The organism is Enterobacter cloacae complex sp. IR5384, assembly GCF_049237265.1.
Classification (GTDB): domain Bacteria; phylum Pseudomonadota; class Gammaproteobacteria; order Enterobacterales; family Enterobacteriaceae; genus Enterobacter; species Enterobacter cloacae.
Window position 1 is genome coordinate 1 of record NZ_JBMKHJ010000030.1, and the last position, 57671, is coordinate 57671.

The 57671-nt window shown below is 56.5% G+C and carries 53 protein-coding genes (1 of these 53 running past the window's edge); 26 read left to right on the plus strand and 27 right to left on the minus strand.

Annotated features, from left to right (window positions below; translation table 11 throughout):
* The first annotated feature begins 105 nt into the window (after positions 1-105).
* Positions 106-696, plus strand: coding sequence for a hypothetical protein (locus tag ACOTX3_RS19935; protein ID WP_045901596.1), 591 nt, complete (start codon positions 106-108; stop codon positions 694-696).
* A 39-nt stretch (positions 697-735) separates the two neighbouring features.
* On the opposite strand, the gene ACOTX3_RS19940 is transcribed toward ACOTX3_RS19935, so the two are convergent.
* Both ACOTX3_RS19940 and ACOTX3_RS19945 read right to left on the minus strand, forming a co-directional pair.
* Positions 736-1059 (minus strand): AzlD domain-containing protein, encoded by a 324-nt coding sequence (locus ACOTX3_RS19940; RefSeq protein WP_020686891.1) that lies wholly within the window; start codon positions 1057-1059, stop codon positions 736-738.
* Entirely contained in the window at positions 1059-1718 is a 660-nt protein-coding gene (locus tag ACOTX3_RS19945) for an AzlC family ABC transporter permease (protein ID WP_038985297.1), read from the minus strand. The genes ACOTX3_RS19940 and ACOTX3_RS19945 overlap by 1 nt, the downstream gene beginning before the upstream one ends.
* 101 nt (positions 1719-1819) lie before the next feature.
* On the opposite strand from ACOTX3_RS19945, the gene ACOTX3_RS19950 reads away from it, so the two are divergent.
* From ACOTX3_RS19950 to ACOTX3_RS19965, 4 genes are all read left to right on the plus strand, one after another.
* A complete protein-coding gene (locus ACOTX3_RS19950; protein WP_013099345.1) occupies positions 1820-2368 on the plus strand; it encodes a helix-turn-helix domain-containing protein in 549 nt (182 codons plus the stop codon).
* The gene (locus ACOTX3_RS19955) at positions 2287-3381 is read left to right on the plus strand and encodes a LacI family DNA-binding transcriptional regulator (RefSeq protein WP_255250413.1); all 1095 of its coding nucleotides are present in this window, start codon (positions 2287-2289) and stop codon (positions 3379-3381) included. The genes ACOTX3_RS19950 and ACOTX3_RS19955 overlap by 82 nt, the downstream gene beginning before the upstream one ends.
* Positions 3382-3485: 104 nt before the next feature.
* Positions 3486-5609 (plus strand): alpha-galactosidase, encoded by a 2124-nt coding sequence (locus ACOTX3_RS19960; RefSeq protein WP_058679007.1) that lies wholly within the window; start codon positions 3486-3488, stop codon positions 5607-5609.
* A 44-nt stretch (positions 5610-5653) separates the two neighbouring features.
* A complete protein-coding gene (locus ACOTX3_RS19965; protein WP_058679006.1) occupies positions 5654-6931 on the plus strand; it encodes an MFS transporter in 1278 nt (425 codons plus the stop codon).
* On the opposite strand, the gene rhaM is transcribed toward ACOTX3_RS19965, so the two are convergent.
* From rhaM to rhaB, 5 genes are all read right to left on the minus strand, one after another.
* Positions 6919-7233 (minus strand): L-rhamnose mutarotase, encoded by a 315-nt coding sequence (gene rhaM / locus ACOTX3_RS19970; protein WP_013099341.1) that lies wholly within the window; start codon positions 7231-7233, stop codon positions 6919-6921. The genes ACOTX3_RS19965 and rhaM overlap by 13 nt on opposite strands.
* On the minus strand, positions 7230-8378 hold the full coding sequence (gene fucO, locus ACOTX3_RS19975; protein ID WP_058679005.1) for a lactaldehyde reductase: 1149 nt from the start codon (positions 8376-8378) through the stop codon (positions 7230-7232). Before fucO ends, rhaM begins: the two co-directional genes overlap by 4 nt.
* 46 nt (positions 8379-8424) lie before the next feature.
* Positions 8425-9255, minus strand: coding sequence for a rhamnulose-1-phosphate aldolase (gene rhaD / locus ACOTX3_RS19980; RefSeq protein WP_040020321.1), 831 nt, complete (start codon positions 9253-9255; stop codon positions 8425-8427).
* A 116-nt stretch (positions 9256-9371) separates the two neighbouring features.
* A complete protein-coding gene (rhaA, locus tag ACOTX3_RS19985; protein WP_058679004.1) occupies positions 9372-10631 on the minus strand; it encodes an L-rhamnose isomerase in 1260 nt (419 codons plus the stop codon).
* A complete protein-coding gene (gene rhaB, locus ACOTX3_RS19990) occupies positions 10628-12097 on the minus strand; it encodes a rhamnulokinase (RefSeq protein WP_058679003.1) in 1470 nt (489 codons plus the stop codon). Before rhaB ends, rhaA begins: the two co-directional genes overlap by 4 nt.
* A 301-nt stretch (positions 12098-12398) precedes the next feature.
* On the opposite strand from rhaB, the gene rhaS reads away from it, so the two are divergent.
* Complete coding sequence (gene rhaS, locus ACOTX3_RS19995; protein ID WP_013099335.1) at positions 12399-13235, plus strand: HTH-type transcriptional activator RhaS; 837 nt, start codon at positions 12399-12401, stop codon at positions 13233-13235.
* Between the two features lie 73 nt (positions 13236-13308).
* Complete coding sequence (gene rhaR, locus ACOTX3_RS20000) at positions 13309-14157, plus strand: HTH-type transcriptional activator RhaR (RefSeq protein WP_013099334.1); 849 nt, start codon at positions 13309-13311, stop codon at positions 14155-14157.
* Here rhaR and rhaT read toward each other — a convergent pair whose 3' ends face one another.
* Positions 14158-15192, minus strand: a complete 1035-nt coding sequence (gene rhaT, locus ACOTX3_RS20005; protein WP_058679001.1) for an L-rhamnose/proton symporter RhaT — start codon at positions 15190-15192, stop codon at positions 14158-14160.
* Positions 15193-15480: 288 nt separating this feature from the next.
* Between rhaT and sodA the strand changes: the two genes are divergently transcribed.
* A complete protein-coding gene (sodA, locus tag ACOTX3_RS20010) occupies positions 15481-16101 on the plus strand; it encodes a superoxide dismutase [Mn] (protein WP_003861999.1) in 621 nt (206 codons plus the stop codon).
* Between the two features lie 66 nt (positions 16102-16167).
* Positions 16168-16842, plus strand: coding sequence for a 6-hydroxyaminopurine reductase (gene yiiM, locus ACOTX3_RS20015; protein ID WP_058679000.1), 675 nt, complete (start codon positions 16168-16170; stop codon positions 16840-16842).
* A gap of 98 nt (positions 16843-16940) precedes the next feature.
* Here the strand turns inward: yiiM and cpxA are convergent, their stop codons facing one another.
* Both cpxA and cpxR read right to left on the minus strand, forming a co-directional pair.
* Complete coding sequence (gene cpxA / locus ACOTX3_RS20020) at positions 16941-18314, minus strand: envelope stress sensor histidine kinase CpxA (RefSeq protein ID WP_127869247.1); 1374 nt, start codon at positions 18312-18314, stop codon at positions 16941-16943.
* On the minus strand, positions 18311-19009 hold the full coding sequence (cpxR, locus tag ACOTX3_RS20025) for an envelope stress response regulator transcription factor CpxR (protein WP_003862004.1): 699 nt from the start codon (positions 19007-19009) through the stop codon (positions 18311-18313). Before cpxR ends, cpxA begins: the two co-directional genes overlap by 4 nt.
* Before the next feature lie 150 nt (positions 19010-19159).
* Here cpxR and cpxP point away from each other — a divergent pair, with 150 nt between their 5' ends.
* The 6 genes from cpxP (at position 19160) to ACOTX3_RS20055 (ending at position 25307) form a co-directional block, all read left to right on the plus strand.
* Positions 19160-19666, plus strand: coding sequence for a cell-envelope stress modulator CpxP (gene cpxP, locus ACOTX3_RS20030; RefSeq protein WP_013099329.1), 507 nt, complete (start codon positions 19160-19162; stop codon positions 19664-19666).
* Between the two features lie 153 nt (positions 19667-19819).
* Positions 19820-20713, plus strand: a complete 894-nt coding sequence (gene fieF, locus ACOTX3_RS20035) for a CDF family cation-efflux transporter FieF (RefSeq protein WP_058679174.1) — start codon at positions 19820-19822, stop codon at positions 20711-20713.
* A gap of 174 nt (positions 20714-20887) precedes the next feature.
* The gene (gene pfkA, locus ACOTX3_RS20040; protein ID WP_013099327.1) at positions 20888-21850 is read left to right on the plus strand and encodes a 6-phosphofructokinase; all 963 of its coding nucleotides are present in this window, start codon (positions 20888-20890) and stop codon (positions 21848-21850) included.
* Positions 21851-22085: 235 nt separating this feature from the next.
* A complete protein-coding gene (locus ACOTX3_RS20045) occupies positions 22086-23075 on the plus strand; it encodes a sulfate ABC transporter substrate-binding protein (RefSeq protein WP_040020311.1) in 990 nt (329 codons plus the stop codon).
* Between the two features lie 110 nt (positions 23076-23185).
* Entirely contained in the window at positions 23186-23929 is a 744-nt protein-coding gene (locus tag ACOTX3_RS20050) for a CDP-diacylglycerol diphosphatase (RefSeq protein ID WP_020686902.1), read from the plus strand.
* 73 nt (positions 23930-24002) lie between these two features.
* Positions 24003-25307 (plus strand): SLC13 family permease, encoded by a 1305-nt coding sequence (locus ACOTX3_RS20055; protein WP_058679175.1) that lies wholly within the window; start codon positions 24003-24005, stop codon positions 25305-25307.
* 47 nt (positions 25308-25354) lie between these two features.
* Here ACOTX3_RS20055 and tpiA read toward each other — a convergent pair whose 3' ends face one another.
* Positions 25355-26122: a triose-phosphate isomerase gene (gene tpiA / locus ACOTX3_RS20060; protein ID WP_003862019.1), complete on the minus strand. Its 768-nt coding sequence runs from the start codon at positions 26120-26122 to the stop codon at positions 25355-25357.
* A 111-nt stretch (positions 26123-26233) separates the two neighbouring features.
* Complete coding sequence (locus tag ACOTX3_RS20065; protein ID WP_013099322.1) at positions 26234-26830, minus strand: DUF1454 family protein; 597 nt, start codon at positions 26828-26830, stop codon at positions 26234-26236.
* Positions 26831-26942: 112 nt separating this feature from the next.
* On the opposite strand from ACOTX3_RS20065, the gene ACOTX3_RS20070 reads away from it, so the two are divergent.
* Positions 26943-27362, plus strand: a complete 420-nt coding sequence (locus ACOTX3_RS20070; protein ID WP_020686904.1) for a DUF805 domain-containing protein — start codon at positions 26943-26945, stop codon at positions 27360-27362.
* Here ACOTX3_RS20070 and fpr read toward each other — a convergent pair whose 3' ends face one another.
* The 4 genes from fpr to ACOTX3_RS20090 all read right to left on the minus strand — a co-directional run bounded on the left by fpr (position 27363) and on the right by ACOTX3_RS20090 (position 31715).
* The gene (gene fpr / locus ACOTX3_RS20075; RefSeq protein ID WP_013099320.1) at positions 27363-28109 is read right to left on the minus strand and encodes a ferredoxin--NADP(+) reductase; all 747 of its coding nucleotides are present in this window, start codon (positions 28107-28109) and stop codon (positions 27363-27365) included.
* 96 nt (positions 28110-28205) lie between these two features.
* Complete coding sequence (glpX, locus tag ACOTX3_RS20080) at positions 28206-29216, minus strand: class II fructose-bisphosphatase (RefSeq protein ID WP_013099319.1); 1011 nt, start codon at positions 29214-29216, stop codon at positions 28206-28208.
* A gap of 123 nt (positions 29217-29339) precedes the next feature.
* On the minus strand, positions 29340-30848 hold the full coding sequence (glpK, locus tag ACOTX3_RS20085; RefSeq protein WP_013099318.1) for a glycerol kinase GlpK: 1509 nt from the start codon (positions 30846-30848) through the stop codon (positions 29340-29342).
* 21 nt (positions 30849-30869) lie between these two features.
* Positions 30870-31715 carry an MIP/aquaporin family protein gene (locus ACOTX3_RS20090; RefSeq protein WP_013099317.1) on the minus strand — a complete coding sequence of 282 codons (846 nt, stop codon included), beginning with the start codon at positions 31713-31715 and terminating at the stop codon, positions 30870-30872.
* Between the two features lie 398 nt (positions 31716-32113).
* Between ACOTX3_RS20090 and zapB the strand changes: the two genes are divergently transcribed.
* Positions 32114-32353, plus strand: coding sequence for a septal ring assembly protein ZapB (gene zapB, locus ACOTX3_RS20095; protein WP_013099316.1), 240 nt, complete (start codon positions 32114-32116; stop codon positions 32351-32353).
* 583 nt (positions 32354-32936) lie between these two features.
* Here zapB and rraA read toward each other — a convergent pair.
* The 7 genes from rraA to priA all read right to left on the minus strand — a co-directional run bounded on the left by rraA (position 32937) and on the right by priA (position 40904).
* A complete protein-coding gene (gene rraA / locus ACOTX3_RS20100) occupies positions 32937-33422 on the minus strand; it encodes a ribonuclease E activity regulator RraA (RefSeq protein ID WP_013099315.1) in 486 nt (161 codons plus the stop codon).
* Positions 33423-33514: 92 nt separating this feature from the next.
* Entirely contained in the window at positions 33515-34435 is a 921-nt protein-coding gene (gene menA, locus ACOTX3_RS20105; protein ID WP_058679176.1) for a 1,4-dihydroxy-2-naphthoate polyprenyltransferase, read from the minus strand.
* 67 nt (positions 34436-34502) lie between these two features.
* Positions 34503-35834, minus strand: a complete 1332-nt coding sequence (hslU, locus tag ACOTX3_RS20110) for an HslU--HslV peptidase ATPase subunit (RefSeq protein WP_013099313.1) — start codon at positions 35832-35834, stop codon at positions 34503-34505.
* Between the two features lie 9 nt (positions 35835-35843).
* Positions 35844-36374: an ATP-dependent protease subunit HslV gene (gene hslV / locus ACOTX3_RS20115; RefSeq protein ID WP_008501802.1), complete on the minus strand. Its 531-nt coding sequence runs from the start codon at positions 36372-36374 to the stop codon at positions 35844-35846.
* Between the two features lie 94 nt (positions 36375-36468).
* Entirely contained in the window at positions 36469-37470 is a 1002-nt protein-coding gene (gene ftsN, locus ACOTX3_RS20120) for a cell division protein FtsN (RefSeq protein WP_028028089.1), read from the minus strand.
* 93 nt (positions 37471-37563) lie between these two features.
* Positions 37564-38589, minus strand: a complete 1026-nt coding sequence (cytR, locus tag ACOTX3_RS20125) for a DNA-binding transcriptional regulator CytR (protein ID WP_013099311.1) — start codon at positions 38587-38589, stop codon at positions 37564-37566.
* 119 nt (positions 38590-38708) lie between these two features.
* The gene (priA, locus tag ACOTX3_RS20130) at positions 38709-40904 is read right to left on the minus strand and encodes a primosomal protein N' (RefSeq protein WP_020686910.1); all 2196 of its coding nucleotides are present in this window, start codon (positions 40902-40904) and stop codon (positions 38709-38711) included.
* A 200-nt stretch (positions 40905-41104) separates the two neighbouring features.
* Between priA and rpmE the strand changes: the two genes are divergently transcribed.
* Positions 41105-41317, plus strand: a complete 213-nt coding sequence (gene rpmE, locus ACOTX3_RS20135; protein WP_003862040.1) for a 50S ribosomal protein L31 — start codon at positions 41105-41107, stop codon at positions 41315-41317.
* A gap of 48 nt (positions 41318-41365) precedes the next feature.
* On the opposite strand, the gene metJ is transcribed toward rpmE, so the two are convergent.
* Positions 41366-41683, minus strand: a complete 318-nt coding sequence (metJ, locus tag ACOTX3_RS20140; RefSeq protein WP_003862042.1) for a met regulon transcriptional regulator MetJ — start codon at positions 41681-41683, stop codon at positions 41366-41368.
* 276 nt (positions 41684-41959) lie between these two features.
* Here metJ and metB point away from each other — a divergent pair, with 276 nt between their 5' ends.
* The 4 genes from metB to katG all read left to right on the plus strand — a co-directional run bounded on the left by metB (position 41960) and on the right by katG (position 48996).
* On the plus strand, positions 41960-43120 hold the full coding sequence (gene metB, locus ACOTX3_RS20145) for a cystathionine gamma-synthase (protein WP_013099309.1): 1161 nt from the start codon (positions 41960-41962) through the stop codon (positions 43118-43120).
* 2 nt (positions 43121-43122) lie between these two features.
* A complete protein-coding gene (locus ACOTX3_RS20150) occupies positions 43123-45555 on the plus strand; it encodes a bifunctional aspartate kinase/homoserine dehydrogenase II (RefSeq protein WP_029882892.1) in 2433 nt (810 codons plus the stop codon).
* A 225-nt stretch (positions 45556-45780) separates the two neighbouring features.
* A complete protein-coding gene (metF, locus tag ACOTX3_RS20155) occupies positions 45781-46668 on the plus strand; it encodes a methylenetetrahydrofolate reductase (RefSeq protein ID WP_013099307.1) in 888 nt (295 codons plus the stop codon).
* Positions 46669-46815: 147 nt separating this feature from the next.
* Positions 46816-48996: a catalase/peroxidase HPI gene (gene katG / locus ACOTX3_RS20160; RefSeq protein WP_040020301.1), complete on the plus strand. Its 2181-nt coding sequence runs from the start codon at positions 46816-46818 to the stop codon at positions 48994-48996.
* Positions 48997-49035: 39 nt separating this feature from the next.
* Here the strand turns inward: katG and gldA are convergent, their stop codons facing one another.
* Genes gldA through ptsP form a run of 3 tightly spaced genes read right to left on the minus strand, consistent with a single transcriptional unit; the run spans position 49036 to position 53330 of the window.
* On the minus strand, positions 49036-50139 hold the full coding sequence (gene gldA, locus ACOTX3_RS20165; RefSeq protein WP_013099305.1) for a bifunctional L-1,2-propanediol dehydrogenase/glycerol dehydrogenase: 1104 nt from the start codon (positions 50137-50139) through the stop codon (positions 49036-49038).
* A gap of 12 nt (positions 50140-50151) precedes the next feature.
* Positions 50152-50814: a fructose-6-phosphate aldolase gene (fsa, locus tag ACOTX3_RS20170; RefSeq protein WP_057072178.1), complete on the minus strand. Its 663-nt coding sequence runs from the start codon at positions 50812-50814 to the stop codon at positions 50152-50154.
* A gap of 14 nt (positions 50815-50828) precedes the next feature.
* Positions 50829-53330 carry a phosphoenolpyruvate--protein phosphotransferase gene (ptsP, locus tag ACOTX3_RS20175; RefSeq protein ID WP_057072179.1) on the minus strand — a complete coding sequence of 834 codons (2502 nt, stop codon included), beginning with the start codon at positions 53328-53330 and terminating at the stop codon, positions 50829-50831.
* 302 nt (positions 53331-53632) lie between these two features.
* On the opposite strand from ptsP, the gene ACOTX3_RS20180 reads away from it, so the two are divergent.
* The 4 genes in view from ACOTX3_RS20180 to ACOTX3_RS20195 are tightly spaced (at most 53 nt apart) and all read left to right on the plus strand, a layout consistent with a single transcriptional unit that may run on beyond the window.
* Positions 53633-54712, plus strand: a complete 1080-nt coding sequence (locus tag ACOTX3_RS20180; RefSeq protein ID WP_020686915.1) for a PTS fructose transporter subunit EIIC — start codon at positions 53633-53635, stop codon at positions 54710-54712.
* Between the two features lie 14 nt (positions 54713-54726).
* Positions 54727-55047 carry a PTS fructose-like transporter subunit IIB gene (locus ACOTX3_RS20185; protein WP_029882888.1) on the plus strand — a complete coding sequence of 107 codons (321 nt, stop codon included), beginning with the start codon at positions 54727-54729 and terminating at the stop codon, positions 55045-55047.
* A 53-nt stretch (positions 55048-55100) separates the two neighbouring features.
* Complete coding sequence (locus ACOTX3_RS20190; RefSeq protein ID WP_047351639.1) at positions 55101-57395, plus strand: formate C-acetyltransferase; 2295 nt, start codon at positions 55101-55103, stop codon at positions 57393-57395.
* On the plus strand, positions 57361-57671 hold the 5' end (the start) of the coding sequence (locus ACOTX3_RS20195) for a [formate-C-acetyltransferase]-activating enzyme (protein ID WP_058679177.1). It continues 565 nt past the right edge of the window; only the first 311 of its 876 coding nucleotides appear in the window; its start codon is at positions 57361-57363; its stop codon lies beyond the right edge, outside the window. The genes ACOTX3_RS20190 and ACOTX3_RS20195 overlap by 35 nt, the downstream gene beginning before the upstream one ends.

Sequence of the window (57671 nt, forward strand, 5' to 3'; positions counted from 1 at the left end):
TACCCAGATCGATACCAATGAGCGCAATGTTTTCCATGATAGTTCTCCGAATGAAAGCCTGTCCTCAGCATAGTACCGGGAAGGAGGGAGTGACCATCTCATTAAATGTCTCTGATTATTCATCGCACGTGTTTACTGCTGCTGGCCTGCGTCGCCCTCAGCCATGCTCCCTTCGTCCTGGCAGAAGAAGAGTGTCAGGTGGTTTCGTCTGTAAAGAGTATCAATAATGGTCTGCTACGTCGGGAGGCGATGCGCGAGGTCAGCACGGATATTGCCGGAAAAACGTACCGGGGTTATGCCTCGTCAGAACGTGAGATCCAGGTGTCGGTGATCTGCCCGGACGCGCGCAAGATCCGCCTGCAGGTGGACGGCCCGGCCCGTGGAAATAAAGCGTATCGCTTTAGCGACAACGGTGTGCTGAAAATCACGGCGAAAGAGGCCCGCATGGATAATGGTGCCGTGCAGCTGGCGGCCGTGCCGCGCGGCGCGGCGCAGGTCACCGCGGGTGCAGCGGAGGTTACGCTGCCACCGGATACGTCGCTTGTGGCGGTGAACGGCAGCGAGGTGGCGGGCAAACAGCTGGTTGTTACGCTCTCGGTGGTCACTTATCTCAACGATAACGCGTTCAGGACCGGCAACACGGCGGAACTCGAAGAAATGCTGACGGTGAATTACGTTACCCTCGCGGCGCAGTAAACGCCGCCTTGCCCGACGGACGCGTGCTGTCGGGCTTTTTTATGCCATGCCCGCCAGACGCAGCAGCGCCGTAACGACCGCCGCCGCCACGATCACCACAATTAACGGCATTTTTCGCCAGGCCAGAAACACCGCAAACGCCACGCCCAGCACCCGCGCCATTCCGGCGAAATGTTCCCCTTCATAGAAGGTGGTCGCCAGCGCCACGGAAAACAGCAACACCGTTGCCGCATCCGACAGCAGTGCCTGAGATCGCTCGGACAGCGCCAGTCGGCTACCCAGTTTCGCCCCGCCAAGACGCATCAGATAGGTCCCTGCTGACAGAATGGCGATACCGAGGATAAAGAGGGTCATGTTTTCCATTATTTTTTCCTCGCGGCGAGACCGAGTAAAGAGAGCAGTACCGGTAAGCCCACCGGAGCGAACGGTACGGCGGCCAGCGACAGGGCGGCGCCGCTGCAAGCGCGGATGAACGTGGTGCGGTTTTTAAACGCCGGAACCACTAAGGCCAGCAAAATGGCCGGAAATACCGCGTCCAGCCCGATGGTTTCCGGGGCCGGCAACAGTTTTCCGACCATGGCACCCAGCAGGGTACCCAGCGGCCAGAGAATGGCAACGCCCAGGCCGCACAGCCAGTAGGCCGTTTTGCGCTGCTCCGGGGTTTTTTGCGACAGCCCAAACACCACGCTTTCGTCGTTCATGATGTGGCAGCCCAAAAAACTTAAACCGCGTTTACCCACCAGCTCGCGCACCGTAACGCCAAACGGCACATGGCGGGCGTTCACCAGCAGCCCGGCCGCGGCCGCCGCCAGTGGGTTACCCCCGCTCGCCACGATACCGATAAACATAAACTCCGAGGCCCCCGCCAGCACGGTAATAGACAGTACAAACGGTACCCACAGCGGGAAACCGTAGGCCATCGCCAGCGAGCCGTATGACATCCCCACCACGCCAACGGCGAGGCAAACGAGGATAATTGCTTTGATGGTGTCGCCTTTCAGGCAAGAGAGAGAACGTTTCATACAATTTTAGCCATATCGAACGTGTATCCATTATAATGAACGGATCAGATTCGGTTTACAAGATGAACGAATCGTTCGATTTATAGAACAAGAGGCCGTTTATGACGCAGCCAATCAGCGTGATCGCCAAAAGTCTGGTGCGAGAACGCCTGCGAACCGGACTTTCACTGGCGGAAATTGCCCGCCGTGCCGGTATCGCCAAATCCACACTTTCGCAGCTGGAGTCCGGCAATGGCAATCCCAGCCTTGAGACGCTGTGGTCGCTATGTGTGGCGCTGGATATTCCCTTTGCACGGTTGCTGGAGCCGCAGCAGCCGACCACGCAGGTGATCCGCCGCGGTGAAGGCACAAAAGTGGTCGCCGGGCAGGCCAATTACGAAGCCATTCTGCTGGCGGCATGCCCCCCGGGCGCACGGCGCGATGTCTACCTGCTCATCACCCAGCCAGGTGCCGATCGTATTTCCCAGCCCCATTCACCGGGGTCGGTTGAACATATTATTGTGACCCAGGGCCGGGCACTGGTCGGTCTGCTTGATGCCGCGGAGGTGCTGGAGGCAGGGGATTACATTTGCTATCCCGCCGACGAACCGCATATCTTCAAGGCCCTGGAGCCAGACACCTACGCGCTACTGGTGGCGGAACAAAATTAACCAGGAAACGGAAACGCATGTCGCTTAAAGCTATCGCCAAAGAACTGGGGCTTTCGGTTACCACCGTCAGTCGTGCCCTCAACGGATATGACGACGTCTCCAGCGAGACGCGCGCCCGCGTGGAAGCGGAAGCCCAGCGACGCGGCTATCGGCCCAATACCTTTGCCCGTCGTCTGAAGATGGGCAAGATCGACGCGGTGGGGCTGGTTTTTCCGGTACATCCTGTTCCGCTCAATAACAGCGTATTTATGGACATGGTCGGCGAAATTAGCCACGAACTGGCGCGACATGAAATCGATCTCCTGCTGATTGCCGATGACGATCTGGCCGATAAACACAGCTATATGCGCATGGTGCAAAGCCGTCGCGTGGATGCGCTGATTGTGGCGCACACGCTGGATCACGATCCGCGCCTTGAGCAGCTTCAGGCTGCCGGATTCCCCTTTCTGGCTCTCGGACGCAGTCAGCTGCCGCAGCCCTACGCGTGGTTTGATTTTGACAACTACGCCGGTACGTATCAGGCCACCCGCTGGCTGATCGAAAAAGGCCATCAGCGCATTGCTTTGCTCGGCGAAAGTAACAACCAGGCGTTCATCACCCAGCGTCGCCAGGGGTATCTGGATGCGCTGCGTGAAGCCGGGCTGTCCAGCGAGTGGCTGCGCGCCATGCCGCCTTCCCGCCGGGTCGGCTACGCCACAACAAAAGAGCTGCTCTCTCTGCCGCAACCCCCCACGGCCATCATCACCGACTGCAACACCCACGGCGACGGCGCGGCAATGGCGCTGGCACAGCTTGGCCGTCTAACCGGCGAGAATGCCGTATCGCTGGTGGTCTACGACGGTTTGCCCCAGGACAGCATCGTCGATATCGACGTGGCGGCGGTGATCCAGTCTACCCGTCAGGGCGTCGGGAAGCAGATTGCCGATATGGTGCGCCAGCTGATTAACGGCGACGACATCGACACTCTTCAGGTGCTCTGGCAGCCGGAATTCTCCCCAGGCCAGACGGCGTAAACAACGCAAAATTCCAAACCCGATCACAGATCCGAAACGTTTTGGTTTGTATCCGAAACGTTTCGGATCAACACTCAGGACATCCCGATGACTGGAGATGTCTGATGCAAGATTCCGTTTTTCGACTCGTAAGCAACACGGTGGACGTGGTGATAAAAACGCACCCGTTTGCCGAAATTCTCTACTGGGGGCCGCACCTTCAGCACTTTTCGCCGCAGGATGCCGCTACGCTCGAACGCCCGGTGGCTAACGGCAGGCTCGACGTGGATTCCCCGGTTACGCTGATGGCTGAACCTGGACACGGCCTGTTTGGTTCACCCGGCATTGAGGGGCACCGGCAGGGGCTGGATGGTTCCCCGGTTTTCAGCACCACCGACGTGCAGCAGCAGGGACAAACCCTGACGATAACGGCAGAAGATGAACACGCGGGCCTGCGCCTGACCAGCGTGCTGGCGCTGGACGCCAGCGGCGTGCTGGTCGTGCGGCACGGCGTAACCAACCTGAAATCGCAGGCGTGGCAGGTGGACCGTTTTGCCGTCACGCTGCCCGTGGCGGAGCGCGCCCGGGAGGTGATGGCGTTTCATGGCCGCTGGATCCGTGAATTCCAGCCGCACCGCGTCATGCTGGAGCATGACAGCTTTTTGATTGAGAACCGCCGGGGTAGAACGTCTCACGAACACTTCCCGGCGCTCATTTCAGGCACGCCGTCGTTCAGCGAAATGCACGGCGACGTCTGGGGTGTGCATCTGGGCTGGAGCGGCAACCATCGCCTTCGCGCTCAAGCCAAAACCGATGGCCGTCGCTATCTGCAAGCGGAAGCGCTCTACCTGCCAGGAGAGATGGCGCTGGAAGAGGGACAAACGCTCTGGACGCCACGCCTTTATGCGAGCTACTCCGCGCACGGGCTGAACGGCATGAGCCAGCAGTTTCACCGCTACCTGCGCGACAACATCATCCGTTTCCCGGAAAACAAACCGCGTCCGGTCCATCTCAACACCTGGGAGGGGATCTACTTCAACCATGATCCGAACTACATCATGCGTATGGCTGACGAGGCGGCCGCGCTGGGTGTGGAACGCTTTATCATCGACGACGGCTGGTTTAAAGGGCGCAACGACGACCATGCTGCGCTGGGCGACTGGTATCTGGATGAAAAAAAATACCCGAACGGCCTGCGGCCAGTGATCGACCATGTCAAAAACCTCGGCATGGAGTTCGGCATCTGGATTGAACCGGAGATGATCAACCCGGATTCCGATCTCTACCGCGAGCATCCTGACTGGGTTCTGGCGCTGCCGGGATACGCGCAGGCGACCGGACGACACCAGCTGGTGCTCAACCTGAACATTCCGCAAGCGTTTGATTACCTGGTGGAGCGCATGAGCTGGCTGCTGGGTGAGCATGCGGTTGATTATGTGAAATGGGATATGAACCGCGAGCTGGTGCAGCCTGGCCATAACGGCAGAGCGGCCGCCGACGCGCAGACCCGCCAGTTTTATCGACTTTTAGATGTGTTGGGCGAGCGTTTCCCGCATATTGAATTTGAATCCTGCTCCTCCGGTGGCGGACGAATCGATTACGAGGTGCTGACTCGCAGCCATCGCTTCTGGGCGTCCGACAACAACGACGCGCTGGAGCGCAACGCTATTCAGCGCGGCATGAGCTACTTCTTCCCGCCGGAGGTGATGGGCGCGCATATCGGTCATCATAAATGCCACGCGACGTTCCGCCAGCACAGCATTGCCTTCCGCGGCCTGACGGCGCTGTTTGGCCATATGGGGCTGGAGCTGGATCCGCTCACCGTCGATGAGAAAGAGCGCGAAGGTTATCGCCATTACGCTGCGCTGCATAAGCAGTGGCGCGAGGTGATCCACCATGGCACCCAGTGGCGCGTAGATATGCCGGACGTCACCACGCTGGCACAGGGGATCGTGAGCGAAGACAAGTCGCAGGGACTGTTTATCGTCAGCCAGCTCGCGATGCCGGATTATACCCTGATGATGCCGCTGCGCATGCCGGGGCTGGAGGCCAGCGCGCAGTACCGTATCTCGCTGCTCGATCACCCGAATATTCAGATTACGGGAGAGGGGGGGCACACCATGCGCAAGCTGCCAGCATGGATGGAGACACCGCAAACGGTGAGCGGTGAGTGGCTGATGCAGGCGGGTATTGCGCTGCCGATTCTCGATCCGGAAACCGCCATTCTGATTGGTGTGGAACGCGTGTAAGGGTGACGGGCCGGGAAACTGGCCCTCCGTTGAGGATAAAAATAATGAACACAACAACCTGTACCCACAAAGACAACCCTAACTTCTGGATCTTCGGGCTGTTCTTCTTTCTCTACTTCTTCATCATGGCCACCTGCTTTCCGTTCCTGCCTATCTGGCTGTCGGACATCATCGGCCTGAACAAAACCCATACCGGCATTGTTTTCTCCTGCATTTCGCTGTCGGCTATCGCCTTCCAGCCGGTGCTGGGGGTGATTTCGGACAAGCTGGGGCTGAAGAAGCATCTGCTGTGGATTATCTCTGTACTGCTCTTTCTGTTCGCGCCCTTCTTCCTGTACGTCTTCGCGCCGCTGCTGAAAACCAACATCTGGCTGGGTGCGCTGAGCGGCGGGCTGTATATCGGCTTTGTTTTCTCGGCCGGGTCCGGGGCGATTGAGGCCTATATCGAACGCGTGAGCCGCAACAGCGCCTTTGAATACGGCAAGGCGCGCATGTTCGGCTGCCTTGGCTGGGGGCTGTGCGCCTCAACGGGGGGCATCCTGTTTGGTATCGATCCGTCATACGTTTTCTGGATGGGATCGGCGGCGGCGCTGTTGCTGATGCTGCTGCTGGTGGTCGCAAAGCCGAAGCCCAATCAGACGGTACAGGTGATGAATGCCCTGGGGGCCAACCAGCCGCAGATCACCGCGAAAACGGTCTTTAACCTGTTCCGTCAGCGCAGAATGTGGATGTTTATTCTGTACGTGATTGGCGTGGCCTGCGTCTATGACGTTTTTGATCAGCAGTTCGCCACCTTCTTCAAAACCTTCTTCGCCACGCCGCAGGAGGGCACTCGCGCCTTTGGTTTCGCGACGACGGCGGGGGAGATCTGTAACGCCATTATTATGTTCTGCTCGCCGTGGATCATTAACCGTATTGGGGCGAAAAATACGCTGCTGATCGCCGGATTGATTATGGCGACGCGCATCATCGGCTCGTCGTTTGCCACCACCGCCGTGGAGGTCATCGCCCTGAAAATGCTGCACGCGCTGGAGGTCCCGTTCCTGCTGGTGGGGGCATTCAAGTACATCACCGGCGTGTTTGATACGCGACTCTCGGCCACTATCTATCTGATTGGCTTCCAGTTTGCCAAACAGTCAGCGGCCATTTTCCTCTCCGCCTTTGCCGGAAATATGTATGACCGGATCGGCTTCCAGGAGACGTATCTGATGCTGGGCTGCTTCGTGCTGGCAATTACGGTGGTGTCGGCGTTTACGCTGAGCAGCAGGCAGGAGATAGCCGCTGCCGCGGGCGCGGCAGCGTTAACCAGTCAGTCCAGATAAAACACCTCTTCCAGCCCGGTACTCACCGGGCTGTTGTCCGGGTTCGACGGCATTACATCACGCATGTGTTTCCACCAGCGCTGGCAGACGTCGGTATTCGCGACCGCGTTCCAGCGCTCCTCCGATTCAATCTCTACGGTGGCAAACAGCAGGTTACGTTCCCGGTCGAGATAAATGGCGTAGTGGTGCGCGCCGTGGTCCTTCAGCACCGCTTCCAGCTCGGGCCAGATGGGATTGTGGCGACGCGCGTACTCTTCGTGCGCGTCCGGGTTTACCTGCATCACAAAGGCTTTGCGGATCATAATGCCTCCAGATACAGCTCGCGCACCTCGTCGCGGCTGGCGGTGCGCGGGTTGCATGGCGCGCACGGGTCGGCGAGGGCTTTATCCAGCCAGCCTTCGATATCGGCTTTGGTGACACCAAGCTGGCTGAAGCCGGACGGAATGCCGACGCGGGTGCTCAGATCGCGAATCGCCTGAATCGCTGACATGCTGGCCGCCTCGTCGCTCATGCCGCGCGTGTCGACGCCCATCGCCTGCGCCACGCGAGCAAACCGTGCTACGGCATTCGGGCGGTTAAAGTTTTCAACGATCGGCAGCAGGATGGCGTTACACACGCCGTGCGGCAGATTGTGCGTCGCGCCCGGCTGGTGCGCCAGGGCATGCACGAGGCCGAGGCCAGCACTGTTAAACGCCATGCCCGCCAGATACTGACCAAACGCCATCTGCTCGCGTGCTTCCAGGTTATGACCGTCGTCGACCGCTTTGGGCAGCCAGAGGTTAATCAGGCGAATTGCTTCCAGCGCGTTGGCATCGGTCAGCGGGTGCGCGCCAACGGACACATAGGCTTCAATGGCATGGGTTAACGCATCCATTCCCGTTGCGGCAGTGACGGACGCAGGAATATCCAGCATCACGCTGGCATCATCCACGGCGATATCCGGAATGATGTTCGGGTCGATGATCACCTCTTTCACCTGACGCGCGGAGTCAATAATCACCGCGTTGCTGGTCATCTCCGCCGCCGTGCCTGCGGTGGTGTTGATCGCCACCAGCGGCACGCCCGGGTTTTTCACCTTGCCGACGCCGGAATAATCGGTGGACGGACCCGGATTGGCGGTGAGGATTTTAATCGCTTTGGCGGTATCAATCGGGCTGCCGCCACCAAAGGCGATAAGATAATCACATTCCGCGTCCCGGTATGCTGCATAGCCTTTTTGCACCAGCGCCTCCGTCGGGTTGGGAAAGACTCCGTCAAACAGCTGATATGACATCTGGTGCGCATCCAGCGCGGTAAACAGACTGTCCAGCAGGCCCAGCTTCACCAGCTGGCCGTCGGTGACAATCAGCGCTTTGCCCCACCGTTTGTTCGCCACCAGCCTGACCATGTCGCCAATAGCGCCCGCGCCGTGCAGGCTGATTTTTGGCAGTGCCAACATAAAGCTCATGATAATTCTCCTTAACTATCGCCCGGACCGTTCGGTCAGCGAGGGTTTATGCATATATTTCCAGCGCTGAACGGAGCGGGGTTACGCCGAAGCGCTTGCCGAGCGCAATAAGTTCTTCGCGGGTAATGGTTTGCTTCATACCGCCCATGGAATAAACCTTTACCAGCACTTCAGCGGATTTCTCGGCGGTGTCGATCAGGCCGAAGGTTTCATCAAGCGTAGGGCCGCTGCCGAAGACGCCGTGGAACGGCCACAGCACCAGCGAATGTTTTTGCATATCTCTGGCGGTCGCCTGGCCGATTTCGTCGGTGCCCGGTACCATCCACGGCAGAATGCCGACCCCGTCCGGGAAGACCACCAGACACTCGGTGCTGCCTTCCCACAGCTTGCGGGTGATGAAGTCAGAGCTGTTTTCCAGCACGTAGGTCAGGGCGATCAGGTTGGTGGCGTGGCAGTGCATGATCACGCGGTCTTTGCCGTCAGTCGCCTTAATGCGCTCGCAGTGCGAGAGGAAGTGCGCCGGCAGTTCAGAGGTGGGTACCGCCTCATCGGTCAGGCCCCACAGGATGTGGTAGCCCGCGCCGTCGCTGTCCACTTTCACCACGCCAAGGTTGGCCTGCGGATCAAGCTGGACGTTACGGAAGAACTTGCCGGAACCGGTGACGATAAACGGCGTGTTGGCGAGCAGCGGCATGGGCTGGCTCAGGGCAATATAGCGCGGCTTCTGGTGGAAATCGGCAGTGTAGGGTTCGATATCTGCGTCGTCCAGGCGCAGCGTCAGGTTGCCGCCGTTACGCTCGTCCCAACCCTTCAGCCAGGCATCGGAGGTGGCTTTGATCATGCCCTGGACGAACCAGGAGGTGGTGATGGTCTGCATAGTTTTCTTTTCCAGTTATCGCGGTGAGGTGAAATCCCTCACCCCAGCCCTCTCCCACAGGGAGAGGGGGTAAAAGTTCCCTCTCCCTGTGGGAGAGGGTTAGGGTGAGGGCAAAATTACCCGCGCTGACTCAATACGTCTTTTTCATACGCCCGCACGTTTTCCAGCCACTGGCTGCCTGCCGGGGCGTCGTGACGCTGGCAGTACATCTCCCACACCGCCTGCCACGGCAGGGATTTTTGCTCTTCCAGCAGCGCCAGGCGCGCGGTGTAGTCGCCGTTTGCTTCCAGCTGTTTCAGCGCGGCGACTGGCTCCAGCAGGGCGCGCAGCAGGGCTTTTTTCATATTGCGGGTGCCGATCACCCACGCCGCGATGCGGTTGATGGAGGCGTCGAAGAAGTCGAGGCCAATGTGCACGCGGTCGAAGAGGTCATGACGGATGATTTCGCTGGCAATCGCCTGGGTTTCGTCATCCAGCAGCACCACGTGGTCGCTGTCCCAGCGCACCGGACGGCTGACGTGCAGCAGCAGGCGCGGCACGAAGAGCATGGCGGCGGAGATTTTGTCGGAGATCACTTCTGTGGGGTGGAAGTGACCGGCGTCCAGGCACAACGCGGTCTGGCGGCTGGTGGCGTAACCCATGTAGAACTCGTTCGAGCCGACGGTGTAGCTCTCAGCGCCAATGCCGAATAGCTTGCTCTCCACCGCGTCGATGTGGTGCGCCGGGTTGAGTTTTTCGCTGATGGCCTCATCCAGCGCGGCCAGCAGGCGCTGACGCGGGGCGAGACGGTCGACGGTGATGTCTTTCATGCCGTCCGGGATCCAGATGTTCATCACCGACGGCGTGCCAAGCTGCTCGCCAAACCAGGCTGAGACGCGCCGGCAGGCTTTAACGTGGTCGATCCAGAACTGACGGATCTCGTCGTTGGCATGCGCAAGGGTAAACCCGTCTGCGCTCAGCGGGTGCGAGAAGCAGGACGGGTTAAAGTCCAGACCCAGCTTGTTGGCTTTGGCCCATTCCACCCAGTTTTTAAAGTGCTCCGGTTTGATTGCGTTACGCGCCACCGGCTCGTCGGACTCCAGATAGATCGCGTGCAGGTTCAGGCGTTTTGGCCCCGGGATCAGACTCAGCGCCAGTTCCAGATCCGCACGCAGTTCGGTGGCGTTGCGCGCTTTGCCCGGATAGTTACCCGTCGCCTGAATGCCACCCGTCAGAGAACCGCCCGGGTTCTCGAAGCCGGCGACGTCATCGCCCTGCCAGCAGTGCATGGAGACAGGCAGACGGTCGAGCTGGCGCAGCGCCGCGTCGACATCCACGCCGACGGCGGCGAAACGCTGTTTAGCCAGGTCCCAGGCTTGTTCAAGTTGAGTGGTCATGCGCAAAGCTCCTTAGTCAGTCGTTTTTGCTGAAACTGCGCCCGGTAGCGGGCAATTTCATGGCAGGGATTAGGGGTAAAGGTGGTCAGGCGGGTATTCGCGGTGACCACCGAACGGAATTCGTCGACGTCTGAAAGTTCGTCCAGAGTCATCAGTTGAATACCGATGTTGCCGAGCGTTGAGGCCTCCACCGGACCCGCCACCACGGTGATGCCGCAGGCATCGGCGCAGAGCTGGTTCAGCAGCTGGTTCTGGCAGCCGCCGCCCACGATATGCAGCTGGCTGAACGGTTTGCCGCGAAGGCTCGCCAGCTCGCTCAGAACATCCGCGTAGAGCAGGGCCAGGCTGTCAAAAATGCAGCGCGCCAGCTCGGCAGGACGGGAAGGCACCGGCTGACCGGCTTCGAAACAGGCGGCCTGGATTTCGGCGCTCATATGCACCGGGTTAATAAAGCGGTCGTCGTTCGGGTTGATCAGGAACGTACAGGCCTTCAGCTTTTCGGTCTCTGCGATAAGCGCAGGCAGGTCGGCAATGTGTTGCTCTTTCAGCATCCTCTGGAGCAGCCAGAGCCCCATGATGTTCTTCAGCACGCGGTAGCGGCCTTCGGCACCGCCTTCGTTAGTGATGTTTGCTGCCATTGCGGCGTCGCTGGTGTACGGCGTTTTGCTCTCAAAGCCCATCAGCGACCAGGTGCCGGAAGAGAGATAGGCCGCGTCTTTACCGGCCAACGGCGATGCAATCACCGCGCTGGCGGTGTCGTGACTGGCGACGGCGACCACCGGGATTTCATTCCCCTGCGGGCAAATCCAGTAACCGATTACGTTACCCGGATGGGTCGGCGTGCCGAACCAGGAAGGCGAAGCGCCGGTCCAGGCCAGCAGGGTTTCATCCCAGCTGTCGGTGTTGATGTTGACCAGCTGCGTGGTGGTGGCGTTGGTGTATTCCCAGTTCATGTTGCCGGTCAGCCGGTAGCTTAAGTAGTCCGGGATCAGCAGCGCGTGCGCCACCTTTTTGACCAGCTCCGGCTGCTGCTCAACCAGCGCGCGCAGCTGATACAGCGTGTTAAAGGACAGAAACTGAATGCCGCTGCGGCCATAGATGTTGTCCTTGCCAAGCTGCGCGATGGCCTGTGCCATCAGCCCGTCGGTGCGGCTGTCGCGATACGAGACGGGCAGGCCGACGCGTTCGCCGTGGCTGTCGAGCAGAACGTAGTCCACCCCCCAGGTATCAATGCCAATGCTGTCGATGCGAATGCCGTCGTTGCAGACGTTGTTCAGCCCGGTGCGGATCTCCGCTTCCAGGGCATCAATATCCCAGGTATCAAAACCGTTCTGTTTTTGCAGGCAGTTGGCGAAACGGTGCATTTCGCGAAGCGTAAGTGTGCGCTTGCCGCAGTCCCAGGTGGCGAGCATTACGCGGCCGCTGGATGCGCCTAAATCGACAGCCACACAATGGCGAAAAGTCATGGTCAGGTCCCTTCTTAAGTCATTGGTGTTGAGTGTAAAAAAGGGAAGAAAAGACCACCTTCTCGTCACTGACAGCCCGAATCTCGCGCTGGCAAGAAAGCAAAGATGAACGTGAGGGAGTTCACAATTTCCAGTCAGGGCGGGGTTTTCGGGCAATGTGACGTTGACCGCATTTCCCGATTTTTCCGTCTGTTTCTTGAAAAATGGACAGCTTTTGCGACGTTTGCTGTCAAAAATTTAAGGTGAGTGTGGAAGGCCTTAATTACTATTTTGAGAACTTTTCTCATTGGTGGGGGCCGTTATGACCGTACTGCACAGCGTCGATTTTTTCCCGTCGGGAACGTCTCCGGTCGCGATTGAGCCACGGCTCCCGCAGGCTGCGTTTCCTGAACATCATCATGATTTTCATGAAATTGTGATTGTCGAGCATGGGACAGGCATTCATGTCTTTAACGGCCAGCCGTACACCATCAGCGGCGGTATGGTGTGCTTCGTGCGCGATCACGACAGGCATTTGTATGAACATACCGACAATCTGTGCCTGACCAACGTGCTCTATCGTTCGCCAGACGCGTTCCAGTTTCTGTCGGGGTTGAACAAGCTCCTGCCTCAGGAGCAGGATGGGCACTACCCGTCTCACTGGCGGGTGAATCAGTCCACGTTGCAGCAGGTGCGCCAGCTGGTGAATCAACTGGAGCAGAGCGAGGACGGGCAGGAGACCCATGCCATTGCCACCCGCGAGCTGCTGTTTATGCAGCTGCTGGTGCTGCTGCGTCGCAGCTCTCTGGTGGAAGGGCTGGCAAATAACGACGCGCGGCTGAACCAGCTGATGGCCTGGCTGGAGGACCATTTCGCCGAGGATGTGTGCTGGGAAACGCTGGCAGATGATTTTTCGCTGTCGTTACGCACGCTTCATCGTCAGCTCAAGCAACACACCGGGCTGACGCCCCAGCGCTACCTCAATCGCCTGCGCCTGATTAAGGCGCGTCATCTTTTACGTCATACCGATGAAAGCGTCACGGATATCGCCTATCGCTGCGGTTTCGGCGACAGTAATCACTTTTCAACCCTTTTTCGCCGCGAGTTTAGCTGGTCGCCGCGCGATATCCGTCAGGGGAAGGATGCTTCACTCCAGTAACGCGAAGGCAATCACCGTTTTATTGCCGCAAAAAGGCTAATAATGTCCGGTTATTCACCGTAGAGGTTGTGGTGTGGCCGCTCAGTTAATTCTTCGCAAAGATGATTTTTTTGCCTCCGCGAGTCAGGCCGTCGCGGTGGCCGACCGCTACCCGCAAAATGTCTTTGCCGAGCATACCCATGAATTTTGCGAGCTGGTGCTGGTGTGGCGCGGCAACGGCTTACACATCCTCAATGACAGGCCCTACCGCATTACGCGTGGCGATCTGTTTTACATTCGCGCCGAAGACAAACACGCCTACGCCTCGGTTAACGATCTGGTGTTGCAGAACGTGATCTACTGCCCGGACAGGCTCAAACTGAACGTCGACTGGGCGGCCCATATCCCGGGTTTTCTCAATGCCAGAGGCGAACCCCACTGGCGCTTGAGCAGCAGCGGCATGGCACAGGTGCGCCAGACGATCTCCCAGCTGGAGCAGGAGAGCCAGAAGCACGATCCGGTGGCAAACCCGATGGCGGAACTGCTGTTCGCCCAGCTGGTCATGACCCTCAAACGCCATCGTTACGCTACCGATAACCCCTCCGCGACCGTTCAGGAAGCGCTGCTGGACAAGCTGATCGCCCGGCTTGCGGGCAGCCTGAATAAAAGTTTCGTGCTGGAAAAGTTCTGCGAGCAGGAGCAGTGCAGCGAGCGCGCGCTGCGCCAGCAGTTCCGCACCCAGACTGGGATGACGGTGAACCACTACCTGCGCCAGTTGCGCATCTGCCACGCCCAGTATCTGTTGCAGCATACGGAGCTGATGGTCAGTGAGGTGGCGATGCGCTGCGGGTTTGAGGACAGTAATTACTTTTCGGTGGTATTTAACCGCGAGGTGGGGATGACGCCGGTTCAGTGGCGTCATCGCAGTCGAAAGGCAGCGTAATCAGTTCGCCATGCCGAGGCCGACAATGTTAGCGGCAATGATGATCACCACGCAGCCCAGGCTCAGGACGCCCACCGGACGACGCCCGGCGTTATTCCACTCCTTCAGTACCAGCCCAACCAGTCCGCCACACAGTACGTAGAAGCTCATGTGCAGCATCCAGCTTATGTAGTCGTACTGCGGTGGAATGCTGGCGTGACCCCAGGCGTAGAAAAAGAACTGCAGATACCACATGAGGCCGCCCAGCATCGACAGCAGCACATTGGTGATGATTAAGGATTTTGCCAGTGAGAAATCGGCTTTTACCGACAGATCCTTCACTTTTGTCAGACGAATGAAGCAGAAGCCGAGGTTTACCAGCGCGCCGCCGCCCATGATCACCACGTAGCTTGGCAGCGCCACGTACAGCGGGTCGACGCCCAGCGCGGCGGCCGCTTCGTGCATAGGTTTTGCGGCGTTCATGGCGAACGACATGCCCGCCGAGAAGATGCCGCACATCACTGCCAGCAGCAGCCCTTTCTTCAGGTTAAAGTCCTCGGCTTTGATGCCCATCTTGCGCTCTTTCAGCTGACCCGCACGGGTGACGATACCCACGCCGATCACCGCGACAAGCACGCCCAGCAGCGTCATCTGCCCGCCTTTGGTGTTGAGCAACACATCGACATTGCCGTTAAGAATGGGCGTCATCAGCGTGCCGACGATCAGGGTAATGCCAATTGCGATGCCGATACCCATCGACATCCCGAGGTAGCGCATGGTCAGGCCATAGTTGATGTTGCCGATGCCCCACATCGCACCGAACAGAAACACCGGCAGCAGGGTGGAGGCACTGAAGGAGGTGAAGTAGCCCCAGAAATCCGGGAGCAGCATGGCGCTAATGGTCCACGGCAAAATCAGCCAGGAGACGGTACCGCCAACCGACCACATGGTTTCCCACGACCACCCTTTCACCTTTTTGAACGGGGCATAGAAACAGGCTGCACTGGCTGCGCCTATCAAATGCCAGAAGATACCCATCGTAATCGCATGATTCATTTTTACGTCCTCATCGTTTTTATAGCCGGTGGCTTCCCCCCGACTTGATGAGTGTAAAAATTAGGCGGTTCAGGAACCTTCAGAAGGTTGCCGCACTTTGGTTCTGGATGGCAATCAGCACGTTAACCGGGTGAGCAGACTCACAATTTTGTCATTTGGCAAAACCCAAATAACCTTATAAAAACTACGGCATTGATAATCATTTTCAATATCATTTAATTAACTATAATGAACCAACTGCTTACGCGGCATTAACAGCTGTGCCGCCCGACACTAATGGAGAGGATTATGAGTTATACACTGCCATCCCTGCCGTATGCCTATGACGCACTGGAACCGCATTTCGACAAGCAGACGATGGAAATCCATCACACTAAACACCACCAGACCTATGTGAACAACGCGAATGCTGCGCTGGAAAGCCTGCCAGAGTTCGCTAACCTGCCTGTTGAAGAGCTGATCACTAAACTGGATCAGCTGCCAGCGGACAAGAAAACCGTACTGCGTAACAACGCGGGCGGCCACGCTAACCACAGCCTGTTCTGGAAAGGCCTGAAAACCGGTACCACCCTGCAGGGCGACCTGAAAGCGGCTATCGAGCGCGACTTCGGTTCTGTTGATAACTTCAAAGCGGAATTCGAAAAAGCGGCTGCAACCCGTTTCGGCTCCGGCTGGGCGTGGCTGGTTCTGAAAGGTGACAAACTGGCGGTCGTTTCTACCGCAAACCAGGACTCCCCGCTGATGGGTGAAGCGATTTCTGGCGCATCTGGTTTCCCAATTCTGGGTCTGGACGTGTGGGAACACGCTTACTACCTGAAGTTCCAGAACCGTCGCCCGGACTACATCAAAGCCTTCTGGGATGTGGTGAACTGGGACGAAGCTGCAGCGCGTTTCGCCGCGAAAAAATAAGGTTGCATTGACGCCTGTGAGAAGCGAGTCTGTTGACTCGCTTTTTTTGTATCTGAAGGAGTAGAGATGCATTACCCGGTGAATGTGTTTACAGGCAAGGTAAGGGAATACGACGGCAGCCGCCCGAGCGCCATCGCCAAAGTGCAGGTCGACGGAGAGCTGACGTTAACCGAACTCGGGCTTGCGGGCGACGAGCAGGCCGAGAAGAAAATCCACGGCGGGCCCGAACGCGCGCTGTGCCACTATCCGCGCGAGCATTATCAATACTGGATAACCGAATTCCCTGAACAGGCGGACCTGTTCGTCGCCCCCGCGTTCGGTGAGAATCTCTCCACCGAAGGGCTGACGGAGAAGAACGTCTTCATTGGTGATATTTTCCGCTGGGGTGATGCCCTGATTCAGGTAACGCAACCGCGCTCGCCATGCTTCAAGCTTAACTTCCATTTTGGCATTAACGACATGTCCGCACGGCTGCAGAGCGCGGGCAAAACCGGCTGGCTGTACCGGGTGGTGCTGGCGGGGCAGGTGTCTGCGGATGCGCCGCTGGAGCTGGTGTCGCGCCTGAGCGATGTGTCGGTGTATGACGCCTGTGCCATTGCCTGGCATATGCCGTTTGATGACGAGCAATATCATCGGCTGTTGTCGGCGGCAGGGTTATCCACCAGCTGGACAAGAACGATGAAGAAACGCCGCACTAGTCGGCAGATTGAGGATAATTCGCGGAGATTGTGGGGGAAATAGTGCCCCTCACCCCGGCCCTCTCCCCAAAGGGGCAAGGGTGAAAAAACCGCACCGAGCAGTCCCCTCTCCCCTTTGGGGAGAGGGTTAGGGTGAGGGGATTACGCGCGCTTATACAACGGTAGCCACAGCGTTAACCGCAGCCCGCCCAACGGACTGTCGTCGGCTTTCACCCAGCCACGATGCTGCTGCATAGCGGTTTCAACAATCGCCAGACCCAGCCCGGTACCGCCAGATTCACGGTCCCGCGCCTCGTCGGTGCGGTAGAACGGACGGAAAATCTGCTCGCGATCTTCCGGGCTTACGCCTGGACCATCGTCATCCACAATGATGGTGATACCGTCTTTATCCACCGAGAAGGCCACCTCAATCTTCGTATGCGAGTAGCGCAGGGCGTTACGCACGATATTCTCCAGCGCGCTCTCCAGCGTGTTTGGGTTACCGTACAGCGGCCATGGCCCCGGCGGGAAGTTGACGGTGAACGATTTACCCATCTGTTCCGCTTCGAACGCCGCGTTGTCTAACACTTCATGCCACAGCTGATTGGCTTTCACCGTTTCGCTCACCAGCGCGTTTTTCTGCTGATTGCGCGACATCACCAGCAGATCGTTGATCATGCTGTCCAGACGCTGGGCTTCGGTTTCGATACGTTCCAGCTCTTTGCTCTCACCGCTGCGGCGACGCAGCAGTGCGGTGCCCAGCTGGAGTCGCGTGAGCGGCGTACGCAGTTCGTGCGAGATATCCGACAGCAGCCGCTGCTGCGTGGTCATCATGCGCTCAAGAGCGGTGATCATCTGGTTGAAACTGGCCCCGGCGGCAAGAAACTCCTGCGGTCCGGCTTCCAGCTCAGGGTGCTGTCGCAGGTTACCCTGCGCCACTTCGTCGGCGGCGTTTTTCAGCTTACGCGCCGGTTTCGCCAGACTCCACGCCAGCCAAAGCAACAGCGGTGAACTGACCAGCATCGTCACAATCAGCAGCAGAAGCGGACGGTCAAACAGCAGGTTGATAAAATCGGACTGGGAATTGCTCGCCGGGCGAATCAAATAAAGCTGGTAGTTATCTTCCCTATCCCTGACTGAGAAAGGGCCCACCATCTCAACCCGACCATATTTTTTCTTCTGCGGATGATCGGCGTTATCCGCCTGGCCAATAAAGTTGCGGATGATCTGCATTTCATTGCGATCCGCGCCAATCACGCGGCCTTCGCTGGTCACCAGCAGCAGGCGTTGTCCGGGAGGTGCCCATTTGTCGATAGCGCGAAACAGTCTGCGCCACCACATCAAATCGTTTGGCGGATCGTTTGCCAGCTCGGCTTCTACGTGCTGCTCGATCATCACGCCCTGACGTTGCTCGCTGTCGAGAAGCTCCGTCATCTGGCGTGAGTCGAGTTTTGGCAACATCAAAACCAGCATTAAAACCAGTGCCAGCGTCAGCCAGAAGATGGCGAAGATGCGGGCGGTTAAGCTTCCTATCATGAAGCGGAAACCATCAGATAGCCGCGACCACGCAGGGTTTTAAACCACGGATGACCGTCTTTACGCTCCGGCAGTTTGCGGCGCAGGTTCGAGATATGCATATCGATGGCGCGGTCAAACGGCGTGAGGCGTTTACCCAGCACTTCCTGGCTTAAGTGTTCACGCGATACCACCTGGCCGAGGTGCTGCGCCAGCAGATACAGCAGCGTGAACTCGGTACCGGTCAGCTCCAGCGTTTCACCGTCAAAGCTCGCTTCCTGACGACCCGGATTGAGGCTCAGTGAGTCCACTTCCAGCGTCGGTGAACTGTTGTCAGTATTCTGCTGCTGTTCGCTCCAGTGGGAACGACGCAGGATAGCGCGAATACGGGCAACCAGTTCGCGGTCGTTGAACGGCTTCGGTAGATAGTCATCCGCACCCAGCTCAAGGCCGAGTACACGGTCTAGTTCGCTGCCGCGTGCGGTCAGCATGATAACGGGGGTCTGGTGTGTCTGGCGAAGCTCTTTCAGCGTATCAATGCCGTTTTTCTTCGGCATCATGACGTCGAGCAAAAGTAGATCGATGCTGTCGTCAAGGAGACTCAGCGCCTGCTCGCCATCATGGGCGACCAGAACGTTGAAACCTTCCATGTCGAGCAACTCCTTTAAAAGAGATGTGAGCTCTCGGTCATCATCAACTAACAGGATTTTATTCATTGTTTAAATACCTCCGAGGCAGAAATTACGACATCAAGGCTATCTAATCCATGACTTTACGTTGTTTTACACCCCCTGACGCATGTTTGCAGCCTGAATCGTAGACTGTCTCTCGTTGAATCGCGACATGAAAGATTTTGGGAGCAAGTGATGCGCAAAGTTACCGCTGCCGTCATGGCCTCAACGCTGGCGTTCAGTGCGTTTAGCCAGGCCGCTGTAGCTATCATCGGCGATAACGCGTCCTCACAAGAGGGCATCGCGCAGCACAGCAGCCAAAGCCATATGTTTGACGGCATAAGTTTAACCGAACATCAGCGTCAACAGATGCGAGATCTGATGCAGAGGGCACGACACGATCAGCCCCCTGTTAATGTTAGCGAAATGGAGACAATGCATCGCCTTGTCACCGCAGAAAATTTTGACGAAAACGCTGTACGTGCTCAGGCAGAAAAAATGGCACAGGAGCAGGTTGCCCGCCAGGTAGAGATGGCGAAGGTTCGCAACCAGATGTTCCACCTGTTGTCGCCCGAGCAGCAAGCGGTTTTGAACCAGAAACATCAGCAACGTATGGACCAATTGCGTAAGGTTGCACGGATGCAGCGAAGCTCAGAAACGACGCTTTTCAGTAGCAATAGCAGTACCCGTAGTAACCAGTAAACCCTGTTTTCCTTGCCATAGACACCATCCCTGTCTTCCCCCACATGATGTGGGGGTTTTTTTTGCCCTTCATTCTGATGTGTTAACCGTTTATTCATCCTTTGACTCCGTAACCTTCCGTTATACTAGCGGCATGGCATGACAGGAGTATTTATGAATCAATCCTATGGAAGACTGGTCAGCCGGGCCGCCATTGCCGCGACGGTCGTGGCCTCAAGCTTACTGGTCATCAAAATATTCGCGTGGTGGTACACGGGCTCGGTCAGTATTCTGGCGGCGCTGGTGGACTCGTTGATGGATATTGCCGCCTCGCTGACCAACCTGCTGGTGGTGCGTTACTCGCTGCAACCGGCGGATGAAGAGCACACCTTCGGGCACGGCAAAGCCGAATCGCTGGCGGCGCTGGCGCAAAGTATGTTTATTTCCGGCTCTGCGCTGTTTCTGTTTTTAACCGGCATTCAGCATCTTGTTTCGCCATCACCCATGAACGATCCCGGCGTGGGCGTGGTGGTGACGGTGGCTGCACTTATATGCACCCTTATTCTTGTAACGTTCCAGCGCTGGGTGGTTCGAAAAACGCAAAGTCAGGCTGTACGGGCGGATATGCTTCATTATCAGTCTGATGTTATGATGAATGGCGCTATTCTTATTGCGCTCGGTCTGGCCTGGTATGGCTGGCATCGGGCCGATGCGTTATTTGCGTTAGGGATTGGCATCTATATTTTATACAGCGCTTTGCGGATGGGGTATGACGCGGTGCAATCGCTTCTTGACCGTGCGCTCCCCGACGCAGAACGCGATGAAATTTATACTATCGTGACCTCCTGGCCGGGTGTCAGTGGTGCTCACGATCTTCGTACGCGGCAGTCAGGGCCGACCCGCTTTATTCAGATTCACATAGAAATGGAAGACAACCTGCCATTGGTTCAGGCTCACGTTATTGCTGAGCAGGTGGAGCAGGCGATTTTGCAGCGTTTCCCTGGGTCAGACGTCATTATTCACCAGGATCCCTGCTCGGTTGTACCCGGTTATGTTGGGCTTTCGTAATTCGTTGTAAAAAAGTGAGCCAGGCCAGCATTTTGTGTATAAATTACCGCCATTTGGTCTGACCTGAATCAATTCAGCTGGAAGTGGTTGATATACTATTTGCAGTATTCGTTGGTCGACAAGTTTCTTCCGGCAACAGATTTCAATTTTGCATTCCTAAGTTCAGAGGTAGTCATGATTAAGAAAATCGGTGTGTTGACAAGCGGCGGTGATGCGCCGGGCATGAACGCGGCAATTCGTGGGGTTGTTCGTGCAGCGCTGACGGAAGGTCTGGAAGTTTTTGGTATCTACGATGGTTATCTGGGTCTGTATGAAGACCGTATGGTTCAGCTCGACCGTTACAGCGTATCTGACATGATCAACCGCGGTGGTACTTTCCTCGGTTCTGCGCGCTTCCCGGAATTCCGCGACGAACACGTGCGTGAAGTGGCTATCGAGAACATGAAAAAACGCGGCCTCGACGCACTGGTTGTTATCGGTGGTGATGGTTCGTACATGGGTGCAAAACGTCTGACTGAAATGGGCTTCCCGTGCATCGGTCTGCCTGGCACCATCGACAACGACATCAAAGGTACAGACTACACCATCGGTTACTTCACCGCCCTGGGTACCGTTGTGGAAGCGATTGACCGTCTGCGTGACACCTCTTCTTCTCACCAGCGTATCTCCATCGTTGAAGTGATGGGGCGTTACTGTGGTGACCTGACCCTGGCTGCGGCTATCGCGGGCGGTTGTGAGTTCGTCGTGGTTCCGGAAGTGGAATTCAGCCGTGAAGATCTGGTTGCAGAAATCAAAGCCGGTATCGCCAAAGGTAAGAAACACGCCATCGTTGCGATCACCGAGCATATCTGTGACGTTGATGAGCTGGCGAAGTACATCGAAGCAGAAACCAAACGCGAAACCCGCGCGACCGTTCTGGGTCACATCCAGCGTGGTGGTTCCCCGGGTCCATACGACCGTATCCTGGCTTCCCGCATGGGTGCGTACGCCATTGAACTGCTGCTGCAGGGTCACGGCGGTCGTTGCGTCGGTATTCAGAACGAAAAACTGGTTCACCATGACATCATCGACGCCATCGAAAACATGAAGCGTCCGTTCAAAGGTGACTGGCTGGACTGCGCGAAAAAACTGTACTGATCGGTGTTTGTATTGTGCCGGGTGGCGGCAAGGTAAATGCAAAACGGTAACCCCAGGGTTACCGTTTTTTATGGTTGCGCCCTCTCCCGTGGGAGAGGGTTGGGGTGAGGGCATCAGGCCACTCATCCACTTTTTTATTCCTCAAAGTTATAGCCAATCTTTTTTTATTCTTTAATCATCAATTCCGTTTCTGGCACGCTGCATTCATCAAAACTCTACACATGAGAGCTGGGCGATGAATAAATGGGGCGTGGGTTTAACATTATTGCTGGCATCGACCAGCGTTCTGGCTAAGGACATCCAGTTACTGAACGTGTCATACGACCCGACGCGTGAGCTGTACGAGCAGTACAACAAAGCCTTTGCGGCACACTGGAAACAGGAAACGGGCGACAACGTGGTGGTTCGCCAGTCTCACGGCGGCTCTGGTAAGCAGGCGACCTCCGTCATCAACGGCATTGAAGCGGATGTGGTGACTCTGGCGCTGGCCTACGATGTGGACGCAATTGCCGAACGTGGCCGCATCGACAAAAACTGGATCAAACGCCTGCCGGATAACTCCGCGCCATATACCTCGACCATCGTTTTCCTGGTGCGTAAAGGCAACCCGAAACAGATCCATGACTGGAACGACCTGGTTAAACCTGGCGTATCGGTCATCACGCCGAACCCGAAAAGCTCCGGCGGCGCACGCTGGAACTATCTGGCAGCCTGGGGCTATGCCCTGCATCACAACAATGGCGATCAGGCCAAGGCTCAGGAGTTCGTCAAAGCGCTGTATAAAAACGTTGAAGTGCTCGACTCCGGCGCGCGTGGCGCAACTAATACCTTCGTAGAGCGCGGCATTGGCGATGTGCTGATTGCCTGGGAAAACGAAGCCCTGCTGGCGACCAACGAGCTGGGTAAAGACAAATTCGAGATCGTGACCCCGAGCGAATCTATTCTCGCCGAGCCGACCATTTCTGTGGTGGATAAAGTGGTCGATAAGAAAGGGACCAAAGCGGTGGCGGAAGCCTACCTGAAGTATCTCTATTCGCCGGAAGGCCAGGAAATTGCGGCGAAGAACTTCTATCGCCCACGCGATCCGGCGGTTGCGAAGAAATACGATAGCGTATTCCCGAAACTGAAGCTCTTCACCATTGATGATGAGTTTGGCGGCTGGACAAAAGCCCAGAAAGACCACTTCTCTAACGGCGGTACATTCGATCAGATCAGCAAACGCTAGGCTTTTGTAACGAACGACACGGTGACCCGGTGTGAGAAATCCGCCGGGTTTTTTATTTGGTCATCATTTTGCGTTACTCTTTGGCCTCTACTGAAAACAGGGAACGCATTGTGAAAAAAATTATCTTACTGATTCTGATTGTTATCGCCCTTGCCGCGGGTGGCGTGTACTGGATGAAAGCAGGTAATCCGAATGCGTTGCGTCACATCGTGCTGGACCAGTGTGTGCCGAATCAGATCCAGCACCGCAATCCGGCGCCGTGTGCACAGGTGAAACCTGACGCGGGCTATGTTGTGTTCAAGGATCGCAACGGTCCACTGCAATACTTATTGATGCCCACCTACCGCATCAACGGCACCGAAAGCCCGCTTCTGACAAAGCCTCAAACACCGAACTTCTTCTGGCTGGCATGGCAGGCCCGTAGCTTTATGAGCATGAAGCACGGATCCGAGGTGCCAGACAGCGCAATTTCATTGACCATCAACTCACCCACGGGCCGCACGCAGAATCATTTCCATATCCACATCTCCTGCCTGCGCCCGGACGTGCGCGAGAAGCTCAATGCCGCGCAGGGGCAAATCAGCACCCAATGGCTGCCCCTTCCCGGTGGACTGGAAGGACATGAATATCTCGCCCGCCGGGTGACGGAGAACGAGCTGGTGCAGCGGAGTCCGTTTATGATGCTGGCGGAAGAGCTGCCGGAAGCGCGTGACCATATGGGGCGCTTCGCGCTGGCGATGGCCCAGCAGTCTGATGGCTCGTTTGTGTTGCTGGCAACCGAACGTAATCTGCTGATGCTTAACCGCGCGTCGGCTGAGGAATTGCAGGATCATCAATGCGATATCCTGAAGTGACCCCACCATAAATAGCGTTTACTCGTCCTGCCTGTCGCCGTAGACTTGCTGAAAAAAACGACAGGAGACAGGCATGTCGCTCTGGTTAACCCACCCTCTGTTTGTGCCCTCAGCGATCGTCGGCGTCACCATTGTGTTATGGGCGACGTCGCTATTGCCGGAATTCATTACCGCGCTGCTGTTCTTCACGGCAGCGATGACCGCCAGAATTGCCCCGCCGGAGGTCATTTTTGGCGGCTTTGCCTCGTCTGCCTTCTGGCTGGTGTTCAGCGGCTTTGTGCTTGGTGTGGCAATCCGGAAAACCGGTCTGGCTGACAGGGCTGCACGGGCGCTCTCCGCCCGGCTTACTGACTCCTGGGTGCTAATGGTGGCCAGCGTGGTTCTGCTGAGTTATGCCCTGGCGTTTGTGATGCCGTCGAACATGGGGCGTATCGCCCTGCTGATGCCCATCGTGGCCGCGATGGCAAAACGTGCCGGTATTGCCGACGGGTCGCGCGCCTGGTTTGGCCTGGCGCTGGCCGTTGGTTTCGGCACCTTCCAGCTTTCGGCCACCATCCTGCCTGCCAACGTTCCCAATCTGGTGATGAGCGGTGCGGCAGAGGGATCATACGGTATTCATCTGAACTACGTGCCTTATCTGCTGCTGCACACGCCCGTGCTCGGTATTCTCAAAGGGTTGATTCTGATTGGTTTAATCTGCTGGTTATTCCCCGGTAGCCCGAAGCCGCCCAGGGATCTGGCACCCGCTGAACCGATGGGGCGAGATGAAAAACGCCTTGCCTGGCTGCTGGCGGTGGTATTGGGAATGTGGGTGACGGAGAGCTGGCACGGTGTGGGGCCGGCATGGACCGGACTTGCGGCATCGGTCATTGTGATGCTGCCACGCGTAGGTTTTATCACCGGAGGAGAGTTCTCGGCGGGGGTGAATATGCGCACCTGTATTTATGTGGCAGGCATCCTCGGTTTGGCCATTGTGGTGACGCAAACCGGTATCGGTCCGGCGGTGGGGGAGGCGTTGCTGAAGATAATGCCGCTGGACGCCGACAGACCGTTCACCAGTTTCCTGGCGCTGACCGGGATCACTACGGCACTGAACTTTATTATGACGGCTAACGGTGTTCCGGCGCTTTACACCACGCTGGCGCAAAACTTTTCGGAGGCGACGGGCTTTCCGCTATTGTCTGTCATCATGATTCAGGTGCTGGGCTATTCCACGCCGCTGCTGCCGTATCAGGCGTCGCCGATAGTGGTGGCGATGGGCTTAGGAAAGGTGCCTGCAAGGGCGGGGATGGTGCTCTGTCTGGCGCTGGCAATTGCCACGTATCTGGTGCTGCTGCCGCTGGATTATCTGTGGTTTAGCGTTTTAGGTCGTTTGTAGCGATTTTGTAGGGCGGGTAAGCGCAAGCGCCACCCGCCACAACAGCATTACGCCTGTTTAGCCGCTTCTGCCGCTTTAACGATTACCGCGAAAGCGTCAGCTTTCAGGGATGCACCGCCAACCAGCGCGCCATCGATGTCTGGCTGGGTGAACAGTTCTGCCGCGTTAGAGGCATTTACGGAACCGCCGTACTGGATGATGACCTGCTCTGCCACTTTCGCGTCGGCTTTAGCAATGTGGTCACGGATGAATTTGTGAACCGCCTGAGCCTGCGCTGGGGTTGCAGATTTGCCGGTACCGATCGCCCAGACTGGCTCGTAAGCGATAACCGCGCCTTCGAATGCTGCCGCGCCCTGCGTCTTCAGCACAGCGTCGATCTGACGTGCGCACACTTCTTCCGTTTTGCCTGCTTCGTTTTCTGCTTCGGTTTCACCGATGCACAGAACCGGGATCAGACCCTGCTCTTTCAGCACCGCAAATTTCTTCGCGATGAACTCGTCGGATTCTTTGTGGTAGGTGCGACGCTCAGAGTGGCCGATGATGATGTATTTGGCGCCGATATCTTTCAGCATTTCAGCGGAGGTTTCACCGGTGAATGCGCCAGACAGGTTAACGTCAACGTTCTGTGCGCCCAGAATGATGTGGCTGCCGTCAGCGGCACGTTTAGCCAGATCCAGGTACATATCCGGCGGAGCGATAGCAACCGCGCAGCCAGTCACGCCAGCCAGCTCTTTACGCAGGTTCGCAACCAGTTCGTTTACCATGTGGCGGCTGCCGTTCAGTTTCCAGTTACCCATCACTAAAGGATGTCGCATTTCAATTCTCCACGCTAAATAAGCGAATTAAGGAATATGGCCACCCTGACGGGCAGCATGGTCTGTGAATCAGTATAGAGATTTTCCCTCGAAAGGCTTTGCTTTTTGTCATTAATTCGCCCCTCCGAGTGTGTCAGATAGTGCCAGCTTAATCGGTTCAACAGCGAAGGTCAGGCCTTTTTCGCCGTTATCCGCCACCACATAGCGCACCGCGCCTTCGGTTTCGGTGTAATAGCGCTTGTTTTTACCCGTAACCAGCAGTTTTTGCAGCTTTTGTTGGCTCTGTTTTTTTGTCAGTGCGGGCGTAAATGCCTGCAGCACCGCGCTCATGTACTCCAGCGCCTTCGCCTTGGCGGCTTTCTGCTCTGGCCCCTGAATCGGCAGCCAGGTGATCTGCATACTTTTGATTTTTAGCGTACCGCGCTCCAGCGCAGTGGAAGCGTACAAGTTTTCGTTAATCTTGCTGGCGGCACGGGTCAGGTTTGGAGTATCGCGCGCGCCATCAATGGCGCGAAATTCATCCAGCGGCAGCGTTGGATTGGTTTTGTTAAACGTTTCACGAAACTGACTGATGGACTGATCGAACGATGGCGCACCCGCCAGGAGGTAGGGCGCGGTTGTCGGAGCAGGGGGTTCGGCGGCGTGCAGGGGGAGACCGGCGCTCAGCATCGCGAAACACAGGAAAAGAAGGTGTGCCGAATTTTTCATCAACATTGTCCCTGGCCGTAAGTGCTCATGATTAAATCGATATCTGGTCGGCTTGTCAAAAGGTCACAACTCCAGGGTAAAATGCGCACGATATGATAATAAGGAACCTTACATGACCATACAGCAGTGGTTGTTTTCATTCAAAGGGCGTATTGGACGCCGTGATTTCTGGATCTGGATGGCGACGTGGATTATCGCTATGCTGCTTCTGTTTTTTGTGGCCTATAACGCATGGCTGAGCACGCAAACCGCGGCGTTTGCGCTGGTTTGTTTACTGTGGCCAACCGCGGCCGTGGTGGTGAAACGCCTGCACGATCGCGGTCGTTCCGGTGCATGGGCTTTTCTGATTATTCTGGCGTGGATGCTGGTCGCCGGGAACTGGTCAATACTTCCGTCCATCCTCCCCTGGGTGGTGGGCAGACTGCTACCGACCATTATCTTTGTGATGATGGTTATCGATCTGGGTGCGTTCATCGGCACCCAGAGCGAAAACAAATACGGTAAAGACACTCTTGAGGTGAAATACCGCTGATCACCAGTAGTGTTCGGCGGTCATATGACCCGGTCGGCGGCGAAGGTGTTTCGTCATCTGCCGGGTATCTTTCAGAAGCTGCTGAGTGTCCCGTACCATCTGCGGGTTACCACACAGCATCACGTGGCTGGTTTCGGCACGCATCGGCAAGCCAACGGCCTCTTCCAGGGCTCCACTCTCAATTAATGCCGGCACGCGGCCGGTCAGCGAACCTGCTGCCGTTTCGCGGCTTACCACGGTCTGGATTTTCAGCTTTCCGGCATACTGCCGCTCCAGCTCCTGCATCTGCGGCAGATAGCTTAAGTCTGCGGCGTAACGCGCGGCATGCACCAGCACGATGTTTTTAAACCGCTCCAGGTCTTTGCCGTACTGCAGAATGGAGAGATAGGGGCCGATGGCCGTGCCGGTTGCCAGCATCCACAGGGTTTCGCAGTCCGGAATTTCGTCCAGCACGAAGAAACCTGCTGCGTCACTCACAATCTGGACATCATCACCGGGTTTAAGCGCCGCCAGGCGCGGGCTGAGTTTGCCGTCCGGGACGGTAACCAGATAGAACTCGAGATCCGGATTATCGGGCGCGTTGACGTACGAGTAAGCGCGCTGCACGCGTTCGCCGTCGATATCCAGCCCCAGTTTGGCAAACTGTCCGGCCGTAAACGGATGGATGGGGGCGTGCACGGTGAGACTAAATAGCGCATCGGTCCAGAATTTTATCTTAGTGACTTTACCTGTTACCCAGTCCGCCATGATCTTCTCCTGTGCTGTTTCTCGGATCTATCTTCCGTATTTGTGATGAAGATATCCAGCCCATTCGGGCTGGAAAGCTCTATCGATCAAACGGTTTTACAGAATGTGCGTCTGTACGTCCGGGTCTTTACGGTCGAGATAGTGAATCGACTGAATGCGACGAATGGTGCGCGATTTACCGCGGATCAGCAGCGTTTCCGTGGTCGCCATGTTGCCTTTGCGGGTGATGCCATCCAGCAGATCGCCTTTGGTGATGCCGGTCGCGGAGAAAACAACGTTGTCGCTGCGGGCCATTTCGTGAAGTGCGAGGACTTTATTGGCTTCAATACCCATTGCCTCACAGCGCGCCAGCTCATCTTCGCCAATGCGGCGATTCTCTTCGTTGTCGCCTTTGACCTCATGACGAGGCAGCAGGCGGGCCTGCATGTCGCCATCCAGCGCGCGGATCACCGCAGCAGAGACCACGCCTTCCGGCGCGCCGCCAATACCGTACAGGACATCCACTTCACTGTCTGGCATGCAGGTCAGAATGGAGGCCGCCACGTCGCCATCCGGGATGGCAAACACGCGTACACCCAGCTTTTGCATCTGCGCGATGGTAGCGTCGTGACGTGGTTTCGCCAGAATTGTGACGGTGAGTTCGCTCAGCGGCTTGTTCAGCGCGCTGGCGACATTACGCAGGTTCTCTTCCAGCGGCAGGCTGAGGTCGATGGCGCCTTTCGCGCCTGGACCGACAATCAGCTTTTCCATGTACATATCCGGTGCGTTGAGGAAGCAGCCTTTATCACCCACGGCCAGAACGGCCAGCGCGTTGGCCTGACCCATCGCCGTCATGCGTGTGCCTTCGATCGGGTCGACGGCGATATCCACGGCATCGCCTTTGCCGGTACCCACTTTTTCACCGATGTAGAGCATTGGCGCTTCGTCGATCTCGCCTTCGCCGATCACAATAGTGCCGTCAATATTGACCTGATTGAGGACAATGCGCATGGCATGGACAGCCGCACCGTCGGCGGTATTTTTGTCGCCACGGCCAAGCCATTTATAGCCTGCCAGGGCAGCGGCTTCGGTAACGCGGGAAAACTCGATAGCAAGTTCACGTTTCATGAGGTACTCGTGCAATCAAAAGGAATTGCACGAAGTTTATCACAGAGTGGGGCGAGGCGAGGGGACCGGTGCAGCCGGAGCCCCTCACCCTGACCCTCTCCCCGGGGGAGAGGGAATGTATGATTACTCTTCGTGCTCTTCCCACGCCAGGGCGCGTTTCACCGCTTTCTTCCAGCCGCTGTAGCGGTAGTTACGCTCGGTGGTTTCGATGCCAGGGCGGAATTCACGTTCGATAACCGCTTTTTCCTGCAGCTCGTCCAGATTCTGCCAGAAGCCGACCGCCAGACCCGCAAGGTACGCCGCACCCAGCGCGGTCACTTCGCGCACTTCCGGGCGTTCCACGCGGGTGCCCAGAATGTCGGACTGGAACTGCATCAGGAAGTTGTTCGCGACTGCACCGCCATCCACGCGCAGAGCGTGCAGACGGATGCCGGAGTCAGCCTGCATCGCTTCCAGTACGTCGCGCGTCTGGTAAGCGATAGATTCCAGGGTGGCGCGAATAATGTGGTTGGAATTCACACCACGCGTCAGGCCGAAAATCGCGCCGCGTGCATACGGATCCCAGTACGGTGCGCCCAGACCGGTAAACGCAGGTACCACGTACACACCGTTGGTATCCTTCACTTTGGTGGCGAAGTACTCGGAGTCGAATGCATCGCTGATAAGCTTCATTTCGTCGCGCAGCCACTGGATGGATGCACCCGCCATGAACACCGCACCTTCCAGCGCATAGTTCACTTCACCGCGTGGGCCGCAGGCGATGGTGGTCAGCAGACCGTTTTCTGATTTCACCGCTTTCTCGCCGGTGTTCATCAGCATAAAGCAGCCGGTACCGTAGGTGTTTTTCGCCATCCCTTCTTTAACGCACAGCTGGCCGAACAGCGCCGCCTGCTGGTCACCGGCGATACCGGCGATAGGAATACGCGTGCCGCCTTTACCACCGATGTTGGTCTGACCGTACACTTCAGAAGATTTACGTACTTCTGGCAGCATAGCGCGTGGAATATCCAGCGCGTCCAGCATCTTGTCATCCCACTCCAGCGTGTTGATGTTGAACAGCATGGTGCGCGAGGCGTTGGTGTAGTCCGTGACGTGGACGCGACCCTGGGTCATCTTCCAGATAAGCCAGGTATCGACGGTACCGAACAGCAGTTCGCCGCGTTTTGCACGCTCACGTGAACCTTCCACATGGTCAAGGATCCACTTCACTTTGGTACCCGAGAAATACGGGTCGACCACCAGGCCCGTGGCGCTGCGGACGTACTCTTCCATACCGTCGCGCTTCAGCTGTTCGCAAATCTCTGACGTACGACGACACTGCCAGACGATGGCGTTATAAATTGGCTTGCCGGTTTCACGTTCCCAGACGATTGTCGTTTCACGCTGGTTGGTAATACCAATCGCGGCTATTTCGTCAGAACTGATATCGGCTTTCGCCAGCACTTCGACCAGCGTGGAGCTTTGCGATGCCCAGATCTCCATCGGGTCGTGCTCTACCCAGCCTGGACGAGGATAGATTTGCTCAAATTCACGCTGTGACACGCTGACAATGTTCGCGTCATGATCCATTACGACAGCGCGGGAGCTGGTGGTGCCCTGGTCGAGCGCAACGATATATTTTTTTTCGGTCATGGTGTAAGTCCCGTAGTCAGATTACAGCGAAGCTTTTTGTTGTGCGGTAGAAGTCGTCTCTTTCTCCTCGTCCACACAGGTGTCGCACGGTAAGTGGCGACCAATTAATTTGCGATAGCTAAACGCACCCAGCGCAGCCCCGACAACCGGCGCAAACAGCGGAACCAGGAAGTAAGGAATGTCTTTGCCACCGGTGAAGGCCACGTCGCCCCAGCCAGCGATAAAGGCGAACGCTTTTGGTCCGATATCACGCGCCGGGTTCATCGCGAAGCCGGTCAGCGGGCCCATGGATGCGCCGATCACCGCAATCAGCAGGCCAATCAGCAGAGGTGCCAGCGGGCCGCGCGGAATGCCGTTTCCGTCGTCGGTCAGCGCCAGGATAACGCCCATCAGAATAGCGGTAATCACCATTTCAACTGCGAACGCCTGCACAAAATTGATATGCGGGTTTGGATACGTTGAGAAGATACCTGCCAGATCCAGACTTTCGACGCTGCCGCGCACCATATGATGCGTCTGTTCGAAGTCGATGAAAAGATTGTAATAAAGCCCGTAAACTAACGCCGCTGCGCAAAACGCGCCGGCAAATTGAGAAATAATGAAAGGAACAACTTTGCGTCCGTCGAAGCACGCGAACAGCCACAGTGCGATGGTCACCGCCGGGTTAAGATGTGCGCCAGAAACCCCTGCAGTCAGGTAGATGGCCATTGCCACACCCAGACCCCAGATAATACTGATTTCCCACTGACCAAAACTGGCACCCGCCACTTTCAGTGCAGCAACACAGCCCACTCCGAAGAATATCAACAACCCGGTACCAAGGAACTCGGCAATGCACTGGCCTTTTAAGGTTGATGTCTGACTCATAATCGGAATCCTGAAGAGATTGATGTTTATTGTTAGCATGGCCGCCCGTGACAGCCATGATGTCCTGTAGACATAGTGTTAATTTATCGTTAACGAGCAAAAACGAGAAATATCGAAATCAAAATGTGTGGTCTGCGTCAATAAAATGAGCGTTTACGCGCCATAAAGCGCATTTTTGCATCAGCGCGAGAGTGTGAGCTGAATCATTTCATTAACTAATGAGTTAACAACTTAGGGGTAATTGCCGCGAACGCACCAGGACGAGGCCGAAAAGTGTTGCAAACCGCGATCTGCGCGGTGTGTCGCTGGACAGGGGCGACGGGGCTTCATACAATCGGCATAGATGTTGTGCGCGTTTACGTTAAAGCGTCGCCTTGCAATTCAGGAGAGGTAGGATCATGTCTTTAGAAGTGTTTGAGAAACTGGAATCGAAAGTACAGCAGGCGATTGACACCATCACGCTGCTGCAGATGGAAATTGAAGAGCTGAAAGAAAAGAACAACAGCCTGGCGCAAGAAGTGCAGACAGCTCAGCACGGCCGTGAAGAACTGGAGCGCGAAAACAACCAGCTGCGTGAACAGCAGAACGGCTGGCAGGAACGTCTGCAGGCGCTGCTGGGACGTATGGAAGAGGTTTAATTCCCCTGGGATAGAACTGAGTAGGCCGGGTAAGGCGAAGCCGCCACCCGGCTTTTTTATGGTTATCGCGAATGGGTAATAACCATAAAAAAGGCCGCCCAAGGCGGCCTTAACGCTACTTGTCCTGCGCTGTCGTAGCAAAAGCAAAGAACACATTGGGTTCATCACTCTTCACAACGAGTACGCTGGCGACAATGAACGCGATACATAAATAGCGTTTCATTATGCGGTCCCTGCAGCTAACCGCTCCACCGTTCACCACCGGTGATAAGTCGGTGGACACAAGCCCTGGTATTAGCCTGTTTTACGGTTGTGAATACACCTTTCCCTGGACCGATGCCCATTTGCGAGATGGCGGAAAGGGACGCTGCATCATAATAAGCAGCAACCGTGGTGTTAAGGTATTCATAAAGAATTAGGATTTTATAAAGCTTCTGAGGGGTTGCCCAAGGTTTGGACGAGAGTATGATGAAGATCCTTGGTGTTAGCCTGCAAGCCTTCCCAACGGACCGCGAATCCCGAGGGACAAAAAAACCGCCACATTGCTGTTGGCGGTTTTTTTATGGCGCTCGCTTACTGTTTACTACTCAATATCCAGCGGATCTTCGGAGAGGATAATGCCGGTGTTATCGGCATAGAGATGGTCGCCGGAGAAGAAGGTCACGCCGCCGAAATTGACGCGGATATCGCTTTCGCCAATGCCTTCACCTGCGGCGCCTACCGGAATGGCGGCAATCGCCTGAATGCCGATATCGAGGTCTTCGAGATCGTCCACCTGGCGTACTGAACCGTAGACCACAATGCCTTCCCATTCGTTTTGCACGGCAATTCCGGCCAGTTCTGCGTCAATCAATGCACGACGTACGGAGCCGCCGCCATCAACCAGCAGCACGCGACCACGACCGTTCTGTTCGAGCAGATCGTACAGCAACCCGTTATCCTCGAAACATTTCACCGTGATGATTTGTCCGCCAAACGAAGACCGTCCACCAAAGTTGGAGAACAGCGGTTCAACGACGTTGACATCTTCCTGGTAGATGTCACAAAGCTCGGAGGTATCGTATTTCATAGGTTTAACGCTCTGTTGCTGCGAATGTGTTCAGTATATCGTGCGAAATGCGTTGTTGGCAAAATCATCAATTGTTAATTGATATTTGTCAGTTAACTCAGCGTCTGGCTCAGGACAATCCCTATCACGAACAACAGGTTAGTGAGCAATGCGCCTTTTACCGTGCGCTCAAGCATCGGTGGCATGGCTGCCGGGCTGAGCTCACGCATCACAAAGCGGGCCTGTTTAATCAGCAGCGGCGCGGCGAGCACAAACAGCCAGCCCCAGAGACTATGCAGCGAGATCAGGTTGAACAGCGCGAGGCAGAGCAGGGCGCCCATCAGCAGGCAGGCATGATAGCGACGCGCGTTTACCGGCCCCAGACGCACGGCCAGCGTGTTTTTGCCGTTCTTACGGTCGCTGTCGATATCGCGCAGATTGTTGATGTTAAGTACCGCCGTTGCCAGCAGACCGCAGGCGGTGGCGGGCAGGAACAGGGCAGGGATAAGCGTATGCGCCTGTAAGTACCAGCTGCCCATCACGCTCAGCCAGCCAAAAAATACCAGCACGGAAATATCACCCAGGCCGATATAACCGTAAGGGCGGGTGCCGACGGTATAGGTAATGGCGGCGATAATAGCGAGCAGGCCCAGCACCAGAAAACCAATGAAATCACTGGTGGTTTTCGAGGCGACCGTCACCAGCGCCAGGCCGGATAAACAAATCAGTACCACGGTGATAATCAACGCACGCTTCATCTGTGCCTGCGTAATCACCCCTTTCTGCATCCCGCGCAGAGGGCCGATACGGTCAGGCTTATCGCTACCCTTAACCGCATCGCCGTAGTCATTGGCGAGATTAGAGAGGATCTGCAACAAACCGGCGGTGACCAGCGCCAGCACGGCAACCAGCGGATTGAAATACCCCTGCCACCAGGCAAGGACGGTACCGACGATAATCGCGGCAAAGGCCAGAGGAAGGGTTTTAGGGCGCAGACTTTCGAGCCACGCCTGAGTACGGCTGATATCAGTCATAGTTATTAAGCCAAAAAAATGGGGGCATTAGCCCCCATTAAATGTGATGAGAATGCAGTAACCGCGATTATAGGATAAAACGGCTCAGATCTTCATCTGCCACTAACGCATCCAGGTGTTTACCCACATATTCTGCGTCAATGGTAATGGTTTGACCGTTCAGGTCGCTCGCATCATAAGAGATATCTTCCATCAGGCGTTCCAGCACCGTGTGCAGACGACGCGCACCGATGTTCTCGGTGGTTTCGTTGACCTGCCAGGCCGCCTGGGCGATGCGTTTGATACCGTCTTCGGTGAACTCAATGTTCACGCCTTCGGTCGCCATCAGCGCTTTGTACTGTACGGTCACAGACGCGTTTGGCTCGGTCAGGATACGTTCGAAATCTTCAGTGGTCAGCGCCTGCAGCTCAACGCGGATAGGCAGACGACCCTGCAGTTCCGGGATCAGGTCAGACGGGCTGGCAATCTGGAACGCACCGGACGCGATAAACAGGATGTGGTCCGTTTTAACCATGCCGTGCTTGGTGGAGACGGTGCAGCCTTCTACCAGCGGCAACAGGTCGCGCTGCACGCCTTCACGGGAGACGTCCGGGCCGGACGCGTTACCGCGCTTACAGATCTTATCGATTTCGTCGATAAACACGATACCGTGCTGCTCAACCGCGTCGATCGCATCCTGCTTCAGCTCTTCCGGGTTCACCAGCTTTGCTGCTTCTTCTTCAATCAGCAGCTTCATCGCATCTTTGATTTTCAGCTTACGCGCTTTCTGTTTCTGACCGCCCAGGTTCTGGAACATGGACTGCAGCTGGCTGGTCATCTCCTCCATGCCAGGAGGCGCCATGATTTCCACACCCATTGGCGCGGCGGCGAGATCGATCTCAATCTCTTTGTCATCCAGCTGGCCTTCGCGCAGCTTTTTGCGGAATGCCTGACGTGCCGCAGACGGTTCAGCCTGCTGTTCAGCCTGGCCCCAGTTGTTTTTCGCCGGCGGGATCAGCACGTCAAGAATACGCTCTTCAGCCATCTCTTCCGCGCGATAGCGGTTTTTCTCGATCGCCTGAACGCGAACCATCTTGATTGCCGAGTCGGTCAGATCGCGGATGATAGAGTCAACTTCTTTACCTACATAGCCCACTTCGGTGAACTTAGTGGCTTCAACTTTGATGAACGGCGCGTTAGCCAGTTTAGCCAGACGGCGCGCGATTTCGGTTTTACCGACACCGGTTGGGCCGATCATCAGAATGTTTTTTGGCGTCACTTCATGGCGCAGCTCTTCGTCGAGCTGCATGCGGCGCCAGCGGTTACGCAGAGCAATAGCCACGGAACGCTTGGCGTTATCCTGGCCGATAATATGTTTGTCCAGTTCGCTGACAATTTCGCGTGGGGTCATTTCAGACATGGGAGATCCTTACGCTTTAGAGGTCAATTCTTCGATGGTGTGGTTGTGGTTGGTATAGATGCAGATATCACCCGCAATATCCAACGCCTTCACAGCGATATCACGCGCATTCATGTCGGTATTCTCCAACAGTGCGCGAGCCGCAGCCTGGGCATAAGGGCCGCCAGAGCCGATGGCAATCAGGTCGTTTTCCGGCTGAATGACGTCACCGTTACCGGTGATGATCAGCGATGCGGTTTCATCGGCCACGGCCAGCAGCGCTTCGAGTTTGCGCAGCATGCGGTCGGTTCGCCAGTCTTTCGCCAGCTCCACGGCGGCTTTCACCAGATGACCCTGGTGCATTTCCAGTTTACGTTCAAACAGTTCAAACAGCGTGAAAGCATCAGCCGTGCCGCCTGCAAAACCGGCGATCACTTTGTCGTTGTATAAACGACGGACTTTTTTCACGTTGCCTTTCATTACGGTATTACCCAGCGTGGCCTGGCCATCACCGGCGATTACCACGTGGCCGTTACGGCGTACACTTACTATTGTTGTCACGAGCAGACCCCCTGGTTACAAAATCGGGAAACAGAAGCCCTGAGCCTGTGCTCAGGGCTGAATAGAAAGATAGATGGGGGGGAATTTGGGGGTTTCAACCCCCGGAAGCAAGTCGGATGCAGTTTGTGTGGCCGGCGACTTTCAAACGAGAAATGGTGCCATCGGCATTTTCTTTGCCTTTGACCGGGCCAATCACCACGCGATTCCAGCCGTTATTGGTGGTAATGCGCGAGTCAAATCCTTCAAATGCCAGTTGAGCGCGGACCGTTTCGGCCTGCTCGGCACCTTTGAACGAACCGCACTGCACCATCCAGCGGCGTTCATCTTTCTTCTCAGCCGTCTGCTTCGGTGCCTCGGTCTCTTTGGTGACCGGTGCGGCCTGCTGTGTTTTCGGCTGCTGCGCGGTGGTATGCGCAGGCGTCTGCAGCAGATCCTGATACGGTTGAGCCGTTTGCTTCTGCGTCTGGGCCTTTGGCTGCTGAGCAGGCTGAGACTGCGCCGTTCGCGTTTGCGGCTGCTGGTACGGCTGTTCCGTCACGCGCGGCTGCGCTTTAGGCTGCTGTACCGGCTGGTTTTGCGTCCACTGCTGCTGTTGTTGTTGCTGCTGAATCTGTGCCTGACGCTGGCGCTGCAGTTGCAGTGTTTGCTGACGCTGCGCCGGCGTTTGTTCATTCCACGGCACTTCATTCAGCTGCGTAGGCTGCTGGCGCATATCGGCCTGCATCTGTGCCAGCAACTGACGCTGTTCGTCCGTTAGCTGATCGGCATTTTTCACCTCGCCACCGGCGGATGGCTCGGTCGGCGCACGCACGCCAGGCTGACGGCTTTCCAGCTCTTTAATATAGCGCCAGCGCTCTTCAGGCTTCGGTGGCAGACCATTTCCAACCACTTTGTTGCCCTGAAGGGCCTCAGCCTCTTCTTTTTTATGGTGCGTGATAAAGTACAGGCCGCCGATGAAGGCCACCAGTACCGCCGCAGCAATAGCGACCATTGCTGGCGAGACAGCAGGCAGGTTACGTTGCTTTTTCTTTGCGCTACTCTTTTTGCGTCGCGAAGGTGCCGGCTGGCCGCGACGTACATAATCTCGTTGTGCCACTATCGTTTCGCTGTATTTATTCGTTCGTCAGTCCGCCATGTTACTTAAGCGGCGGGGCTTTGACCAGATAAGGGTGTCCTAAAGACATTTACTTTAAGTCAATGCCTGGGTAGAACCACGAATAATCAGTTCGCAGTCCAGCAACCTCGATCCGCTGCTAACTGTTTGACCCTGCAACTGATCGAGCAAAAGAAGCATCGCTTCACGGCCAATGTCGTAGCGTGGCTGCGAAACGGTTGAGAGCGGGGGATCGCAAAATTCTGAAAGCGAAATATTATCGAAACCGATAATCGACAAATCTTTCGGTATGCGCAGGCCGCGGCGTTTCGCATACGATAATGCCCCCAGTGCCATCACGTCGCTGTGGCAGAACACTGCGGTAGGCGGCTCAGGCAACGCCAGTAGTTTTTCCAGCGCCTGACCACCGGCTTCGAAGGAAAAATTACCGCGCGCAATGTAGTGCGGATCAACCGTCACGCCGGTTCGGCGAAGCGCCTGAACATAGCCCTGCAGGCGATAGTGACACAGCGGCATCTCTTCCGGGCCGGCAATGCAGCCAATCCGTTTATGCCCCAGCTCCTGCAGGTAGTTAACGGCGTTGAACGCGGCGGTCAGGTTATCAATATGCACCGTTGGCAGTTCCAGCTCCGGCGCAAACTCGTTGGCCATCACCATCGGCGGTAAATTGCGCTGCTCTTCAATGCTGGCATCAAACGGCAGGCGCGAACCAAGCAGCAGCATGCCGTCGATCTGCTTGGTGATAATGAGGTCGATAAAGGTTTTTTCCTGCTGATTCTGGTGCGCGCAGTCGCCAATGAGCACCAGATACCCTTGCTCCGCAGCGGTCACTTCGATGCCGCGAATAATTTCGCTGAAGAAGGGATCGCAGATGTCCGGTACAATCACCAGGATGGTCCGCGACTCATTACGTTTAACGTTACGCCCCATCGCCTGTGGGAAATACCCCACTTCCAGCGCGGCCTGTTCTACCCGGTTGCGGGTCGCCTGAGAGACTTTATCCGGGTTCATTAATGCGCGGGACACGGTTGCCGTAGAGACTTGTGCTTTCTGGGCAACGTCTTTCATGGTCGCCGTGGCAACCTCTTTCCTGGACTTCAACGTCTTCTCCTCGCCTGAACACCGAACTTCTGACGCCACCATTTTTACAGATAGTTAATGGAATCGGTTACAGAATTTTCATAAAAAGTGTGAGGGACGTTAAATTTTTCGATCCGGCTTCAGCCTTCGATGGGATCAACGTCAAGCACCCACTTCACTTTGCGCGCTTCTGGCAGGGTGTTGATCAAGGCCAGCGTGCCGCTGACGATGTGCTGTAAACGGATGCGCGAAGGGTGCTGGAGCAAAATCTGCCAGCGAAAACGTCCGCCGCGCTTGGGGGCCAGCGCCGGAACCGGCCCTAAAATCCACAATTGATTATCGACCAGCGGGCTGGCCTGCAGAAGGTTTCTCAACTGCTGCAGGAAAAGCGGCGCCTGCTGGTTGTTATGATCTTCCGCGCGGATGATCACGTGGCTGGTCCACGGGGGAAGCTGCATGGTCTGGCGTTCAGCCAGCGCCTGCTCGGCAAAGGCGTCATAGCCTTTGTGCAGCAGGGTTTGCAGCAACGGATGCTCAGGATGGTGCGTTTGTAGTACCACTTCGCCCTGTTTCCCGGCGCGTCCCGCGCGTCCGGCCACCTGGGTATAAAGCTGGGCAAAACGCTCGGCTGAGCGGAAATCGGCAGAGAACAGTGCGCCATCGACATCCAGCAGGGCAACCAGCGTCACGTCCGGGAAGTGATGACCTTTGGCCAGCATCTGGGTGCCAATCAGGATGCGCGCGCCACCGCGATGCACTTCTGCCAGCTGCTGTTCCAGCGCCCCTTTACGGCTGGTGGTGTCCCTGTCGATTCGGGAAATGGGCACATCCGGGAAGAACGGCTCCAGGGCCTGTTCCAGCTGTTCAGTGCCCAGACCGACCGGCACGATGTGCGTTGACCCGCACGACGGGCACTGACGCGGCACCGGGCGCTGGCTGTCGCAGTGGTGGCAGCGCAAATGGCGCTGGGCCTGATGGAAGGTGTAGTAGTGGTCGCAGCGCGGGCATTCTGCGATCCAGCCGCAGTCGTGACACAGCAGTGCCGGGGCAAAGCCGCGTCTGTTGAGGAACAAAATAACCTGATTGCCCGCCTGCAAATGCTGACGCATCCGGGTGATAAGGGCAGGTGCTAACCCCGCCTGCACCTGCTGACCTTTCAGATCCAGCACGTGTTGAATGGCCGGACGCGCATTCCCCGCGCGACGCGTCAGGCGCAGCATATGGTATTTACGCTGACGAACATTATGCAGCGTTTCGAGCGCCGGGGTAGCAGAGCCCAGAATAATGGGGATTTGCTCGCTGTGCGCGCGATAGACGGCCAAATCGCGGGCGTGATACCGCCAGCCTTCCTGCTGCTTATAAGAGCTGTCGTGTTCTTCATCAATGACGATGACGCCAAGATTTTTGAACGGTGTAAACAGTGATGAACGGGTGCCAATCACGATCGCCGCTTCGCCGTTTTTCGCTTTCAGCCAGGCGCTGAGGCGTTCGCTGTCATTCAGGCCAGAGTGCAGCACCTCAACCGGCGCATTAAACCGCTCGCGAAAGCGCGCGATGGTTTGCGGCGTCAGGCCAATTTCCGGCACCATCACCAGCGCCTGTTTGCCCTGCGCGAGCACGTTTTCCAGCACACTGAGATAGACTTCTGTCTTGCCGGATCCGGTGACTCCGGCCAGTAGCCAGGCGGAGAAATGGCCGGAGGCACTGTGGATCGCCCCCACGGCGGTGGCCTGCTCGGTGTTCAGGCGCAGGCGATCGCCCGAGACGGAAAATCGCTCCCGCCAGTCATACAGGGCCGGAGCCTCGCTTGCCAGTTCGCTCAGCCCTTTTTTTCGTAGTGCCTGGAGCGCGGTTTCGCTGACTTCCATCTCATCGACCTGATGGCGCCAGATTTTCCCCTGACGCAGGGCGGCCAGCGCCTGCTGTTGTTTCTGGGAGCGCTTCAGGCTGTTAATGTCCACCGCCTGGCCCTGTTCGGTCGCAAACCAGTACCACATTGGCGCGTGGCTGGCGCTTTTGCCCTGGCGCAGCATAATCGGTAAAGCGTGGAACAGAACATCGCCAATCGGATGATGATAATAATCCGCCGCCCATAGTAGCAGTCGCCAGGTGCTGGTGGAGTAAACGGGCTCGCTGTCGAGCACCTCAACGACCGATTTCAGTTCGTTAAGCGGCAATTCGCTCTTGTCGCTGACGGAGACGACGATCCCTACGCGCTGCTGTTTGCCAAAGGGCACGGTCACGCGACAGCCCGCTTTAACGCTCATGCTGTCGGGCAGCAGATAGTCAAACGTGCGGGGAAGCGGAACGGGCAGGGCAACGTGAGCGACGGGCATCGAATCTTCCTGACTTGAAAAGTGGCGCGTTAGTATACACATTAGTGAAAGCGGCGTGCGGATCAGTTTGCATACGTTGGTCAAATTCTGTATGATTCGCCGCCTTTGGTGTACTTTACGCCAAAGAACTTACATTCAACATCGCGTGGTGTCTGGCGTTAGGGCTGGAAGAGCGACGCGGCCTTAACTGAGGTTCTCCCATGAAAAAAGATATTCACCCGAAATACGAAATGATTACTGCAAACTGCTCTTGCGGTAACTCTATCCAGATCCGCTCTACCGTGGGTCACGATCTGAACCTGGACGTGTGCGGCAAATGCCACCCGTTCTACACTGGTAAGCAGCGTGACGTTGCAACCGGTGGCCGTGTTGACCGCTTCAACAAGCGTTTCAGCATCCCGGGCGCTAAATAAGTTTCCCGAAAAAAAGGCACCGCAAGGTGCCTTTTTTGTATCCGCTTATCAGTATTCCCACGTCTCCGGGTCGATACCCAGTTCACGCATGATCACCTTCGCCTCTTCCGGGATTTCGTCGCTACGCTCTTTGCGCAGGTCGTCATCGTTCGGCAACGGTTGGCCGGTAAACGCATGCAGAAACGCTTCGCACAGCAGTTCGCTGTTGGTTGCGTGGCGCAGGTTGTTCACCTGACGACGCGTACGTTCATCGGTGAGGATCTTCAACACCTTCAGAGGAATGGAAACCGTAATTTTCTTTACTTGCTCACTCTTCTTACCGTGCTCAGCGTATGGGCTGATATATTCGCCGCTCCATTCAGCCATGAGATACCTTTAATCCTCTCAGTCATTAATCTAAAGGTGCAAAACCTGTAACCGTCGGTTTTGAACCGTAAACCTGCGTAGTTTACCGTAGAGACGATACCGTGGCACGGATATTGCCGCTGCAGCGTGCACTAAAGCATATAATTTTAACGGCTATTTGCGCATTGCTCAATCTATACGCAAAGAAGTTTAGATGTCCAGATGTATTGACGTCCATACTTTCAATGTTTACTCTGGTGCCTGACTTTTCACCTAATTAGCCAGGAAGCCTTCACCATGACGCGTAAACAGGCCACCATCGCAGTGCGTAGCGGATTGAATGATGACGAGCAGTACGGCTGTGTTGTCCCGCCGATTCATCTTTCCAGTACCTATAATTTCACCGGATTTAATGAACCCCGTGCGCATGACTACTCGCGTCGTGGCAACCCTACGCGTGATGTTACCCAGCGCGCGCTGGCGGAACTGGAAGGTGGCGCAGGGGCAGTATTAACCAATACCGGCATGTCTGCCATTCATCTGGTGACTACCGTGTTCCTGAAGCCGGGCGATCTGCTGGTTGCGCCGCACGACTGTTACGGCGGCAGCTATCGTCTGTTTGATAGCCTGGCAAAACGCGGCTGTTACCGGGTACTGTTTGTCGATCAAAATGACGAACAGGCGCTGAAACAGGCGCTGGCAGAGAAGCCGAAGCTGGTGCTGGTGGAAAGTCCAAGCAATCCATTGTTGCGCGTTGTCGATATTGCGAAAATTTGTCAGCTCACAAGGGATGCGGGAGCGATAAGTGTAGTGGATAATACGTTCCTCAGTCCGGCCCTTCAGAACCCACTGGCGCTGGGTGCAGATCTGGTATTGCATTCATGCACTAAATATCTGAACGGTCATTCTGATGTCGTCGCAGGCGTGGTGATTGCAAAAGATCCCGACGTTGTCACCGAACTGGCATGGTGGGCCAATAACATTGGCGTCACCGCCGGGGCCTTCGACAGCTATCTGCTGTTACGCGGGATTCGCACGCTGTCGCCGCGTATGGAGGTGGCACAGCGCAATGCCCAGGCGATTGTCGATTTCCTGAAAACGCAGCCGCTGGTGAAGAAGCTTTATCACCCGTCGCTGCCTGAAAACCAGGGGCACGAGATTGCCGCGCGTCAGCAGAAAGGGTTTGGCGCGATGTTAAGTTTTGAACTGGACGGTGACGAGCAAACGCTGCGTCGCTTCCTGAGCGGGCTGTCATTGTTTACGCTGGCGGAATCGTTAGGTGGGGTTGAAAGTTTGATCTCCCACGCTGCGACCATGACGCACGCAGGTATGGCACCAGAGGCACGTGCCGCCGCCGGGATTTCTGAGACGCTGCTGCGGATCTCAACCGGTATTGAAGATTCTGAAGATTTAATTGCCGATCTGGAAAATGGCTTCCGGGTCGCAGCCAAGGGGTAATCATGAGTGTGATAGCGCAGGCAGGGGCGAAGGGTCGTCAACTGCACAAGTTTGGTGGTAGTAGTCTTGCTGATGTGAAGTGTTACCTGCGCGTTGCAGGGATCATGACAGAGTATTCACAGCCGGGTGACATGATGGTTGTCTCCGCGGCGGGCAGCACCACCAACCAGCTGATTAGCTGGCTGAAATTGAGCCAGACCGATCGCCTCTCTGCGCATCAGGTGCAACAGTCCTTACGCCGTTACCAGAGCGAGCTGATTGCCGGTTTGCTGCCCGCAGACGTGGCGGATGGGCTGATTAGCGCTTTTACGCATGACCTTGAGCGTCTGGCCGCCCTGCTGGACAGCGGTATTACCGATGCGGTGTACGCCGAAGTGGTGGGTCACGGTGAAGTGTGGTCTGCGCGCCTGATGGCCGCCGTGCTGCAACATCTGGGCGTTGAGGCTGCCTGGCTCGACGCGCGTGATTTCCTGCGTGCCGAACGCGCCGCACAGCCACAGGTGGACGAAGGTCTATCCTACCCGCTGCTGCAACAGTTGCTGGTACAGCATCCGGGTAAACGCATTGTGGTGACCGGCTTTATCAGCCGCAGCAATGCCGGGGAAACCGTGCTGTTGGGGCGTAACGGCTCTGACTACTCGGCGACGCAAATCGGTGCCCTGGCAGGCGTGTCCCGCGTCACCATCTGGAGTGACGTCGCCGGTGTTTACAGCGCTGATCCACGTAAGGTGAAAGACGCCTGCCTGCTGCCGCTGCTGCGCCTGGATGAAGCCAGCGAGCTGGCACGTCTGGCCGCGCCGGTTCTGCACGCGCGTACGCTGCAGCCGGTTTCCGGCAGCGATATCGATTTGCAGTTGCGCTGCAGTTACACCCCGGATCAGGGCTCCACGCGCATCGAACGCGTGCTGGCATCCGGTACGGGGGCGCGTATTGTCACCAGCCACGACGACATCTGCCTGATTGAGTTCCAGGTCCCGGCGGGCCAGGACTTCAAACTGGCGCATAAAGATATCGACACGATCCTCAAACGTGCTCAGGTGCGTCCGCTGGCGGTTGGCGTACATAACGACCGTCAACTGCTGCAGTTCTGCTACACCGCCGAAGTGGCGGACAGCGCGCTAAAAATTCTGGATGAAGCGGGCCTGCCGGGCGAGCTTCGTCTGCGTCAGGGGCTAGCGCTGGTGGCGATGGTGGGCGCGGGCGTCACCCGTAACCCACTGCACTGCCACCGCTTCTGGCAACAGCTGAAAGGGCAACCGGTTGAATTTACCTGGCAGTCGGAAGAGGGCATCAGCCTCGTTGCCGTCCTGCGTAAAGGACCAACTGAGAGCCTGATTCAGGGTCTGCATACCTCTCTGTTCCGTGCGGAAAAACGCATCGGCCTGGTGTTGTTCGGTAAAGGCAACATCGGTTCTCGCTGGCTGGAGCTGTTCGCGCGCGAGCAGGTCACGCTCTCAGCACGTACCGGCTTTGAATTTATCCTCGCCGGGGTGGTGGACAGCCGCCGCAGTCTGTTGAACTACGAGGGGCTGGATGCCAGCCGCGCGCTTGCCTTCTTTAATGATGAAGCGGTTGAACAAGACGAAGAGGCGCTGTTCCTGTGGATGCGCGCGCACCCGTATGACGATCTGGTGGTGCTGGACGTTACTGCCAGCGAACAGCTTGCCGATCAGTATCTTGATTTCGCCAGCCACGGTTTCCACGTCATCAGTGCGAATAAACTGGCGGGGGCAAGCAGCACCGATAAGTACCGTCAGATCCACGATGCGTTCGAAAAAACCGGTCGTCACTGGCTCTATAACGCCACCGTAGGCGCGGGTCTGCCGGTTAACCATACCGTGCGCGATCTGATTGAAAGCGGCGACAGCATTCTGGCGCTGAGCGGTATTTTCTCCGGTACGCTCTCCTGGCTGTTCCTGCAGTTTGATGGCACCGTACCGTTCACTGACCTGGTGGATCAGGCGTGGCAGCAGGGGCTAACCGAACCTGATCCCCGCGTCGATCTTTCCGGTAAAGATGTGATGCGTAAGCTGGTGATCCTGGCGCGTGAAGCCGGTTATGACATTGAACCCGGCGCTGTTCGCGTCGAGTCGCTGGTGCCGGCAGGCTGCGAGGAAGGATCCATTGATCACTTCTTTGAAAACGGTGATGAACTGAACGAGCAGATGCTGCAACGTCTGGAAGCCGCAAACGAGATGGGGCTGGTGCTGCGCTATGTGGCGCGTTTCGAGGCCAACGGTAAAGCGCGTGTGGGGGTTGAGGCGGTGCGTCCTGAACATCCTCTGGCGGCGCTGCTGCCGTGCGATAACGTCTTTGCAATCGAAAGCCGCTGGTACCGCGATAACCCACTGGTGATCCGTGGCCCGGGTGCAGGGCGCGATGTCACCGCCGGGGCGATCCAGTCGGACATCAATCGTCTCGCTAAGTTGCTGTAATCCCGCATGTTCCCTCTCCCGGTGGGAGAGGGCCAGGGTGAGGGCAAGCAACCGCACTCACCCCATCATGAATTTCCTTCATCTTCCCTGAGCATTCCTCACCGTTATTGTTGATTATTTCTGTTGACGTCACTCCGCTTTTCCGTCATTTTTACATCTGGACGTCTAAACGTATAGAAGTTCACAACACAACAAACAACGACACGCGAAAGATAGAGGTAAGGTATGAGCTTTTTTCACGCCAACCAGCGGGAAGCCCTGAATCAGAGCCTGGCCGAAGTAAACGGCCAGATTAACGTCTCTTTTGAATTTTTCCCGCCGCGCACCAGTGAAATGGAGCAAACCCTCTGGAGCTCTATCGATCGCCTGAGCAGCCTGAAACCGAAATTTGTCTCCGTGACCTACGGCGCGAACTCCGGCGAGCGTGACCGTACGCACAGCATTATTAAAGGCATTAAAGACAGAACCGGTCTGGAAGCGGCGCCGCATCTGACCTGTATCGACGCCACCGGTGACGAGCTGCGTGCTATCGCCCAGGATTACTGGAATAACGGGATTCGGCATATCGTCGCCCTGCGCGGCGACCTGCCGCCGGGTAGCGGTAAGCCCGAAATGTATGCGGCGGATCTGGTCGCGCTGCTGAAAGACGTTGCCGATTTTGATATCTCCGTGGCGGCGTACCCGGAAGTGCATCCGGAAGCGAAAAGCGCTCAGGCCGACCTCCTTAACCTGAAGCGTAAAGTAGATGCCGGTGCGAACCGGGCCATTACTCAGTTCTTCTTTGATGTGGAAAGCTACTTGCGCTTCCGCGACCGCTGCGTTTCTGCGGGTATCGACGTGGAAATCATCCCGGGTATTCTGCCGGTCTCTAACTTCAAACAGGCGAAGAAATTTGCCGATATGACCAACGTACGCATTCCGCTGTGGATGTCCAAAATGTACGAAGGGCTGGACGATGATCCGGAAACGCGCAAGCTGGTGGGTGCCAATATCGCAATGGACATGGTGAAAATTTTAAGTCGGGAAGGGGTAAAAGATTTCCACTTCTACACGCTGAACCGCGCGGAAATGAGCTACGCCATTTGTCATACGCTCGGTGTTCGCCCGGCGTAATAAACATCAAGCCCTCCTGAATGGAGGGCTTTTTAGTCTGGCTAAAAGTTAAAAGGTATTAGCTATCGAATCTGTGGATTAATTCAACTATATCTTATTGCTAGTGGTGTATATCGTAACGGTAACACTGTAAAAGGGAGCATAGCGATGAGCACGTCAGACGAGAGCAATAAAGCGGCATCAGTCGGCAAATGCCCGTTCCACCAGGGCGGCGTCGATCACAGCGCGGGGGCTGGTACAGGCAGCCGCGACTGGTGGCCAAAACAACTCCGCATCGATCTTCTTAACCAACATTCCAATCGTTCGAACCCTCTGGGTGAAGACTTCGACTACCGCAAAGAATTTAGCAAGCTGGATTACTCCGCCCTCAAGGGCGATCTCAAAGCACTCTTAACCGACTCTCAACCGTGGTGGCCTGCCGACTGGGGCAGCTATGCGGGCCTGTTTATTCGCATGGCCTGGCACGGTGCGGGAACCTATCGCTCCGTTGACGGACGCGGCGGTGCCGGACGCGGTCAACAGCGCTTTGCGCCGCTGAACTCCTGGCCAGATAACGTCAGTCTGGATAAAGCTCGCCGTCTGCTGTGGCCGATCAAGCAAAAATATGGTCAAAAAATCTCCTGGGCCGACCTGTTTATTCTTGCGGGTAACGTGGCGCTGGAAAACTCCGGCTTCCGCACCTTTGGTTTTGGTGCCGGGCGTGAAGATGTCTGGGAACCGGATCTCGACGTTAACTGGGGGGATGAAAAAGCCTGGCTGACCCATCGTGACCCGGAAGCGCTGGCGAAACGTCCGCTGGCGGCCACTGAAATGGGGCTGATCTACGTTAACCCGGAAGGACCAAACGCCAGCGGTGAACCGCTGTCCGCGGCGGCAGCCATTCGCGCCACCTTCGGTAACATGGGAATGAACGACGAAGAGACCGTGGCGCTGATTGCCGGGGGGCATACGCTCGGTAAAACTCATGGTGCGGGTGAAGCAACGCACGTTGGCACAGACCCGGAAGCGTCTCCGATTGAAGCGCAGGGCCTGGGCTGGGCCAGCACGCACGGTACCGGTATTGGCGCTGACGCCATTACTTCCGGTCTGGAAGTCATCTGGTCACAAACCCCGACCCAGTGGAGCAATTACTTCTTCGAGAACCTGTTCAAATACGAATGGGTACAAACCCGTAGCCCGGCCGGTGCGATTCAGTTTGAAGCCGTGGACGCGCCTGAGATCATGCCAGACCCGTTCGACCCGTCGAAAAAACGCAAACCGACTATGCTGGTTACCGACCTGACGCTGCGTTTTGACCCGGAATTCGAAAAAATTTCCCGTCGCTTCCTGAACGATCCGCAGGCTTTCAACGAAGCCTTCGCCCGCGCGTGGTTCAAACTGACCCACCGCGATATGGGGCCAAAATCGCGTTATCTTGGCCCGGAAGTGCCGAAAGAAGATCTGATCTGGCAGGATCCGCTGCCGGAGGCAGTATTCAATCCGACCAAAGAGGACATTGAGAGCCTGAAGGCGGAAATTGCAGCATCCGGGCTCTCCGTGAGCGAACTGATTTCCGTGGCATGGGCGTCAGCCTCAACCTTCCGCGGCGGCGACAAGCGTGGCGGTGCCAACGGTGCGCGTCTGGCGCTTGCGCCTCAGCGCAACTGGGATGTTAACGCCGCAGCCGTACGTGCATTGCCTGCTCTGGAAGCTATTCAGCGCACCACCAATAAAGCCTCACTGGCCGATATTATCGTGCTCGCGGGTGTGGTAGGCGTTGAGCAGGCGGCGAAAGCGGCTGGCGTTTACGTCACCGTACCGTTCACGCCGGGCCGTGTGGATGCACGTCAGGATCAGACGGATATCGATATGTTTAACCTGCTTGAACCGATTGCTGACGGTTTCCGTAACTATCGTGCGCAGGTTGATGTTTCCACCACCGAATCGCTGCTGATTGATAAAGCCCAGCAGTTGACGTTAACCGCACCAGAAATGACGGTGCTGATCGGCGGCCTGCGCGTACTGGGTGCAAACTTCGACGGCAGTAAAAATGGTGTGTTCACCAACCGCGAAGGCGTGCTGAGCACTGACTTCTTCGTGAATCTGCTGGATATGAACACCCAGTGGAAGGCGACCGATGAATCGAACGAGCTGTTTGCCGGAAGCGATCGCACCAGCGGTGAAGTGAAATACACCGCCACTCGCGCTGACCTGGTCTTCGGCTCTAACGCTGTCCTTCGCGCGCTGGCAGAGGTGTACGCCAGCAGTGATGCTCACGAGAAGTTCGTTCGCGACTTCGTTGCGGCGTGGGCGAAGGTGATGGATCTGGACCGATTTGACGTGAAATAATCATTGAGCCGGGTACGCGTAGCGCACCCGGCTTTTTTATTACTCCCACTCCTGCAGGAAACGCTGTCCATACTGGTCGGCAACCAGCAGTGCCGCGTAAACCTGATCCGGCGATACGCCACCCGGCATGTTGTGAATGGTCTCTCCCTCAGCGCAAGACGCTTCGGCAATCAGGCGCATTTTGGCCGGAATGTCTTCTTTGATGTTCAGCTGCGCCAGCGTGATCGGCAATCCAACGCTGTGGCAAAGCGCCGCGACGGTTTCGATCTCCTCAACCGGCGCGTTTTCCAGCACCAGTTGCGTCAGCGTACCAAACGCCACTTTTTCACCGTGATAGAAGTGATGCGCATCCGGCACTGCCGTCATCCCGTTGTGAATGGCATGCGCTGCCGCCAGCCCGCCGCTTTCAAACCCTACGCCGCTCAGATAGGTATTGGCTTCGATAATGCGTTCCAGCGCGGGGGTGACGACGTGCTGCTCGGCGGCCAGCATCGCTTTTTCGCCCTCTTCAATCAGCGTGTTGTAGCACAGCTCGGCCAGCGCTAACGCGGCCTGCGTGCACTTGCCGCCCGCCATGGTCGTGGCGCCGCTGCGCGAGCAGGCGCGTGCTTCAAACCAGGTGGCAAGGGCATCGCCAATTCCGGCGGCCAGCAGACGCGGCGGCGCACCAGCCACCACTTTGGTGTCGACAATCACCATATTGGGGTTATGCGGCAGCATCAGATAGCGTTCAAATTCGCCGCTGTCGGTATAAATCACAGAAAGGGCGCTGCATGGGGCATCGGTGGAGGCGATAGTCGGGGCGATAGCGACCGGCACGTCCATAAAATGTGCCAGCGCTTTGGCGGTATCCAGCGTTTTACCGCCGCCAATACCCAGCACCGCCATGCAGTCCGCACTGTCGGCCAGTTTTTTCAGACGATCGATCTCATTCTGCGAACATTCGCCGCCAAACGGCGCGATTTCTGCATGTAGCTCTGCATTTTTAAAACTCTGGCGCAGGGTCTCTTCGGCAAAACCCAGCACAAATTTATCGCCAACAACCAGCCAGCGTGTAGCCAGAGGTTTCAGATAGTCGCCGAGACGGGTGAGAACATCAGCGCCCTGGATATATTTCCCCGGCGATTGAATGATACGGTCCATAACATATCTCCCTTAGAGGTTGAGGTTACCAAACGCGTTTTTCCAGTCCTGCTCGAACTTCTCTATTGCTGACTCTACCGCCGGCGTGCCGAGCATTTGTTGCGCTATATCTAAGGGAAGCGTGATTGCTTCACATCCGGCGAGCAGGCAGTCCAGCGCCTGGCGTGGGGTTTTGAAGCTGGCTGCCAGCACCTTGCTCTCCGGTGCATGCTGTTCCAGCAGGGATTGCAGCTCCTGAACCATGCGAATACCGTCCCCGCCCTGGGCATCCACGCGGTTTACGTATGGCGCGACATATTTTGCCCCGGCCAGCGCGGCCAGCAGGCCTTGCGCGGCGCTGTACACGGCGGTACCCAGCGTAGTGATGCCCGCTGTTTTTAGCGCCTTAATGGCGATAAGCCCCTGGGCGGTGACCGGGATTTTCACCACGATATCCGGGATAGCATTGCTCAGGCGTCTGGCTTCGGCCACCATGCCTTCTGCGTCGCGGCTCATTGTCTGGGCGAATAGCCTGCCTTTCGGTCCAATGGCGTTTTGCAGGCGCGGCAGCACCTCCCAGATTGACTCACGGCTGGCGGCAATGATGCTCGGATTGGTGGTGACGCCTGCAAGGGGGAAAACGCGCGCAAGGCGTTCTACTTCTGCCACGTTGGCGGTATCCAGATACAGTTCCATTATTTTTCCTCGTTTTAGAGTTCTAATTCGTGTTGCAGCAGGGAAGCGATAGCCTCCTGGGAACTGGCATTAACCAGAGCACTGCGAAAATCGTTATGCATGATGCGACGGGCCAGGCGGGAGAAAATACGCATATGCTGGTCGCCAGCAGCGTGTTTATTCAGCGTCAGCATGATGATGAATTGCGCCTCCTCGTCATCCCACATAACGGGCGCTTTCAGGCGTGCGACGCTGATAGTGGATTGCTCAATGTGTTCTGATTTGCTGTGTGGAATGGCGAATCCAAAACCCAACCCGGTGGAAAATACGGCTTCGCGTGCCCATAAATCGGCTTCCAGCTTGCGCGGATAGCGGCATCGCCCGGCGAGCAAAAGGTTATCGGTCATGCCTTTCATGACCTCTTCTTTACTGTTCCAGTCGTTATCCAGAGAAATACAGCGTGGCGTCACCAGTGGCGTATCCTGCTGATTCATACGGAACTGGGCGAGCAGATGTTCTACTTCAAGCGAGGTGCGACACGCCATGGCCTGGTTCAACAGCTGGCGACAGGCGCGGCTATCAAGCTGCGCAAGGCGTGCTTTGGTGGCAGGAATGGCAGGGGAGCCCATGCTCAGTTCGTCCAGCCCCAGCCCCACCAGCAGCGGCAGCACCGACCCTTTCGCGCCTAACTCACCGCAGAGGCCAATCCACTTACCCTGACGGTGAACGGCCTGCACCGCGTAGTCCAGCGCCCGCAGGAAGGCGGGGTTCAGGCTGTTGTAATGGCGCGTGACTTTGGCGTTGTCGCGGTCGACGGCAAGCAGATACTGTGTCAGGTCATTGCTGCCGATGCTAAAGAAATCAATCTCTTCGCAGCACTGATCGATGATGAACATCACCGAGGGGACTTCCAGCATAATGCCGAGTGGGATTTTCTCATCAAACGGAATATGTTCAGCCCGGAGCTGTTGCTTCGCGTCGGCGAGCTTCTCTTTTACCCACAGGATCTCCTCCATGGAGGAGATCATCGGGATCATGATTTTAAGGTTTCCGTGGGCAGAAGCGCGAAGGATCGCCCGAAGCTGGGTCGTGAACAGCGAAGAATACTCTTCATATATGCGTACGGCACGGTAGCCGAGGAAGGGATTGTTCTCAGCTGGAATATTCAAGTACTCCACCGGCTTGTCGCCGCCGATATCCATAGTACGCACAATAATGCTACGGCTATTTGCACTTTCCAGTGCCTGACAGAAAATGTTGTATAACTCGTTTTCGCCGGGTGCGCTGGCACGATCCATATAGAGCATTTCCGTGCGGAACAGGCCCACGCCTTCGGCACCATTTCCAAATGCTGCCTGGGCCTCCACCGCGTGGGCAATATTGGCGGCAATTTCTACCCGCAGGCCGTCGGCGGTTCTGGCTTCACGGTCAAGCCAGACGCGTTGTTGCTCGCGTATCGCCTGCTGGACGCGCGCTTCCTGCTGATAGTAACGCGCTACGGCGTCGCTGCCATTGACGACCACCGCACCGGCATTGCCGTCCACAAATACAGGCTGATTGCGCCATTGCAGCAGGCTTTCACTGTTGACGCCAACCAGCGTCGGAATATTGAACGAACGCGCGAGGATCACGGTATGCGAGGTGGTGCCGCCACTTTTCAGCAGCAGTCCTTTAAGCTGCGTTTTATCGAGTTCAAGAAACTGACCGGGAGTCAGATCGTCAGCAAGGCAGATGCTCGGCTGCGTCAGCTGGCCGTGAGCCGGGAAACGCGCTTCACCATAGATATGTTGTAAAAGCTGGTAGCAGATGTCGCGCACGTCGAGCACCCGCTCCTGCAAATAGGTGCTGCTGGAACGGGAGAACGTGTCGCAGAAATGGTTCGCCGTGGCGATGATGGCCTGGGCGCAGCTTAGACCCTGGCTGACCCCTGACAGGAGGTGCTGACGCAGCGAGGTATCTGTAGCCAGCGAGCGGTGGGCTTCAAGAATAGCGCTGGCAGTACTGTCGCTGTCCAGCGCGCGCAGCTCAATGTGTTTGACCAGCTGCGTCAGGCCGTTATCCAGCGCCGACTGCTCGGCTTCAACGCTTTGCGCGTCGGGTAAATCGGTCAGGGCGTTGAGGTCCAGCGAGGACTGTAACGTCAGGATGCCGCGTGCGCTGCCGCTGCATACCGGAGTGGCGCGAAACAGCGTCGGGTTCAGGCGTGTCAGCGATTCCGGCAACGGATCCAGCTCCGTGCTGATTACCCCTTCAAGCGGCGCGTCGCAATGCGGAAACTCCTCTCTTAGCCACAGCTCCAGCCGCTGCCGGGCATGCTGCTCGTCTTCACCGTTTATCACCAGGCGGCAGGCATCGCCTGCCAGCGTATCGGTACCAATCAGCGCCAGCGCGCTTTTGGCGTCGCCTTTACGATCCGTACGCAGGTTATGCCACTCAATTTGCGAGATAAACGTGTTGCACAGCGTTTCTACATGACTTGCAGGACGCGCGTGAACGCCGTTGGGCAATTCACAGGTAAATTCCACTACCAGAGCCATACACACTCCTGAAACTAATCGTCAATTATGCGGAACAGCATACGAGCGTGATGATGAGGCGCGCCATGTGACAAAACTGCCAAAAACTGGACAAATGTAATGTCACCTTAAAATTGAGATTTCACTCACAAGTTGTGACCGTTTGCGTAATGCGAAGTCGATGAGAAATGTCGAGGCGGATCGCATTTTCATTCCGATATTACAAAAATCCAGTAAATGGCCTTTTTGTCTCCTGTCCGCCGTCTTCCTGATTGCCTATTGTTTGCCACAACATCTTTGTGGATAAAGGCCTGGAGCGGCATATGAAAGCGTTGGTGCATATTCTCAAGAACACGCGACAGCATCTGATGACAGGGGTGTCGCACATGATCCCGTTTGTGGTCTCGGGCGGCATTCTGCTGGCGGTTTCGGTCATGCTATACGGCAAAGGTGCGGTGCCCGATGCCGCAACCGATCCCAATCTGAAAAAGCTCTTTGACATCGGTGTGGCGGGTTTAACACTGATGGTGCCATTCCTCGCCGCCTATATTGGTTATTCCATTGCAGAACGCGCCGCGCTTGCTCCCTGTGCTATTGCCGCCTGGGTGGGCAACAGCTTCGGTGCAGGGTTCTTTGGCGCAATTATCGCCGGGATTTTCGGTGGCATTGTCGTCTGGTATCTGAAAAAGCTGCCCGTGCCGAAAGTGCTGCGTTCCGTTATGCCTATCTTCATCATCCCGATTATCGGCACGTTTATTACCGCAGGCATCATGATGTGGGGACTGGGCGAGCCTGTAGGCGCGCTTACTACCGGTCTCACCCAGTGGCTGCAAGGCATGCAGCAGGGCAGCATTGTGGTACTCGCCATTATTATCGGTCTCATGCTGGCGTTCGACATGGGCGGCCCGGTCAATAAAGTGGCGTATGCCTTCATGCTGATTTGCGTTGCGCAAGGCGTCTATACCGTCGTTGCAATTGCCGCCGTGGCTATTTGCATACCGCCGCTGGGGTTAGGCCTGGCAACGCTTATCGGCCGTAAGAATTTTACCGGTGAAGAACGTGAAGCAGGTAAAGCGGCGCTGGTGATGGGCTGCGTGGGTGTCACCGAGGGAGCGATTCCGTTTGCCGCAGCGGACCCGCTACGTGTGATTCCTTCCATTATGTTGGGCTCCGCCTGCGGCGCGGTCACGGCTGCGGTTATGGGCGCGCAATGCTATGCCGGATGGGGCGGGTTAATTGTGCTTCCCGTGGTGGACGGCAAGCTCGGCTATATCGCGGCGGTTGCCGTGGGTGCAGTGGTGACGGCGGTCAGCGTCAACGTGCTAAAGCGTATTGCCCGAAAGAACACAAAGCAGGTCGAGGAAAAAGAGGATGACCTGGATCTGGATTTCGAAATTAACTGAGTGAGGAAGAGAACATGGCCCGAATTATCGCAGTAACCGCATGTCCGTCTGGCGTTGCCCATACCTATATGGCTGCCGAAGCGCTGGAAAGCGCCGCAAAAGCGAAAGGCTGGGAAGTGAAGGTAGAAACGCAGGGGTCGATTGGTCTTGAGAACGAACTGACGGCAGAGGATATCGCCGCAGCAGATATGGTGATCCTGACTAAAGATATCGGCATTAAATTCGAAGAGCGTTTTGCCGGGAAAACCATCGTGCGCGTCAATATCAGCGACGCGGTAAAACGTGCCGACGCCATCATGAACAAAATCGATGCCCACCTGGCGCAAACCGCCTGATGCTCTCCCGCCCTTCGGGGCGGGCTGGTTTTTTCCGTTACAGGAGTTCCCTCATGACGAATCGTATACCGCGTTTGAAAAATGCGCTCTTTGCCAACCCTCGCGAGATCTCGCTTGAACGTGCGCTGCTCTATACAGCCAGCCATCAACAGACGGAAGGCGAACCGGTTATTCTCCGTCGCGCGAAAGCAACGGCGCACATTCTCGACCATGTGGAAATCGCGATTCGTGATGAAGAACTGATTGCCGGAAACCGCACCGTTAAGCCGCGTGCAGGCATTATGTCACCGGAGATGGATCCCTACTGGTTGCTTAAGGAACTGGACCAGTTCGCCACCCGTCCGCAGGATCGCTTTGAAATCAGCGATGAGGATAAGCAGACCTACCGTGAGGTGCTGTATCCCTATTGGGAAAACCGGTCGATGAAGGATTTCATCAACAGCCAGATGACGGAGGAGGTGAAGGCCGCCGTAGGGACGCAGATTTTTAGCGTCAACCAAACGGATAAAGGGCAGGGGCATATCATTATTGATTATCCTCGCCTGCTTAATAACGGGCTGGGCCCGCTGGTGGCGGAAATGCGTGAACGCTGCGCTCGTGATACGCAAAACACGTTCTATGCAGCGGCGCTCATTCTGCTCGAAGCGTCCCAGCGCCATATTCTGCGTTATGCGGCGCTCGCTGAAGAACTGGCTCAGAGCAGCGATGCTACTCGCCGCGAAGAATTGCTGGCAATGGCCGACATCTCGCGACACAACGCACAGCATAAGCCGCAAACCTTCTGGCAGGCGTGTCAGCTGTTCTGGTACATGAACGTCATTTTGCAGTACGAATCTAACGCCAGTTCGCTCTCCATCGGGCGTTTTGACCAGTATATGCTGCCGTTTTATCAGGCCTCGTTAACGCAGGGAGACGATCCAGCGTTTCTGAAAGAGTTGCTGGAGTCGCTATGGGTGAAGTGTAACGATGTGGTGCTCTTGCGCTCGACCAGCAGCGCCCGTTATTTTGCAGGGTTCCCGACCGGGTATACCGCGCTGCTGGGTGGCCTGACGGAAAACGGGCGTAGCGCGGTGAACGTGCTTTCGTTCCTGTGTTTGGATGCCTACCAGAGCGTTCAGCTTCCCCAGCCTAACCTCGGCGTACGGGTAAACGAACTGATCGACCGGCCTTTCCTGCTGAAAACAGCGGAGACTATTCGGCTGGGCACCGGCATTCCACAGATTTTTAACGATGAAGTGATAGTACCTGCCTTTTTGAATCGCGGCGTGTCGCTGGAAGATGCGCGTGACTATGCGGTTGTCGGCTGCGTTGAACTGTCGATTCCAGGGAAAACTTACGGCCTGCATGATATCGCCATGTTTAACCTGCTGAAGGTAATGGAAATCGCCATGCAGGAGAACGAAGGTAATAGCGGGCTGACGTACGAGGGGTTAATTGAACATATACGCGCCAGGATTAATCACTACATTGCACTGATGGTGGAAGGAAGCAACATTTGCGATATCGGCCATCGCGACTGGGCGCCTGTGCCGTTGCTCTCCTCCTTTATCAGCGACTGTCTGGAAACGGGGAAAGACATTACTGACGGTGGCGCGCGCTATAACTTCTCCGGCGTGCAGGGGATTGGTATTGCTAATTTGAGCGACTCGCTTCACGCCCTGAAAGGGCTGGTGTTTGAACAGCAGCGCTTAAGTTTTGACGAGCTGCTGGCGGTGTTAAAAGCGAATTTTGCCACCCCGGAGGGCGAAAAGGTGCGCGCGCGGCTGATCAATCGCTTTGAGAAATACGGTAATGATATCGACGATGTCGACAATATCAGTGCGGAACTGCTGCGCCATTATTGTAAAGAGGTCGAAAAATACCGCAATCCGCGTGGTGGAATCTTCACGCCTGGCTCGTATACCGTCTCCGCCCATGTGCCGCTTGGCGCGGTCGTGGGGGCTACGCCCGATGGCCGCCTGGCGGGCGAACAGCTGGCGGATGGAGGGCTTTCTCCGATGCTCGGCCAGGATATGCAGGGGCCGACGGCTGTGTTGAAGTCGGTGAGCAAGCTGGATAACTATCTGTTATCTAACGGTACGCTGCTAAACGTTAAATTCACCCCCGCCACGCTGGAAGGCGATGCCGGGTTGCAGAAGCTGGCGGACTTCCTCCGTGCGTTTACGCAGCTTAAGTTACAGCATATCCAGTTCAACGTGGTCAACGCGGAAACCCTGCGTGAGGCGCAACGGCGTCCTCAGGATTTTGCCGGGCTGGTGGTACGCGTTGCCGGCTACAGCGCCTTCTTTGTTGAGCTGTCGAAGGAGATCCAGGATGACATTATCCGTCGGACCGCGCATCAGCTGTGACGTTGTTGAAACACGCGCCGACGTAGCGCGTATTTTCAATATTCAGCGTTATTCGTTGAACGACGGAGCAGGTATTCGCACGGTAGTCTTCTTCAAAGGCTGTCCTCACCGTTGCCCGTGGTGCGCCAATCCTGAGTCGATCTCGCCGAAAATAGAGACGGTTCGCCGGGAGAGCAAATGTTTGCACTGCGCTCCCTGCCTGCGTGATGCGGACGAGTGCCCGTCCGGCGCGTTTGAACGCATCGGACGCGACGTGACGCTGGACGAGCTGGAACG

Bases quoted from the DNA above. Each gene is read 5' to 3' on its own strand.
- ACOTX3_RS20045 (WP_040020311.1), top strand. From the start codon at position 22,086: ATGAATAAATGGGGCGTGGGTTTAACATTATTGCTGGCATCGACCAGC.
- cpxR (WP_003862004.1), bottom strand. From the start codon at position 19,009: ATGAATAAAATCCTGTTAGTTGATGATGACCGAGAGCTCACATCTCTT.
- rraA (WP_013099315.1), bottom strand. From the start codon at position 33,422: ATGAAATACGATACCTCCGAGCTTTGTGACATCTACCAGGAAGATGTC.
- ACOTX3_RS19940 (WP_020686891.1), bottom strand. From the start codon at position 1,059: ATGGAAAACATGACCCTCTTTATCCTCGGTATCGCCATTCTGTCAGCA.
- glpX (WP_013099319.1), bottom strand. From the start codon at position 29,216: ATGAAACGTGAACTTGCTATCGAGTTTTCCCGCGTTACCGAAGCCGCT.
- ACOTX3_RS20180 (WP_020686915.1), top strand. From the start codon at position 53,633: ATGAAAGCGTTGGTGCATATTCTCAAGAACACGCGACAGCATCTGATG.
- priA (WP_020686910.1), bottom strand. From the start codon at position 40,904: ATGCCCGTCGCTCACGTTGCCCTGCCCGTTCCGCTTCCCCGCACGTTT.
- glpK (WP_013099318.1), bottom strand. From the start codon at position 30,848: ATGACCGAAAAAAAATATATCGTTGCGCTCGACCAGGGCACCACCAGC.
- ACOTX3_RS20190 (WP_047351639.1), top strand. From the start codon at position 55,101: ATGACGAATCGTATACCGCGTTTGAAAAATGCGCTCTTTGCCAACCCT.
- ACOTX3_RS20185 (WP_029882888.1), top strand. From the start codon at position 54,727: ATGGCCCGAATTATCGCAGTAACCGCATGTCCGTCTGGCGTTGCCCAT.
- ACOTX3_RS19935 (WP_045901596.1), top strand. From the start codon at position 106: ATGTCTCTGATTATTCATCGCACGTGTTTACTGCTGCTGGCCTGCGTC.
- metJ (WP_003862042.1), bottom strand. From the start codon at position 41,683: ATGGCTGAATGGAGCGGCGAATATATCAGCCCATACGCTGAGCACGGT.
- pfkA (WP_013099327.1), top strand. From the start codon at position 20,888: ATGATTAAGAAAATCGGTGTGTTGACAAGCGGCGGTGATGCGCCGGGC.
- fpr (WP_013099320.1), bottom strand. From the start codon at position 28,109: ATGGCGGACTGGGTAACAGGTAAAGTCACTAAGATAAAATTCTGGACC.
- ACOTX3_RS20090 (WP_013099317.1), bottom strand. From the start codon at position 31,715: ATGAGTCAGACATCAACCTTAAAAGGCCAGTGCATTGCCGAGTTCCTT.
- cpxA (WP_127869247.1), bottom strand. From the start codon at position 18,314: ATGATAGGAAGCTTAACCGCCCGCATCTTCGCCATCTTCTGGCTGACG.
- metF (WP_013099307.1), top strand. From the start codon at position 45,781: ATGAGCTTTTTTCACGCCAACCAGCGGGAAGCCCTGAATCAGAGCCTG.
- rhaS (WP_013099335.1), top strand. From the start codon at position 12,399: ATGACCGTACTGCACAGCGTCGATTTTTTCCCGTCGGGAACGTCTCCG.
- metB (WP_013099309.1), top strand. From the start codon at position 41,960: ATGACGCGTAAACAGGCCACCATCGCAGTGCGTAGCGGATTGAATGAT.
- ptsP (WP_057072179.1), bottom strand. From the start codon at position 53,330: ATGGCTCTGGTAGTGGAATTTACCTGTGAATTGCCCAACGGCGTTCAC.
- ACOTX3_RS19965 (WP_058679006.1), top strand. From the start codon at position 5,654: ATGAACACAACAACCTGTACCCACAAAGACAACCCTAACTTCTGGATC.
- ACOTX3_RS20065 (WP_013099322.1), bottom strand. From the start codon at position 26,830: ATGAAAAATTCGGCACACCTTCTTTTCCTGTGTTTCGCGATGCTGAGC.
- ACOTX3_RS19960 (WP_058679007.1), top strand. From the start codon at position 3,486: ATGCAAGATTCCGTTTTTCGACTCGTAAGCAACACGGTGGACGTGGTG.
- ACOTX3_RS20150 (WP_029882892.1), top strand. From the start codon at position 43,123: ATGAGTGTGATAGCGCAGGCAGGGGCGAAGGGTCGTCAACTGCACAAG.
- cpxP (WP_013099329.1), top strand. From the start codon at position 19,160: ATGCGCAAAGTTACCGCTGCCGTCATGGCCTCAACGCTGGCGTTCAGT.
- gldA (WP_013099305.1), bottom strand. From the start codon at position 50,139: ATGGACCGTATCATTCAATCGCCGGGGAAATATATCCAGGGCGCTGAT.
- rhaA (WP_058679004.1), bottom strand. From the start codon at position 10,631: ATGACCACTCAACTTGAACAAGCCTGGGACCTGGCTAAACAGCGTTTC.
- fucO (WP_058679005.1), bottom strand. From the start codon at position 8,378: ATGAGCTTTATGTTGGCACTGCCAAAAATCAGCCTGCACGGCGCGGGC.
- ACOTX3_RS19945 (WP_038985297.1), bottom strand. From the start codon at position 1,718: ATGAAACGTTCTCTCTCTTGCCTGAAAGGCGACACCATCAAAGCAATT.
- ACOTX3_RS20055 (WP_058679175.1), top strand. From the start codon at position 24,003: ATGTCGCTCTGGTTAACCCACCCTCTGTTTGTGCCCTCAGCGATCGTC.
- tpiA (WP_003862019.1), bottom strand. From the start codon at position 26,122: ATGCGACATCCTTTAGTGATGGGTAACTGGAAACTGAACGGCAGCCGC.
- rhaM (WP_013099341.1), bottom strand. From the start codon at position 7,233: ATGATCCGCAAAGCCTTTGTGATGCAGGTAAACCCGGACGCGCACGAA.
- hslU (WP_013099313.1), bottom strand. From the start codon at position 35,834: ATGTCTGAAATGACCCCACGCGAAATTGTCAGCGAACTGGACAAACAT.
- rhaD (WP_040020321.1), bottom strand. From the start codon at position 9,255: ATGCAGACCATCACCACCTCCTGGTTCGTCCAGGGCATGATCAAAGCC.
- zapB (WP_013099316.1), top strand. From the start codon at position 32,114: ATGTCTTTAGAAGTGTTTGAGAAACTGGAATCGAAAGTACAGCAGGCG.
- rhaB (WP_058679003.1), bottom strand. From the start codon at position 12,097: ATGACTTTTCGCCATTGTGTGGCTGTCGATTTAGGCGCATCCAGCGGC.
- ACOTX3_RS20070 (WP_020686904.1), top strand. From the start codon at position 26,943: ATGACCATACAGCAGTGGTTGTTTTCATTCAAAGGGCGTATTGGACGC.
- fsa (WP_057072178.1), bottom strand. From the start codon at position 50,814: ATGGAACTGTATCTGGATACCGCCAACGTGGCAGAAGTAGAACGCCTT.
- sodA (WP_003861999.1), top strand. From the start codon at position 15,481: ATGAGTTATACACTGCCATCCCTGCCGTATGCCTATGACGCACTGGAA.
- ACOTX3_RS19950 (WP_013099345.1), top strand. From the start codon at position 1,820: ATGACGCAGCCAATCAGCGTGATCGCCAAAAGTCTGGTGCGAGAACGC.
- menA (WP_058679176.1), bottom strand. From the start codon at position 34,435: ATGACTGATATCAGCCGTACTCAGGCGTGGCTCGAAAGTCTGCGCCCT.
- fieF (WP_058679174.1), top strand. From the start codon at position 19,820: ATGAATCAATCCTATGGAAGACTGGTCAGCCGGGCCGCCATTGCCGCG.
- katG (WP_040020301.1), top strand. From the start codon at position 46,816: ATGAGCACGTCAGACGAGAGCAATAAAGCGGCATCAGTCGGCAAATGC.
- rhaT (WP_058679001.1), bottom strand. From the start codon at position 15,192: ATGAATCATGCGATTACGATGGGTATCTTCTGGCATTTGATAGGCGCA.
- rpmE (WP_003862040.1), top strand. From the start codon at position 41,105: ATGAAAAAAGATATTCACCCGAAATACGAAATGATTACTGCAAACTGC.
- yiiM (WP_058679000.1), top strand. From the start codon at position 16,168: ATGCATTACCCGGTGAATGTGTTTACAGGCAAGGTAAGGGAATACGAC.